At 74.4% G+C, this 55,522-nt stretch carries 57 protein-coding genes, 1 pseudogene and 1 riboswitch; of the genes and pseudogenes, 38 read left to right on the top strand and 20 right to left on the bottom strand.

Features of this window, described 5'->3' with window-relative positions; all coding sequences use genetic code 11:
- Window positions 1-131 precede the first annotated feature (131 nt).
- The gene (locus ACI78V_RS10555) at window positions 132-710 is read left to right on the top strand and encodes a YqgE/AlgH family protein (RefSeq protein ID WP_456850853.1); all 579 of its coding nucleotides are present in this window, start codon (window positions 132-134) and stop codon (window positions 708-710) included.
- A gap of 130 nt (window positions 711-840) precedes the next feature.
- Here ACI78V_RS10555 and ACI78V_RS10550 read toward each other — a convergent pair whose 3' ends face one another.
- The 3 genes from ACI78V_RS10550 to ACI78V_RS10540 all read right to left on the bottom strand — a co-directional run bounded on the left by ACI78V_RS10550 (window position 841) and on the right by ACI78V_RS10540 (window position 3,498).
- Complete coding sequence (locus ACI78V_RS10550) at window positions 841-1,602, bottom strand: hypothetical protein (RefSeq protein ID WP_456850852.1); 762 nt, start codon at window positions 1,600-1,602, stop codon at window positions 841-843.
- A gap of 110 nt (window positions 1,603-1,712) precedes the next feature.
- Window positions 1,713-2,792, bottom strand: coding sequence for an inositol-3-phosphate synthase (locus tag ACI78V_RS10545; protein ID WP_456850851.1), 1,080 nt, complete (start codon window positions 2,790-2,792; stop codon window positions 1,713-1,715).
- A gap of 94 nt (window positions 2,793-2,886) precedes the next feature.
- Complete coding sequence (locus ACI78V_RS10540) at window positions 2,887-3,498, bottom strand: PadR family transcriptional regulator (protein WP_456850850.1); 612 nt, start codon at window positions 3,496-3,498, stop codon at window positions 2,887-2,889.
- A gap of 188 nt (window positions 3,499-3,686) precedes the next feature.
- Between ACI78V_RS10540 and ACI78V_RS10535 the strand changes: the two genes are divergently transcribed.
- The 3 genes from ACI78V_RS10535 to ACI78V_RS10525 all read left to right on the top strand — a co-directional run bounded on the left by ACI78V_RS10535 (window position 3,687) and on the right by ACI78V_RS10525 (window position 8,350).
- Window positions 3,687-4,100, top strand: coding sequence for a DUF5318 family protein (locus ACI78V_RS10535; RefSeq protein ID WP_456850849.1), 414 nt, complete (start codon window positions 3,687-3,689; stop codon window positions 4,098-4,100).
- 163 nt (window positions 4,101-4,263) lie between these two features.
- On the top strand, window positions 4,264-6,711 hold the full coding sequence (locus ACI78V_RS10530) for a transglycosylase domain-containing protein (protein WP_456850848.1): 2,448 nt from the start codon (window positions 4,264-4,266) through the stop codon (window positions 6,709-6,711).
- A 157-nt stretch (window positions 6,712-6,868) separates the two neighbouring features.
- Window positions 6,869-8,350 carry a glycosyltransferase family 87 protein gene (locus tag ACI78V_RS10525; protein ID WP_456850847.1) on the top strand — a complete coding sequence of 494 codons (1,482 nt, stop codon included), beginning with the start codon at window positions 6,869-6,871 and terminating at the stop codon, window positions 8,348-8,350.
- Here the strand turns inward: ACI78V_RS10525 and ACI78V_RS10520 are convergent.
- Window positions 8,240-9,052, bottom strand: a complete 813-nt coding sequence (locus ACI78V_RS10520) for a deoxyribonuclease IV (RefSeq protein WP_456850846.1) — start codon at window positions 9,050-9,052, stop codon at window positions 8,240-8,242. The two genes, ACI78V_RS10525 and ACI78V_RS10520, sit on opposite strands and share 111 nt — an antisense overlap.
- A gap of 192 nt (window positions 9,053-9,244) precedes the next feature.
- On the opposite strand from ACI78V_RS10520, the gene rpsF reads away from it, so the two are divergent.
- From rpsF to rplI, 4 genes are all read left to right on the top strand, one after another.
- The gene (gene rpsF, locus ACI78V_RS10515) at window positions 9,245-9,532 is read left to right on the top strand and encodes a 30S ribosomal protein S6 (RefSeq protein ID WP_456850845.1); all 288 of its coding nucleotides are present in this window, start codon (window positions 9,245-9,247) and stop codon (window positions 9,530-9,532) included.
- A 2-nt stretch (window positions 9,533-9,534) separates the two neighbouring features.
- Window positions 9,535-10,017: a single-stranded DNA-binding protein gene (locus ACI78V_RS10510; protein WP_456850844.1), complete on the top strand. Its 483-nt coding sequence runs from the start codon at window positions 9,535-9,537 to the stop codon at window positions 10,015-10,017.
- Between the two features lie 96 nt (window positions 10,018-10,113).
- Complete coding sequence (gene rpsR / locus ACI78V_RS10505) at window positions 10,114-10,350, top strand: 30S ribosomal protein S18 (RefSeq protein WP_097207512.1); 237 nt, start codon at window positions 10,114-10,116, stop codon at window positions 10,348-10,350.
- Between the two features lie 2 nt (window positions 10,351-10,352).
- Window positions 10,353-10,808, top strand: a complete 456-nt coding sequence (gene rplI / locus ACI78V_RS10500) for a 50S ribosomal protein L9 (RefSeq protein ID WP_456850843.1) — start codon at window positions 10,353-10,355, stop codon at window positions 10,806-10,808.
- 135 nt (window positions 10,809-10,943) lie between these two features.
- On the opposite strand, the gene ACI78V_RS10495 is transcribed toward rplI, so the two are convergent.
- The gene (locus tag ACI78V_RS10495) at window positions 10,944-11,339 is read right to left on the bottom strand and encodes a RidA family protein (protein ID WP_456850842.1); all 396 of its coding nucleotides are present in this window, start codon (window positions 11,337-11,339) and stop codon (window positions 10,944-10,946) included.
- Between the two features lie 524 nt (window positions 11,340-11,863).
- Here ACI78V_RS10495 and dnaB point away from each other — a divergent pair.
- The gene (gene dnaB, locus ACI78V_RS10490; protein WP_456850841.1) at window positions 11,864-13,234 is read left to right on the top strand and encodes a replicative DNA helicase; all 1,371 of its coding nucleotides are present in this window, start codon (window positions 11,864-11,866) and stop codon (window positions 13,232-13,234) included.
- A 76-nt stretch (window positions 13,235-13,310) separates the two neighbouring features.
- On the top strand, window positions 13,311-14,198 hold the full coding sequence (locus ACI78V_RS10485) for a hypothetical protein (RefSeq protein ID WP_456850840.1): 888 nt from the start codon (window positions 13,311-13,313) through the stop codon (window positions 14,196-14,198).
- 78 nt (window positions 14,199-14,276) lie between these two features.
- Here ACI78V_RS10485 and ACI78V_RS10480 read toward each other — a convergent pair whose 3' ends face one another.
- Window positions 14,277-15,473 (bottom strand): fatty acid desaturase family protein, encoded by a 1,197-nt coding sequence (locus ACI78V_RS10480; protein ID WP_456850839.1) that lies wholly within the window; start codon window positions 15,471-15,473, stop codon window positions 14,277-14,279.
- Window positions 15,474-15,507: 34 nt separating this feature from the next.
- Entirely contained in the window at window positions 15,508-16,611 is a 1,104-nt protein-coding gene (locus ACI78V_RS10475; RefSeq protein WP_456850838.1) for a ferredoxin reductase, read from the bottom strand.
- A gap of 107 nt (window positions 16,612-16,718) precedes the next feature.
- Between ACI78V_RS10475 and ACI78V_RS10470 the strand changes: the two genes are divergently transcribed.
- Together ACI78V_RS10470 and ACI78V_RS10465 are read left to right on the top strand one after the other, a co-directional pair.
- Window positions 16,719-17,906 carry a PucR family transcriptional regulator gene (locus tag ACI78V_RS10470; protein ID WP_456850837.1) on the top strand — a complete coding sequence of 396 codons (1,188 nt, stop codon included), beginning with the start codon at window positions 16,719-16,721 and terminating at the stop codon, window positions 17,904-17,906.
- On the top strand, window positions 17,903-19,282 hold the full coding sequence (locus ACI78V_RS10465) for a CoA transferase (protein WP_456850836.1): 1,380 nt from the start codon (window positions 17,903-17,905) through the stop codon (window positions 19,280-19,282). Before ACI78V_RS10470 ends, ACI78V_RS10465 begins: the two co-directional genes overlap by 4 nt.
- 549 nt (window positions 19,283-19,831) lie before the next feature.
- On the opposite strand, the gene ACI78V_RS10460 is transcribed toward ACI78V_RS10465, so the two are convergent.
- Window positions 19,832-20,437, bottom strand: a complete 606-nt coding sequence (locus ACI78V_RS10460; RefSeq protein ID WP_456850835.1) for a class I SAM-dependent methyltransferase — start codon at window positions 20,435-20,437, stop codon at window positions 19,832-19,834.
- A 125-nt stretch (window positions 20,438-20,562) separates the two neighbouring features.
- On the opposite strand from ACI78V_RS10460, the gene ACI78V_RS10455 reads away from it, so the two are divergent.
- On the top strand, window positions 20,563-20,706 hold the full coding sequence (locus ACI78V_RS10455) for a hypothetical protein (RefSeq protein ID WP_456850834.1): 144 nt from the start codon (window positions 20,563-20,565) through the stop codon (window positions 20,704-20,706).
- Here ACI78V_RS10455 and ACI78V_RS10450 read toward each other — a convergent pair.
- The 6 genes from ACI78V_RS10450 to ACI78V_RS10425 form a co-directional block, all read right to left on the bottom strand.
- Window positions 20,672-22,042 (bottom strand): DNA polymerase IV, encoded by a 1,371-nt coding sequence (locus tag ACI78V_RS10450; protein ID WP_456850833.1) that lies wholly within the window; start codon window positions 22,040-22,042, stop codon window positions 20,672-20,674. The genes ACI78V_RS10455 and ACI78V_RS10450 overlap by 35 nt on opposite strands.
- 67 nt (window positions 22,043-22,109) lie before the next feature.
- Window positions 22,110-22,790, bottom strand: a complete 681-nt coding sequence (locus ACI78V_RS10445; protein WP_456850832.1) for a TenA family protein — start codon at window positions 22,788-22,790, stop codon at window positions 22,110-22,112.
- A complete protein-coding gene (thiD, locus tag ACI78V_RS10440) occupies window positions 22,787-23,608 on the bottom strand; it encodes a bifunctional hydroxymethylpyrimidine kinase/phosphomethylpyrimidine kinase (protein WP_456850831.1) in 822 nt (273 codons plus the stop codon). Before thiD ends, ACI78V_RS10445 begins: the two co-directional genes overlap by 4 nt.
- Window positions 23,605-24,276: a thiamine phosphate synthase gene (gene thiE, locus ACI78V_RS10435; protein ID WP_456850830.1), complete on the bottom strand. Its 672-nt coding sequence runs from the start codon at window positions 24,274-24,276 to the stop codon at window positions 23,605-23,607. Before thiE ends, thiD begins: the two co-directional genes overlap by 4 nt.
- Window positions 24,273-25,070, bottom strand: coding sequence for a hydroxyethylthiazole kinase (thiM, locus tag ACI78V_RS10430; protein ID WP_456850829.1), 798 nt, complete (start codon window positions 25,068-25,070; stop codon window positions 24,273-24,275). Before thiM ends, thiE begins: the two co-directional genes overlap by 4 nt.
- Window positions 25,063-25,159, bottom strand: a riboswitch (TPP riboswitch). (Overlaps the previous gene by 8 nt.)
- A gap of 24 nt (window positions 25,160-25,183) precedes the next feature.
- Window positions 25,184-25,909, bottom strand: a complete 726-nt coding sequence (locus tag ACI78V_RS10425) for a DUF4386 domain-containing protein (RefSeq protein ID WP_456850828.1) — start codon at window positions 25,907-25,909, stop codon at window positions 25,184-25,186.
- Between the two features lie 113 nt (window positions 25,910-26,022).
- Here ACI78V_RS10425 and ACI78V_RS10420 point away from each other — a divergent pair, with 113 nt between their 5' ends.
- Entirely contained in the window at window positions 26,023-26,748 is a 726-nt protein-coding gene (locus ACI78V_RS10420; RefSeq protein ID WP_456850827.1) for a TetR/AcrR family transcriptional regulator, read from the top strand.
- 15 nt (window positions 26,749-26,763) lie between these two features.
- Here ACI78V_RS10420 and ACI78V_RS10415 read toward each other — a convergent pair whose 3' ends face one another.
- Complete coding sequence (locus ACI78V_RS10415) at window positions 26,764-28,521, bottom strand: helicase (protein WP_456850826.1); 1,758 nt, start codon at window positions 28,519-28,521, stop codon at window positions 26,764-26,766.
- Between the two features lie 70 nt (window positions 28,522-28,591).
- On the opposite strand from ACI78V_RS10415, the gene ACI78V_RS10410 reads away from it, so the two are divergent.
- The 6 genes from ACI78V_RS10410 (at window position 28,592) to ACI78V_RS10385 (ending at window position 34,008) form a co-directional block, all read left to right on the top strand.
- On the top strand, window positions 28,592-29,452 hold the full coding sequence (locus tag ACI78V_RS10410; RefSeq protein WP_456850825.1) for an alpha/beta fold hydrolase: 861 nt from the start codon (window positions 28,592-28,594) through the stop codon (window positions 29,450-29,452).
- Entirely contained in the window at window positions 29,449-29,784 is a 336-nt protein-coding gene (locus ACI78V_RS10405; RefSeq protein WP_456850824.1) for a YnfA family protein, read from the top strand. Before ACI78V_RS10410 ends, ACI78V_RS10405 begins: the two co-directional genes overlap by 4 nt.
- Before the next feature lie 155 nt (window positions 29,785-29,939).
- Window positions 29,940-30,431 carry a DUF4190 domain-containing protein gene (locus tag ACI78V_RS10400; protein ID WP_456850823.1) on the top strand — a complete coding sequence of 164 codons (492 nt, stop codon included), beginning with the start codon at window positions 29,940-29,942 and terminating at the stop codon, window positions 30,429-30,431.
- Window positions 30,432-30,499: 68 nt separating this feature from the next.
- Window positions 30,500-32,134 carry a phosphoglucomutase (alpha-D-glucose-1,6-bisphosphate-dependent) gene (gene pgm / locus ACI78V_RS10395; RefSeq protein WP_456850822.1) on the top strand — a complete coding sequence of 545 codons (1,635 nt, stop codon included), beginning with the start codon at window positions 30,500-30,502 and terminating at the stop codon, window positions 32,132-32,134.
- A 1-nt stretch (window position 32,135) separates the two neighbouring features.
- Window positions 32,136-33,218 (top strand): M20 family metallopeptidase, encoded by a 1,083-nt coding sequence (locus ACI78V_RS10390; protein WP_456850821.1) that lies wholly within the window; start codon window positions 32,136-32,138, stop codon window positions 33,216-33,218.
- A 91-nt stretch (window positions 33,219-33,309) separates the two neighbouring features.
- Window positions 33,310-34,008: a hypothetical protein gene (locus tag ACI78V_RS10385; protein WP_456850820.1), complete on the top strand. Its 699-nt coding sequence runs from the start codon at window positions 33,310-33,312 to the stop codon at window positions 34,006-34,008.
- Between the two features lie 4 nt (window positions 34,009-34,012).
- On the opposite strand, the gene ACI78V_RS10380 is transcribed toward ACI78V_RS10385, so the two are convergent.
- Window positions 34,013-34,900, bottom strand: a complete 888-nt coding sequence (locus ACI78V_RS10380; RefSeq protein WP_456850819.1) for a diguanylate cyclase domain-containing protein — start codon at window positions 34,898-34,900, stop codon at window positions 34,013-34,015.
- 140 nt (window positions 34,901-35,040) lie between these two features.
- On the opposite strand from ACI78V_RS10380, the gene ACI78V_RS10375 reads away from it, so the two are divergent.
- The 3 genes from ACI78V_RS10375 (at window position 35,041) to ACI78V_RS10365 (ending at window position 37,324) form a co-directional block, all read left to right on the top strand.
- Window positions 35,041-35,976: a hydroxymethylglutaryl-CoA lyase gene (locus tag ACI78V_RS10375; protein WP_456850818.1), complete on the top strand. Its 936-nt coding sequence runs from the start codon at window positions 35,041-35,043 to the stop codon at window positions 35,974-35,976.
- Between the two features lie 26 nt (window positions 35,977-36,002).
- A complete protein-coding gene (locus tag ACI78V_RS10370; RefSeq protein WP_456850817.1) occupies window positions 36,003-36,524 on the top strand; it encodes a flavin reductase family protein in 522 nt (173 codons plus the stop codon).
- A gap of 77 nt (window positions 36,525-36,601) precedes the next feature.
- Complete coding sequence (locus tag ACI78V_RS10365; RefSeq protein ID WP_456850816.1) at window positions 36,602-37,324, top strand: hypothetical protein; 723 nt, start codon at window positions 36,602-36,604, stop codon at window positions 37,322-37,324.
- Between the two features lie 9 nt (window positions 37,325-37,333).
- Here the strand turns inward: ACI78V_RS10365 and ACI78V_RS10360 are convergent, their stop codons facing one another.
- Both ACI78V_RS10360 and ACI78V_RS10355 read right to left on the bottom strand, forming a co-directional pair.
- Complete coding sequence (locus ACI78V_RS10360) at window positions 37,334-37,750, bottom strand: hypothetical protein (RefSeq protein ID WP_456850815.1); 417 nt, start codon at window positions 37,748-37,750, stop codon at window positions 37,334-37,336.
- The gene (locus ACI78V_RS10355) at window positions 37,743-38,108 is read right to left on the bottom strand and encodes a hypothetical protein (protein WP_456850814.1); all 366 of its coding nucleotides are present in this window, start codon (window positions 38,106-38,108) and stop codon (window positions 37,743-37,745) included. Before ACI78V_RS10355 ends, ACI78V_RS10360 begins: the two co-directional genes overlap by 8 nt.
- 135 nt (window positions 38,109-38,243) lie before the next feature.
- On the opposite strand from ACI78V_RS10355, the gene ACI78V_RS10350 reads away from it, so the two are divergent.
- On the top strand, window positions 38,244-39,080 hold the full coding sequence (locus tag ACI78V_RS10350) for a PaaX family transcriptional regulator (protein ID WP_456850813.1): 837 nt from the start codon (window positions 38,244-38,246) through the stop codon (window positions 39,078-39,080).
- Here ACI78V_RS10350 and ACI78V_RS10345 read toward each other — a convergent pair.
- Window positions 39,050-40,042, bottom strand: coding sequence for an aldo/keto reductase (locus ACI78V_RS10345; protein ID WP_456850812.1), 993 nt, complete (start codon window positions 40,040-40,042; stop codon window positions 39,050-39,052). The two genes, ACI78V_RS10350 and ACI78V_RS10345, sit on opposite strands and share 31 nt — an antisense overlap.
- Window positions 40,043-40,179: 137 nt before the next feature.
- On the opposite strand from ACI78V_RS10345, the gene ACI78V_RS10340 reads away from it, so the two are divergent.
- The 6 genes from ACI78V_RS10340 (at window position 40,180) to ngg (ending at window position 47,631) form a co-directional block, all read left to right on the top strand.
- Entirely contained in the window at window positions 40,180-41,142 is a 963-nt protein-coding gene (locus ACI78V_RS10340) for a siderophore ABC transporter substrate-binding protein (RefSeq protein WP_456850811.1), read from the top strand.
- A gap of 10 nt (window positions 41,143-41,152) precedes the next feature.
- Window positions 41,153-42,190, top strand: coding sequence for an ABC transporter permease (locus tag ACI78V_RS10335; protein ID WP_456850810.1), 1,038 nt, complete (start codon window positions 41,153-41,155; stop codon window positions 42,188-42,190).
- Entirely contained in the window at window positions 42,187-43,173 is a 987-nt protein-coding gene (locus ACI78V_RS10330; protein ID WP_456850809.1) for an iron chelate uptake ABC transporter family permease subunit, read from the top strand. The genes ACI78V_RS10335 and ACI78V_RS10330 overlap by 4 nt, the downstream gene beginning before the upstream one ends.
- On the top strand, window positions 43,170-43,928 hold the full coding sequence (locus ACI78V_RS10325; protein WP_456850808.1) for an iron ABC transporter ATP-binding protein: 759 nt from the start codon (window positions 43,170-43,172) through the stop codon (window positions 43,926-43,928). Before ACI78V_RS10330 ends, ACI78V_RS10325 begins: the two co-directional genes overlap by 4 nt.
- Before the next feature lie 134 nt (window positions 43,929-44,062).
- Window positions 44,063-45,844, top strand: coding sequence for an N-acetylglutaminylglutamine amidotransferase (locus ACI78V_RS10320; RefSeq protein WP_456850807.1), 1,782 nt, complete (start codon window positions 44,063-44,065; stop codon window positions 45,842-45,844).
- Window positions 45,845-45,882: 38 nt separating this feature from the next.
- Window positions 45,883-47,631 (top strand): N-acetylglutaminylglutamine synthetase, encoded by a 1,749-nt coding sequence (gene ngg, locus ACI78V_RS10315; RefSeq protein WP_456850806.1) that lies wholly within the window; start codon window positions 45,883-45,885, stop codon window positions 47,629-47,631.
- A gap of 15 nt (window positions 47,632-47,646) precedes the next feature.
- On the opposite strand, the gene ACI78V_RS10310 is transcribed toward ngg, so the two are convergent.
- Window positions 47,647-47,886: a winged helix-turn-helix transcriptional regulator gene (locus ACI78V_RS10310; RefSeq protein ID WP_456850805.1), complete on the bottom strand. Its 240-nt coding sequence runs from the start codon at window positions 47,884-47,886 to the stop codon at window positions 47,647-47,649.
- Window positions 47,887-48,116: 230 nt separating this feature from the next.
- Between ACI78V_RS10310 and ACI78V_RS10305 the strand changes: the two genes are divergently transcribed.
- The 8 genes and pseudogenes from ACI78V_RS10305 to ACI78V_RS10270 all read left to right on the top strand — a co-directional run.
- A complete protein-coding gene (locus ACI78V_RS10305) occupies window positions 48,117-49,151 on the top strand; it encodes a TerC family protein (protein ID WP_456850804.1) in 1,035 nt (344 codons plus the stop codon).
- Window positions 49,152-49,213: 62 nt separating this feature from the next.
- Window positions 49,214-49,600, top strand: coding sequence for a fluoride efflux transporter CrcB (gene crcB / locus ACI78V_RS10300; protein WP_456850803.1), 387 nt, complete (start codon window positions 49,214-49,216; stop codon window positions 49,598-49,600).
- On the top strand, window positions 49,597-49,950 hold the full coding sequence (locus ACI78V_RS10295; RefSeq protein WP_456850802.1) for a fluoride efflux transporter FluC: 354 nt from the start codon (window positions 49,597-49,599) through the stop codon (window positions 49,948-49,950). The genes crcB and ACI78V_RS10295 overlap by 4 nt, the downstream gene beginning before the upstream one ends.
- 48 nt (window positions 49,951-49,998) lie before the next feature.
- Window positions 49,999-50,400 (top strand): annotated as a pseudogene (locus ACI78V_RS10290) (trehalose-6-phosphate synthase); the annotation flags it as partial.
- Between the two features lie 64 nt (window positions 50,401-50,464).
- On the top strand, window positions 50,465-51,415 hold the full coding sequence (locus ACI78V_RS10285; protein ID WP_456850801.1) for an alpha,alpha-trehalose-phosphate synthase (UDP-forming): 951 nt from the start codon (window positions 50,465-50,467) through the stop codon (window positions 51,413-51,415).
- Window positions 51,415-52,158 carry a trehalose-phosphatase gene (otsB, locus tag ACI78V_RS10280; RefSeq protein WP_456850800.1) on the top strand — a complete coding sequence of 248 codons (744 nt, stop codon included), beginning with the start codon at window positions 51,415-51,417 and terminating at the stop codon, window positions 52,156-52,158. Before ACI78V_RS10285 ends, otsB begins: the two co-directional genes overlap by 1 nt.
- Before the next feature lie 327 nt (window positions 52,159-52,485).
- The gene (locus ACI78V_RS10275; protein ID WP_456850799.1) at window positions 52,486-54,102 is read left to right on the top strand and encodes a methyl-accepting chemotaxis protein; all 1,617 of its coding nucleotides are present in this window, start codon (window positions 52,486-52,488) and stop codon (window positions 54,100-54,102) included.
- Between the two features lie 432 nt (window positions 54,103-54,534).
- On the top strand, window positions 54,535-55,522 hold a 988-nt coding region (locus ACI78V_RS10270; protein WP_456850798.1), incomplete at its 3' end, for a HAMP domain-containing protein.

Raw genomic sequence — 55,522 nt, 5'->3', positions numbered from 1 at the left:
GGCACGGCCACCGTGCCCCCTTCCGGTGGGGCACACTGGGTGTGATGACTCCCCCGCCCTCGTCCGAGCCCGAGCCCGGGCCGCCCGCGCGCCCGGCGACGGGCCGACGCCGTGCGGACGCGGTTCCGGCGTTGTCGATCGGCGATCTGGACGACGTCCGCCCGGGCTCCCTGCTCGTGGCGATGCCGACGCTGACCGACCCCACCTTCGCCGGCACGGTCGTCTTCGTGCTCGACCACAGCGACACCGGCACGCTGGGCGTCGTCCTGGGCCGGCCCAGCCAGGTGGAGATCCGCGACGTCCTGCCCGGGTGGTGCGACCTCGCCGTCGACCCGGGGGTGTTCCACGTCGGCGGCCCGTGCGAGACCGACACCGCGCTGTGCCTCGCCGTCTGCCCCGGGGTCACGCCGTCGCCCGACAGCGGCCTGCGCCAGGTCGCCGGCGACGTCCACCTCGTCGACCTCGACGCCGAGCCGGGGGACCTCGAGGGGCAGGTGCGGGGCCTGCGGGTGTTCGCCGGCTACGCGGGCTGGTCGCCGGGGCAGCTGGCGGGTGAGGTCGCCGAGGGCGCGTGGGCCTGCGTGCCCGGCACGCCGGACGACGTCCTCAGCGAGCTGGCCGGGCCGGAGCTGTGGCGCCGGGTGATGAGCCGGCAGACCGGCCGGCTGGCGGTGCTCTCCACGGCGCCGGCCGACCCGTCGGTCAACTGACGGTCACGATTTCGTCGTCGGGCTGCCCGGGGCGGGACCCGATCTGGTAGGAAAGACCTCGGAAGGGGGCGGTCTGGGGAAGAGGCCGCCCCCTTCCGCCTGTCCGGGGTCGAGTGACCCGTGAGCGGCCTCAGAGGCCGACGGTCCCCGTGATCTCCGGGTGCGCCGCCCCGTCGACGGTCACCTCGGCCACCGGCACCGTGATCTGCCGCGGGCCGTGGTCGGAGAGCGTCACCGTCACCTCGTGGTCCTGGCCGGGCAGCCGGGTGACGAACTGGGCCAGCAGGTCGCTGGAGCTGTCCACGGCCACCGACCAGCCCGACTCCGACGCGTAGACCGCCGTCAGGTCGCCGTCCACCGAGCGCTCCCCCTGCCAGGTGTAGCCCTCGCCCCGGAACGCCCCCGGGTCGTCGGCCTGCTCGGCGGAGAGGTTGAGCACCAGCCGCACCAGCACGTCGGTGAGCGGCGACTCCTCCCCCGTGGCCAGTGGCCGCCGCACGTACGAGGCCTCCGGGAGGCCCGCCGCGGCCAGGGCCGCACCCAGCCCGGGGACGTCGCCGAACCAGACCGCCTCCGGGGTGAAGAACAGCGTGCGCGTGTCGTCGGGCCGGCCGTCGCCGTAGGTGGTCACCGCCTGGGCGCGGCCCACCTGCCCGGCGAAGTCCACCTCGCCGGTGAGGGTCAGCACGGTGTCCTCGCCGTAGGGCGCGGTGACGACGACGTCCGCGCCCCCCTCCTCCTCGTTGCGCGCCAGCAGCTGCGCCAGGACGTCGGCCTCGCCCGCGGTCACGGGGTCGCCGGGCGCCCGCTCCTCGTCGCCGCCGGAGCACCCGGTGAGCAGCGCGAGCACCAGCCCCAGGGCCGGGAGCAGCGGACGGCGGCGCGGCGGCATGCGGCCCAGCGTAGGCAGCCGACCGGACCGGCACGGCGCTCCACGCGCAACGGGACAGGGCCCGTCCCCCCGGGCGCGGGGGACGGGCCCTGTCGACCGGTGCCGGCCGTTCAGCGCTCGATGTCGCCGCGGATGAAGGCCTCGACGGCGTCACGGGCCTCGCTGTCGTCGTACTGCACCGGCGGGCTCTTCATGAAGTAGGACGACGCCGACAGGATCGGGCCGCCGATGCCGCGGTCCTTGGCGATCTTCGCGGCGCGGACGGCGTCGATGATGATCCCGGCCGAGTTCGGGGAGTCCCAGACCTCGAGCTTGTACTCCAGGTTGAGCGGGACGTCGCCGAACGCGCGGCCCTCGAGGCGGACGTAGGCCCACTTGCGGTCGCTGAGCCACGGCACGTGGTCCGACGGGCCGATGTGGACGTTGCCCGCGCCCATGTCGCGGCCGACCTGGCTGGTCACCGACTGGGTCTTGGAGATCTTCTTGGACTCCAGGCGCTCGCGCTCGAGCATGTTCTTGAAGTCCATGTTCCCGCCGACGTTGAGCTGCATCGTGCGGTCCAGCTGGACGCCGCGGTCCTCGAAGAGCTTGGCCAGCACCCGGTGGGTGATGGTGGCGCCGACCTGGCTCTTGATGTCGTCACCGACGATCGGCACCCCGGCGGCGGTGAACCTGTCCGCCCACTCCTGGGTCCCGGCGATGAAGACCGGCAGCGCGTTGACGAACGCCACGCCGGCGTCGATCGCGCACTGGGCGTAGAACTCGGCGGCCTGCTGGGAACCGACCGGGAGGTAGCAGACGAGCACGTCGGCGCCCGACTCGCGCAGCGCCGCGACGACGTCCACCGGCTGCTCGTCGGACTCCTCGATCATCTCCCGGTAGTACCGGCCCAGGCCGTCGAGGGTGGTGCCGCGCTGCACGGAGACGCCCAGCGGCGGCACGTCGCAGATCTTGATGGTGTTGTTCTCGCTCGCGACGATGGCCTCGGAGAGGTCGCGGCCGACCTTCTTGGCGTCGACGTCGAACGCGGCGACGAACTGCACGTCGGAGACGTGGTACTCGCCGAAGCGCACGTGCATCAGCCCGGGCACCGACGAGGTCTCGTCGGCGTCGCGGTAGTAGTGCACGCCCTGGACGAGCGACGCGGCGCAGTTGCCGACGCCGACGATGGCGACCTTGACAGATCCCACAGGGGGTCTCCTTCTTTCCTAGGACCGCGAACGGTCGGTGAGCGGACCGGGGGCGGTCCTGCCGTGTACGGAGGCGGCGGCGCGGCCGCCGGGGTCATCCGGGAGCGGGCGTCGTGGCGGGGGGCGGTCCGGCGTCCCCGGGACCGGGGTCGTCGGTCTGCCGCCGCTCGCTGTCGATGAGCTCCGACAGCCAGCGGACCTCCCGGTCCACCGACTCCAGGCCGTGGCGCTGGAGCTCGAGGGTGTAGCGGTCGAGCCGCTGGCGGGTCCTCGCCAGCGAGGACCGCAGCCCCTCCCGCTGCTGCTCGACGGTGCGGCGGCGTCCCTCGAGGATCCGCATCCGCACGTCGGCGGCGGTGTGCCGGAAGAACGCCAGCCGGACGCCGAAGAGCCCGCCGTCGTCGTACGCCTCGGGGCCGGCCTGGCTGACCAGCTCGTGGAAGCGCTCCTTGCCCTCCGCGGTGATCGTGTAGACCACCTTCCCGCGCCGTCCGGTGAGCGCCGGTGCGTCGGCCGGCAGCGGTGCCCGCGGGTCGGGCTCGTCGGTGGTGACGTAGCCGGCCGCGTGCAGGCGCTTGAGCGCGGGGTACAGCGACCCGTAGGAGATGCTGCGCAGCCCGCCGAGCACCTGTGCGAGCTGTTTGCGCAGCTCGTAGCCGTGCATCGGCGACTGGTGCAGCAGACCCAGGATGGCGAACTCGAGCACGTCGCCCTCCTCCGCCCCACGGTCGATGTATCGGGACGATACATCGACAGGCGTGGCTGGCGACACCGGGAGGTGTCCCGCCGGTGGTCGGGTGGCGGCGCTCGGCAACCCGCCCGCCGACGGTCGGTGGACCGGCGGAGCCGCTCGGCGGTCCTGACGGCGTCGGCCCCGGTGCGTACATTGGCGAGGTGCCCGGACGTCGATCCGTCGTGGACTACTCGCTGCAGCGGCGATCCGTCCTCGCCGAGGTGTACGCCGGACGCACGGGGCTCTTCGAGGTCTGCGACGCCAGTCCCTACCTGTCCCGGGCGGCCAAGTACCACGGTGAGGCGACCGACGTCGTCTGCCCCGTGTGCCGCAAGGAGCGCCTGACCCTGGTCAGCTACGTCTACGGCGAGCACCTCGGGCCGACGGCCGGGCAGGCCAAGACCCAGACCGAGCTGGCCCGCATGGACGCCGCGCAGGAGGAGTTCTCCGTCTACGCCGTCGAGGTGTGCCGCGGCTGCGGCTGGAACCACCTGGCCTGCTCGTACGTCCTGGGGAACGAGCCGGAGCCGGGGCGTTCGCCCCGCCGCTCCCGCCGGCGCGCGGCGACGGAGTAGTCGCCGCGGGGAACAGATCGCCCCGCCGGACCCTTCCGTCACACGGGACCGCTGTGAGACGGCGCTGCCGCGGGTCCTCCCCCGCTCTCACAGCTGAAGACGACACCCTGAGCGCGGGACGCCTTCGTCCCGCCCACCGAACGAGTCAGAGAGGGGCCCCTTCGTGCCTCCCCACGACGAGACCTCCCCGGTCGGGCCGCAGGGCGGCCCGGACCGCCGGCCGGCCCCGGGTCGCACCGGCGGCGGGAACGGCGGCAACCGGCGGCCACCAGCCGGCCGTGGGGGCCGGACGACGGCGTCCCGGTCCGGTGCCCGCCCCGGTTCCGCCGTCGCGCGGTCCGGCCGGCCCGCGGGCCGGCCGTCGACCAAGGCGGCCCGCACCAGGAAGCAGAAGCGGCGCCGCCGGCTGAGGGCCGTCGGTGCGGCCCTCGCCGGGCTGCTCGTGCTGCTGGGCGTGTTCGTCGGCGTGGTCTACGCCACGACCGAGGTCCCCGACCCCGACTCGGTGCAGAACGCGCAGACGACGGTCGTGTACTACGCCGACGGCACCACCGAGATGGCCCGGCTCGGGGTGGACGGGGGCAACCGCACCAACGTCAGCCTGGACCAGGTCTCCGAGCCGGCGCAGGAGGCGATCCTGGCCGCCGAGAACCGCAGCTTCTACTCCGACCCCGGCATCTCCTTCACCGGGATCATCCGGGCCGCGTGGAACAACCTCACCGGCGGCTCGACGCAGGGCGGCTCGACGATCACCCAGCAGTACGTCAAGAACGCGTTCCTGACCCACGAGCAGACGTTCAGCCGCAAGTTCCAGGAGCTGTTCCTCGCCATCAAGCTGGACAACCAGTACGAGAAGGACGAGATCCTCGAGAACTACCTGAACACCATCTACTTCGGCCGCGGCGCCAACGGCATCGAGGCCGCGGCCAACACCTTCTTCGGGGTGTCGGCCGCCGAGCTGACCCCGCAGCAGGGCGCCGTCCTCGCCGTCCTCATCCGCAGCCCCAGCAACAACGACCCCGAGGTCGACCCGGAGGGCGCCCAGAGCCGCTGGGGCCTGGTGCTCGACGCGATGGTCGACGAGGGCTGGCTCACCCAGGCCGAGCGGGACGCCTCCGTCTACCCGCAGGTGCTGCCCAAGACCGGCTCGAACCTCGGGATCCCCAGCGGACCGGAGGGGCTGGTCGTGCAGCAGGCCATGGCCGAGCTCGAGGGCAAGGGCTACACCGAGCAGCAGATCCGGGCCGGTGGTCTGCGGATCACCACCACGGTGGACAAGCGGTCGCAGGACGCCGCGGCCGCCGCCGTCGCCGACGTGATGGAGGGCGAGCCCGAGGGCCTGCGGCAGGCGCTGGTGGCCGTCGACCCGCGCAACGGCGCGGTGCGTGCCTACTACGGCGGGGCCAACGGCACGGGCACCGACTACGCCCAGGCCCAGCGCCAGCCCGGCTCGTCGATGAAGCCCTACGCCCTGGCCGCCGCGCTGGAGGAGGGCATCAGCGTCAACTCCCGCCGTGACGGCAGCTCGCCGCAGAAGTTCCCCGACCGCGAGGCGCTCGTGCGCAACTCCGGGGGCGCCTCGTGCGGGGCGTGCACCCTGGTCGAGGCCATGACGCGGTCGCTGAACACCACGTTCTACGGGCTGGCGCACGAGGTGGGCCCGGAGAAGGTCCGGGAGACCGCCCTGGCCGCGACCGGGCTGCCCGAGACCTGGCAGGGCGGCACGCTCAAGGACAACACCACCCTGGCCAACGCCGACGGCTTCACCGGCTCCGCGATCGGCATCGGCGAGTACGAGATGCGCCCGATCGACCAGGCGCACGGTTTCGCCACCCTGGCCAACGGCGGCGTCGAGCACGAGCCGTTCTTCGTGTCCCGGGTGACCGACAGCCAGGGCGCGCTGCTGCTGGAGTACTCCGGTGACTCCGGCGACCAGGCCATCACCGCCGACGTCGCCAACGACGTCACGTTCGCGCTCAAGGGCGTGGCGTCCTACTCCAAGCGGGCGCTGGACGGCGGCCGCGAGGTCGCCAGCAAGACCGGTACCCAGGGCCAGGGCGAGGACAACTCCGACGCCTGGATGGTCGGCTACACGCCGTCGCTGTCGACGGCGGTCTGGATGGGCAACGACTCGCCCAGTGACCCGATCGTCAACGCCAACGGCGCGATCATCTACGGCTCGGGCCTGCCGGGTGCGATTTGGCAGGAGTTCATGAACAGCGTCCTGGACGGGACGCCGAAGGAGGACCTGCCCGACCGGGCGCTGATCCGCGGTGACACCGGCGTGGGCGTGCCCGAGCCGGCCCCGCAGACCACCCGGTCGCAGCCCTCCGCGCCGCCGGCTCCGCAGACCCAGCCCTCCGCCCCGCCGGTCGTCGACGACTCCACCGGGGACGACGGCACGGACGGGGGCAACACCGGCGGTCAGCCGAACACCGGCACCCCGGACGGCGCGACCGGCGGTCAGCCGAACACGGGCCAGCCCAACACCGGCCAGCCGAACACCGGCCAGCCGAACACGGGTCAGCCCAACACCAACCCGGGCATCCCTGCGCCGGCCCAGCCGGCGCAACCCGTGTCACCCGGCACCGAGGCTCAGCCGACCGGCTGACCTGCGCGGGCAGACTGTCCGCGTGCGCACTCCCCCGCAGGGCCCGTCCGATCCGGCTGACCAGCCGGCGGGCGGGCCCTCGGCGTCTCCGGCGAGCGCCGTCCGCCCACGGGACGCCGGCCGGCCCGACCGCGTCGTCCCCACCTGGACCGATCCGGTGGCGACCCAGGCCAGCGAGGCCGTGGGCGGCCCCTGGGGGCGGCACGCGGTGACCGGCCGGGCCCTGTTCTGGACGCCGCTGCGGGTCTGCCTGCTGTTCACCACGACCGTGCTGGCCCTCGCGTGGGTCAAGCAGGCGCCGTGCTCCGACGGCAACTGGGCGGGCTGGGTCCAGTACACGCACTTCTGCTACTCCGACACCGTCCCGCTGTACGGCCTGCACGGGCTGGACGGCGGGGCGGTCCCCTACCTGGACTCCGCCGTCGAGTACCCGGTCCTGACCGGCGCCCTCATGCTCGCCGCGGCCGGGCTGGGCCGGGTCTACGACGCGCTGGCGGCCGCGACCGGCGTGCTGCCCGCCGTCCCCGCGGTGCAGTCCTACTACGTCGCCACCTGCCTGCTGCTGACCCTGTGCGCCCTCCTGACGACCCGCGCGGTGCTCGGCGTCTCGGGGCGGCGACCCTGGGACGCGGCGATGGTCGGGCTCTCGCCCCTGCTGTTCGTGCACGCGTTCACCAACTGGGACCTGCTGGCCGTCGCCCTGGCCTCGCTCGGGCTGTGGGCCTGGGCCCGGCGCCGCCCGGTCCTCGCCGGGGCGCTGCTCGGCCTGGGCGTCGCCGCCAAGCTCTACCCGGTGCTCCTGCTGGGCGCGCTGTTCCTGCTGTGCCTGCGGTCCGGGCAACTGCGCACCTGGCTGCGGACGGCGGTCGCGGCGGCGCTGGCCTGGCTGGCGGTCAACGTGCCCGTCGCCGTCCTGGCGCCGGAGAACTGGTCGCGGTTCTTCCGGCTCAACAGCGAGCGGCCGGCCGACCCCGACACCCTGTGGAACATCGCGATCACCATCTCGGGCGGCCGGCTGTTCGACGGCCCGCTGGCCGACGGCGAGGCGCCGGTCGTGCTCAACGCGGTCGTGGCCGTGGCGGTGCTCGCGATGGTCGCGGCGGTGGCCTGGCTGACGCTGGCCGCCCCGGTGCGGCCCCGCGTGGCCCAGGTGGCGTTCCTGCTGGTCGCCGGGTTCCTGCTGCTGAACAAGGTGTGGAGCCCGCAGTTCTCGCTGTGGCTGCTCCCGCTGGCGGTGCTGGCCCGGCCGCGGTGGCGCGCGCTGCTGCTGTGGCAGGCGACCGAGGCGCTGCTCTGGGTGCCCCGGCTGCTCTGGTACCTCGGCACCGACAACCGCGGCGTCGAGGTGCAGTGGTTCTTCCTCGCCGTCACGGTCCGCGACATCGCCGTCGTCGTCCTCGTGGCGCTGGTCGTGCGGGACGTCTGGCGGCCGGACGGCGACGTCGTCCGGGCCAGCTGGCCCGGGGTCGACGACCCCGCGGGCGGCGTCCTCGACCACGCGGCGGACCGGTGGGTGCTGCGCCCCCGGTCAGCCCACCTGCGACCGCAGGAAGGCGACCTCCTCGGCGTGCGCGGGCGCGTCGCCGGGGGTCTCGAGGACGACGGGGCAGTCGGCCGCCCGGGCCACCTCGACCAGTAGCTCGGTCGGGATCTCGCCGTCGGTGAGCGGGGCGTGCCGGTCGCGACTGGAGCCGGCCGGGTCGCGGCTGTTGTTGAGGTGCACGAGGTCGACGCGCCCGGTGATCGCGCGGACGTCGTCCACCGCGGTCGAGAGGTCCCACCCGGCGGCCCAGGCGTGACAGGTGTCGAGGACGAAGCCCGCCCCGAACTCCCCCACCGCCTCCCACAGCCGGGCGATCGCGTCGAGGTCGCGGGCCATCGCGTTGCCGCCGCCGGCGGTGTTCTCGATGAGCAGGGGGACGGCGAAGCCGCCGCTCTCCGCCTGCCGCGCGAACGTCTTGCGCCAGTTGTCGACACCGGCGGCGGGGTCGTCCTTCGCCAGCACGTGGCCGCCGTGCACCACCATGCCGCGGGCACCGATCGCCGCCGCGGCCTGCGCGTGCTTGTCCAGCAGCTTGCGGCTCGGGATGCGGATGCGGTTGTTCGTCGTCGCGACGTTCAGCACGTAGGGCGCGTGCACGACGACCATCACGTCGCCGGCGAGCAGGTCGGCGGCGTCCGGGCGGGGCCGGGGCGCGGTCCAGCCCTGCGGGTCGGCGAGGAAGACCTGCACGCCGTCGGCGTCCATCTCCGCCGCGCGCGCCAGCGGGCCGCCGTCCGCCAGCTCGTTGTCCTCGGTCAGGCCGGGGCCGACGTGTACGCCGATCGGGTGAGCTGCCACGCGCCGACGATAGTGGCGCCCGCCGACGGTCCCGGGCCCGTGGCACCCGCGCCCGGCGACGTCGCCGGTTGACGTACCCTGGTGGGAGCGCGTTCCGGCGGTGGTCGTCACCGCGGGGGCGCGCGACGCGTGTACGACCCTCCTGCTGCAGACCTACTGCAGCCGTCCAGACCAGAGGAGGTGGGGTTCTCCGTGCGTCACTACGAACTGATGGTCATCCTCGACCCCGATCTCGAGGAGCGGACCATCGCGCCGTCCCTCGAGCGGTTCCTGTCCGTCGTCAGCAACGCCGGCGGCAGCTACAAGACCGAGATCTGGGGCCGTCGCCGCATGGCCTACGAGATCAAGAAGCAGGTCGAGGGCATCTACGCCGTCATCGACATCCAGGCCGAGCCCGCCGCGGTCGCCGAGCTCGACCGGCAGCTCAACCTGAACGAGTCGGTCCTGCGCACGAAGTTGATGCGGCCCGAGGCCCACTGACCATGGCCGGCGAGACCGTCATCACCGTCATCGGCAACCTGACGTCGGACCCGGAGCTGCGGTTCACGCCGTCCGGCGCCGCGGTCGCCAACTTCACCGTCGCCTCGACCCCGCGGACCTTCGACCGCCAGTCGCAGGAGTGGAAGGACGGCGAGGCGCTCTTCCTGCGCTGCAACGTGTGGCGGCAGGCGGCGGAGAACGTCGCCGAGTCGCTGACCCGCGGTTCGCGGGTGATCGTCTCCGGCCGGCTCAAGCAGCGGTCGTTCGAGACCAAGGAAGGCGAGAAGCGCACCGTCGTCGAGCTCGAGGTCGACGAGATCGGCCCCTCGCTCCGCTACGCCACCGCGAAGGTCACCAAGGCCTCCCGCGGTGAGGGTGGCGGCGGCTTCGGCGGCGGTGGCGGCGGCTTCGGCGGAGGCGGCGGCGGCGGGTCCAGCGACCCGTGGTCGACCCCGGCCCCGCCGTCGGACGAACCGCCCTTCTGACAGAGGACCCCGTCCTCCTCACCCCTCGCACGCTCCGGGTGAGCCCCTGGACGGGGCCGACAACCCCCTGAACCTCTTCGTAACTGGAGAACCCCGGTGGCCAAGCCCCCCATCCGCAAGCCGAAGAAGAAGGTCTGCCAGTTCTGCAAGGACAAGGCGACCTACATCGACTACAAGGACACGACCCTGCTGCGGAAGTTCATCTCCGACCGCGGCAAGATCCGTGCCCGCCGCGTCAGCGGCAACTGCAGCCAGCACCAGCGGGACGTCGCCGTGGCCGTGAAGAACAGCCGCGAGATGGCCCTGCTGCCCTACACCTCGACGGCGCGCTGACCATGAGCACCCAGAAGCTGATCCTGACGCAGGAGGTCACCGGTCTCGGGTCCTCCGGTGACACCGTGGAGGTCAAGGGCGGGTACGCCCGCAACTACCTCCTGCCCCGCGGCCTGGCGATCCTCGCCACCCGCGGTGCCGAGAAGCAGGTCGAGTCGCTGCGCCGGGCGCGTGCCGCCCGCGAGGTGCGGTCGCTCGAGGAGGCGCAGACCGTGGCCGGCAGCCTGTCCGGGCTGACCGTCCGCGTGCCGGCCCGCGCCGGTGAGGGTGGCCGTCTGTTCGGTCGCGTCACCACCGCCGACGTCGTCAACGCCGTCACCGCCGCCGGTGGGCCGGCGCTGGACCGGCGCCGCGTGGAGCTGCCCAGCAGCATCAAGACCACGGGCCAGCACACCGTCACCGTGCGGGTGCACCCCGAGGTGACCACCCAGCTGGCGATCGAGGTCGTCCCCGGCTGAGGGAGATCCCGTCCTCCCGTCCTCCCCGAGCTCCGGGTGGGACCGGGGACGGGGCCGCCCGTGAGGGGCGTCGGACTCCGGTCCGGCGCCCCTCACGGCGTTGTGGCCCCCGTGCAGGGGGCAGAGGGGCCTCCCTCAGTCGACCGCTGTCGCCTCGATCTCGACCATGAGCTCCGGGAAGGCCAGCCGCGTGACCCCGACGAGGGTGGAGGTGGGCCGGATGCCCGCTGCCGCGAACCGCTCGGCGAGGGCGGCCCAGGCGCCCATCATCCCGTCGACGTCGGTCGTGAAGACGTTCAACCGGACGACGTTGGCGAGCGTCATGCCGCCGTCCTTGAGCACCGCCTCGACGTTGTCGAGGGACAGGGCCACCTGGGCGGCGAGGTCCCCGGCGTGCTGCGGCACGCCGTCGGGGGACATGGCGGCCTGACCGGAGCACACCAGCACCCGGCCGGCGCCCTCGACGAGCTCGGCCTGGTTGAAGCCGAAGGCCACCGACCAGGGCCACGGGTTCACGGGGGTACGGGTCACGGGCACGGGTCCTCCCCTCATCGGCCGCCGTCACGGGGCCGCGACGGTCGGCGGACAGGGCCCCATGGTGGACCCCCGACGGCCGTGTGTGGAGTTGTGGACGTGTGACCCGTGGGACGGGTGGTCACCGGTCCGCGACACGCCGGGGCGACGACACCCGGATTTCTCCGTGATTTCTCCCGTCCACAACCGGTGGGTGGTCCCCTCGCAGGTCAGCGGCGGGATACGGGGACATGTCCCCGGCCGTCCCCCGCTGTCTCCACATGTCGACACGTCTGTGTCCACCGACTTGTCCACAAGTTGTGCAGAACGGGGTGCACAGCGGTGTTGGACTGCTCCGTCCCGGCTTCCTAACGTCCTCCCCGAGCCACCACCGGCACGTTCTGTCGGTGCCTGGCGGTAGCAACGAACCGAACAGACGTTCGAGTCTGGCGTACGACGTTTCTGGTGCTTCCCCCACCAGGCCCCGGCCCGCGGCCGGGGTCTGTTCGCGGGTGCGCCGGTGAGTGGATGGAGGACCCTCCGTGGCGGTGGCCGACGAGTTCAGCCGACCGATGCCGACGGCGCCGGCGTACGACCGGCAGCCGCCGCAGGACGTCGCGGCCGAGCAGTCGGTGCTCGGCGGCATGCTGCTGAGCAAGGACGCGATCGCCGACGTCGTCGAGGTGCTGGCGGGGCCGGACTTCTACCGGCCCGCGCACCAGGTGATCTTCGACTGCATCCTCGACCTGTACGGGCGCGGTGAGCCGGCCGACGCGATCACCGTCGCCGCCGAGCTCAACCGCACCGACCAGCTGTCGAAGATGGGTGGCGCGGTCTACCTGCACACGCTCATCCAGTCGACGCCCACGGCGGCCAACGCCGGCTACTACGCCGCGATCGTCGCCGAGCAGGCCGTGCTGCGCCGGCTGGTCGAGGCCGGCACCCGCGTCGTCCAGCTGGGGTACGGCGCCGCGGGCGGCAAGGGCGACGTCGACGACATCGTCGACCGGGCGCAGCAGGAGATCTACGACGTCACCGAGAAGCGCATGAGCGAGGACTACGCGCGCCTCGAGGACGTCCTGCAGCCGACGATGGACGAGCTGGACGCGATCGCCTCCCGCGGCGGCACCGCCCGTGGCGTGCCCACGGGCATCCGCGACCTCGACGAGCTCACCAACGGCCTGCAGGCCGGCCAGATGGTCGTCATCGCGGCACGTCCCGGTGTGGGCAAGTCGACGCTCGGACTCGACATCGCGCGGTCGGCGACGGTCAAGCACCACCTGCCGGCGGTCATCTTCTCGCTGGAGATGAGCAAGCACGAGATCACGATGCGTCTGCTGTCGGCCGAGGCGAAGGTGCCGCTGCACCACATGCGCGCCGGCACCCTGTCCGACGAGGACTGGTCGAAGCTGGCCCGCCGGATGGGCGAGATCGCCGACGCGCCGCTCTACATCGACGACTCCCCGAACATGACGATGATGGAGATCCGCGCCAAGGCGCGCCGGCTCAAGCAGCGCAACGACCTCAAGCTCGTCGTCATCGACTACCTGCAGCTGATGACGTCGGGCAAGCGGGTGGAGAGCCGCCAGCAGGAGGTCTCGGAGTTCTCCCGTGCGCTGAAGCTGCTGGCCAAGGAGCTCGAGGTCCCGGTGATCGCCATGAGTCAGCTGAACCGTGGGTCGGAGCAGCGTCAGGACAAGAAGCCGATGCTGTCGGACCTCCGCGAGTCCGGCTCGATCGAGCAGGACGCCGACATGGTCATGATGATCCACCGCGAGGACATGTACGAGAAGGAGAGCCCGCGGGCCGGCGAGGCCGACATCATGCTGGTCAAGCACCGCAACGGGCCCACCGCCAACGTCACCGTCGCCTTCCAGGGCCACTACAGCCGCTTCGTGGACATGGCGAACTGAGGGGACGCCTCACCTGCGGCGGGCCCGGAGCGGTCCCCGCTGCGGGCCTGTCGGCGGTCTGCGCCAGGCTGGCCCCATGAGCGTCGACCTCTCCGCCGCTGCCGGCTTCATGGCCACCTCCGCCCGGCTGCTGGACCGCCGGCGGTTCGAGCGGCTGTTCGGGAACGGGGACGGCGACGCCGTCCTGGCCGCGGTCGAGGCGTACCGCAACCCCGACGGCGGCTACGGCTGGGGCCTGGAGCCGGACCTGCGCTCGGGCACCAGCCAGCCGGGCGGGGCACTGCACGCCCTCGAGGCCTTCGCCGACGTCGTCCCGGAGACGACCGGGCGGGCGCGGGAGCTGTGCGACTGGCTGGAGGCGGTCACGCTGCCCGACGGCGGGCTGCCGTTCGCACTCGCGGTGCCCGACCCGGCCGGCTGCGCACCGTTCTGGGCCTCCGCCGACGCGACGTCCTCGTCGCTGCAGATCACCGCGGTCGTCGCCGCCATGGCGCACCGGGTCGCCGAGCACGACCCCGCCGTGGCGGCCCACCCGTGGCTGGCGCGGGCCACCCGCTTCTGTCTCGCGGCCGTCCGCGGGCTCGGCGCGGAGCCGCACGCGCTGGAGCTCGCCTTCGCGGTGCGGCTCCTCGACGCGGCGCACGCCACCCACCCCGAGGCCGGGGAGCTCCTCGACCGCCTCGGCCGGCACGTCCCTGCCGACGGTTTCGTGCACGTCGCCGGCGGCGCCGAGGAGGAGTTCATGCGCCCGTTGGACTTCGCGCCCCGGCCGGGCCGCCCCGCGCGTGCCCTGGTGACGCCGGAGGCCGTCCAGCGGGAGCTGGTGCGGCTCGCCGCCCACCAGCAGGACGACGGCGGCTGGCGGGTCGACTTCGACAGCTACTCACCCGCCGCGGCGCTGGAGTGGCGCGGCAACCGCACGATCGAGGCGCTCACCGTGCTCCGGGACAACGGCGCCCTCTGACCACGGCCGGCGACCCCGCGACGACGGCGTCCCCGGCGCCCGGGAGCGGGCACCGGGGACGCGGCGGTCGAGCAGGGGTCAGGCGGCGGCCTCGGCCATCAGCCGGCGGCGCACCCTCGGCGACCCGGTGGCCATCTTGTAGAGCTTGCCCAGCTGCGAGGGCAGGTTGCGCGCGGTGGTCTTCTCCAGCCAGCCGTTGGGCAGCGACAACCGGATGATCTTGTGCCAGGCCGACGCGACCTGCTTCGGCAGCGGCGCCGAGTGGTAGTTGAGCCCGTACCTGTCGAACAGGTCGCGGACCCTCGGCGCGATCTCGGCGTAGCGGTTGCTGGGCAGGTCGGGGAACAGGTGGTGCTCGATCTGGTGCGACAGGTTGCCGGTCATGATGTGCATGGCCGCGGAGCCGGAGATGTTCGCCGAGCCGAGCATCTGGCGCAGGTACCACTCGCCGCGGGTCTCACCGTCGATGGACTTCTTCTCGAAGGTCTCGACGCCCTCGGGGAAGTGCCCGCACAGGATCACCGAGTTCGACCACAGGTTGCGCACCACGTTGGCGACGAAGTTCGCGGTGAGCGTCGAGACGAAGTTCGGCCCCGACAGCAGCGGGTGGATGAGGTAGTCCTTGCGCACCTGGCGGCCGACCTTGCGCAGCACCGCCTTGGCGCGGGCCCGGAACTCCGGGTCCCCGGTCTGCTTCTTGGCGATGACCGCACCGAGCTCGAGGTCGTAGGCGGCGATGCCGTACTCGAAGAAGCAGGCGTTGATGAAGCTCCACAGCGGCTGACCGAGGTGGAAGGGCTGCCACTTCTGGTCCTCGTCGACGCGCATGATGCCGTAGCCGAGGTCGTTGTCCTTGCCGATCACGTTCGTGTACGTGTGGTGCAGCTCGTTGTGCGAGTGCTTCCACTGCTCGGCCGGGCTGGCCATGTCCCACTCCCACGTCGTGGAGTGGATCTTCGGGTCGCGCATCCAGTCCCACTGCCCGTGCAGGATGTTGTGCCCGATCTCCATGTTCTCGAGGATCTTGGCCACCGAGAGGCCGACGGTCCCCAGGATCCACGCCGGCGGGAAGCCCGAGGCCAGCAGCACCGCGCGGCTGCCCAGCTCGATCTTGCGGTGGACGTCGATGACCTTCCGGATGTAGGCCGCGTCGGCCTCACCGCGGGTGTCGATGACGCCCTGGCGGATGTCGTCGAGTTCCTTGCCTATGAGCTCGATGTCCTCGGCGGTGAGGTGGGCGATCGGGTTGACGGGCTTCTTCTGGATGACGGTCACGCGGCGGGGCTCCTCAGCGGGTCGCGGGGGTGGGTCAGTGGTCGATGTCGCAGGCGCCGGCGGCGGCGCTCACGCAGGTCTGGACGAGGACGCCGTCCCCGGGAGCGGCGGTGGTGACCTCGCCGTTGCGCAGGTCGCGGACCGCGCCCTCCCGCAGCGGCAGCACGCAGCCGAAGCAGATGCCCATCCGGCAGCCGCTGGGCATGAGGACGCCGGCCTCCTCGGCGGCGTCCAGGATCGGCGTCGCGCCGTCGGCCTCGACGGTCGTGCCCGACTTGGCGAAGGACACGGTGCCGCCCTCACCGGTGACGACGACCGTGGGCCGGAAGCGCTCGGTGGACAGCCGGTCCCCCAGCCCGGCCGCCGTCCAGTGCTCCTCGAGCGCCTCGAGCAGCCCGACCGGGCCGCAGGCCCAGGTGGCGCGCTCGGCGTGGTCGGGGACGAGTGCGGCGATGGCCGCGGGGTCCAGCAGGCCGGCGGTCTCGGTGTGCTGCTCCACCAGCCGGATCCGGCCCGCGGCCGCCATCCCGCGCAGCTCGGTGCCGAAGACGACGTCCTCGGCGGTGGGGGCGGAGTGCACCAGGACGACGTCGGTGAGCTCCGGGTGGTTGCGCAGGATGCCCATCACCGGGGTGATCCCGGAGCCGGCGGTCACGAACAGCGCCTTGGCGGGGGCGGGCGTCGGCAGCACGAACTCGCCCGCGGCCTGGTCCAGCTGCACGATCGTGCCCGGCTCGGTGCGGTGCACCAGGTGGTTGCTGACCTTCCCGCCGGGGATGGCCTTGACGGTGATGCTGATGCAGCCGTCGGCGCGGGTGAGGTCCGAGGTGAGGGAGTAGGCGCGCCACTGGCGGACGCCGTCGACGTCGACGCCGATGCGCACCCACTGGCCGGGCACGTGCGGGCGCCAGTCCGCGCCGGGACGGATGACGAGGGTCGCGGCATCGCGGGTCTCGGGGTGCACCGCCTCGATGCGCCCGCGCAGGGGGGCGCCGGAGCGCAGCGGGTTGACCAGGTCGAGGTAGTCGTCGGGCAGCAGCGGCGTCGTCACCAGCTCGGCGAGGCGCAGCGCCCGGTCGCGGAGGGCGGTCAGGGCCGACGGCCGGGCCGGGGAAGGGCGCGGGACGGTCGCGGTCATACATCTGATGATTCCCAGCTCAGGGCGCAGTTACCTGTGCTCTCGACGTGAACGTCGACGCGGATACTGTCCCCACCGAACAAAGCGCCGGTGACAGTGAGGTGAGCGTGACGCCGGAACAGAACCCCTTCACCCCTGCGGTGGCCGCGGCGATGCGTGCCGAGCTGCCCGCCGTCGCCGAGCGCACCGTGGCCGCCATCGTCGTCGAGGTGCCCAGCTACGCCGAGGCGTTCCAGGGCGACATGGGGCGGGCGATCGAGAACGCCGTCCAGCTCGCCCTCGGTGGGTTCCTCCAGCTGGCGACGACGACGGGTGGCGGCGACGCCAGCCGGCCCATCGATCCCGCGCTCGAGGGTGCCTACGCCCTGGGCCGCGGCGAGGCCAAGAACGGGCGGTCGATGGACGCCCTGCTCGGCGCCTACCGGGTCGGCGCCCGCGTGGCGTGGCGGCACATGAGCGAGACGGCGGTGGCCGCAGGGATGCCGGCGGGCTCGCTGGCCCGCTTCGCCGAGCTCGTGTTCGCCTACATCGACGCGCTCTCGGCCTCCAGCGTCGCCGGCCACGCCGACCACCTCGCGACCAGCGGCCGGGAGCGCCGCCGCCACCTGGAGCGGCTGGCCGAGCTGCTGCTGACCGGGAGCCCGGCCTACGACCTGGCGTCCGCGGCCGAGCGCGCCGACTGGACGCCGCCGCGGACGCTCACCGCGGTGCTCCTGCCCGAGGCGCGGGCCCGGGGCGCGGTCGCCCAGCTCGACGCCCGCACGCTGCAGGCGGGGGCGGACCTCCCCGGCGCCGAGCCGTCCACCGAGCGGGCGGTGCTGCTCGTGCCGGACGCCGAGGGGTTCGCGCGGGCGGCGCTGCTCAAGGCGCTGTCCGGCCGGGAGGCCGTCGTCGGACCGCCGCGGCCGTGGCAGGACGCCCGCTCGTCCTACTCCCGCGCCCTGCGCGCGCTGCAGCTGGGGCTGCGCCCGGAGGGCGAGGCGCCGGTGGACACCGAGCAGCGGCTGGCCGAGCTCGTCCTCCGGGCCGACGGCGAGGCCCTGGCCGATCTGCGCGCGCAGGTCCTCGCGCCGCTGGACGAGCTCGCACCCGGCCCGCGGGAGAAGCTGGTCGAGACGCTGCGCTCGTGGCTGCTGCACCACGGGCGGCGGGAGAGGATCGCCGCGGACCTGTTCGTCCACCCGCAGACGGTGCGCTACCGGATGGGCCAGCTGCGTGAGCTGTTCGGTGAGCGCCTCGACGAGGCGCGGACGGTGCTGGAGCTGACCATCGCGCTGGGTGCCCCGGAGCCGTGACCCCCGCTCCTGACGATCGCAACCGTGGCCGGCGTCCTCGCGGCCGTGCGGACGACCGGCACGTCGGCGGGTCGGGCGCCGGCCTGCTCGGCGAGGTCTGGCCGCTGCTGACCGGCGCCGGGGCGCCGCCGGTGCGGGTCTCGGGACGCACCGGGTTGGCGGGGCCGCTGCCGGTCCCCGACCTGGCCGTGGGCGCCGTCGCCGCGCAGCTGCTGGCCGCCCGGCTGCTCCGGGGCGGGTCTCAGCCGGTCGCGGTGGACGCCGCCCACGTGGGTCTGGCGTTCCGCAGCGAGCGGTACGCGGCCGTCGGCGGGCGGCCGGTCGCGCCCGGGTTCGCGCCGCTGTCGCGGTTCTGGCGGACCGCCGACGGCTGGCTGCGGCTGCACGGCAACTACCCGCACCACCGGGACGCCACGCTGCGGGTGCTGGGAGCGGAGGGCGGTGCCGCGGCAGAGCGCTGGCCGGGCGAGGAGCTGGAGTCCGCCGTGGTCGCGGCGGGGGGTGCGGCGGCCGCCGTCCGTCCGTGGTCCCTGTGGGCGGGGACGCCGCAGGGTGCGGCGGTGGCCGAGGCCCCGCTGGTGGGCCTGCGGCGGGTGGTGGACGGGCCCGCGCGTCCGGCGTCCCCCGAGGGCCTCCGGGTGCTGGACCTGACGCGGGTGATCGCCGGTCCGGTCGCCACCCGGACGCTGGCGTCGCACGGTGCCGACGTCCTCCGGGTCGACAGCCCGCGCCTGCCCGAGGACCCCGGCCAGCTGATCGACACGGGGCCGGGGAAGAGGCACGTGCTGCTGGACCTGGCCGCTGCCGGTGACCGCCGGACGGTCGAGGAGTTGCTGGCCGAGGCGGACGTCGTCGTCCAGGGGTACCGGCCCGGGGCGCTGGCCCGGTTCGGGCTGGACCCGGAGTCGTTGGCCTCCCGGTGTCCGCACCTGGTCGTGGTGGGCCTGTCGGCGTGGGGGACGACGGGTCCCTGGGGCGGGCGGCGCGGCTTCGACTCGCTGGTGCAGGCGGCGACCGGGATCGCGGTGGAGTGCGGATCGCCCGACGCGCCCGGCGTCCTGCCGGCGCAGGCCCTGGACCACGCGACGGGCCACCTGGCCGCCGCGACGGTGCTGGGCGCGCTGGCCCGACGCCGGGAGGAGGGCGGCGGCTGGCACGGGGAGCTGTCCCTGGCCCGGACGGCGCACTGGCTGCTGGGCGCGCCGCGGCCCCCGGTCCAGGATGCCGGTGAGCCGGTGGACCCCGCGCCGTACCTGCTGTCGCTGCCGTCGGTCGACGGGCCGGTCACGGTGGTCGCGCCGCCGGGGTCGCCGCCGTGGCGGGCCGCGGCGGCGGGGCCGTCCGGTCAACGCCCCGTCTGGCTGTCGCGGCCGTAGTCGGGCGTGGACGCGTCCGGCCGCGGGGTGCGGCGGGGTTGCGTCACGGGGTATTGGTGGCGGACGTACAGCTGTCGTCCAGGTTCTGCGCTGACGATGGGCGCAGCCGGGGTCGGCGGGTTCCCCGTCCGGTTCCCCACCCCCGGCACTGCGGGCCGTTCCGAGGGGGCGGTCTGCTCGGGTGGCGCGAGGCCCGGCTCCCTGGACGGCTGGGCCTCGCGTCACCCCCGTCGCAGGTCGCCGCGACCGGCCGCGACCACCAGCGGTCGCCCCGGCGCAGGTCACGGCTCACAAGGGCGGGAGGTCGTCGTCGGGGTCGGCCGGCTGGTGGGGTCGCGAACCGCCCACCCATCGACACGACCCCGACCCGGGGGTACGACGGTCCCCGGCCGCTGACCAGCACGGACACCGATGGGGACCGGCGCGGGAAGTGGACGCATGAGGAGGTGCGGTCACGGCGGACCCGCCGTCGGAACGCGCCGCCACGCACACCACCGTCGGCGGAGCGCCCACCGGCGCCGGCGACTCAGTCGGGCGGAGATGCCGAGGTCAGGCGGGGCGGAGGACGGCGACCAGGAAGTCCGACGAGGGGGTGAACGGCCGCAGGTCCCAGGTCGCCAGCAGGAGGTCCGGCGCCCACCCACCGGTCCGGGCGTCGTCGAGGAAGTCGTCGAACGCGTAGCCCCGGCCCGCGCCGAAGCCGATCGCGGCACGGCCGTCGGTGGCGACGTGTGCCCGCAGCCGCTCCAGCACCGTCACCCGGGTCGACGGTGCCAGGAACGTCATGACGTTGCCGGCGCAGACGATCGCGTCGAAGGGCGCCGTGACGCCCACCGCCGCCAGGTCCAGCTCGGCGAGGTCGCCGACCAGCCACCGTGGACCGGGGTGGTCCTCCTCGGCGGCGGCGATCAGCACCGGGTCGACGTCCACGCCGACGACGTCGTGCCCCGCCTCGGCCAGCCGGCCACCCACCCGGCCGGGCCCGCAGCCCGCGTCGAGCACCCGGGAACGGCGCGGCAGGAGCGCGTCCACGAGCCGCGCCTCACCCCCCAGGTCGGCGCCCTGCTCGGCCATGGTGCGGAACCGCTGGACGTAGGCCGCCGAGTGCCCCGGGTCCTCTCGCGTCATCCGCACCCATGCGCTCTGGTCGACCATGCGCCCATGATCGCCCCCGGCCCCGACGGGACTGCCACCCGGCTCCCAGGCCCCGTCCAGGCTGCCGTCGCACGCTCGCAGGCGCAGGCGGTCCACCGGGGCCCGCCGGACGACGGGAGGCGGACGTGACCACGACCAGCACCGAGCGCAGGATCCGGCGGCGCATGCGCACCCGCACCCTCACGCCCCCGACCGACGGCGTCCTCCCGGCCGACCGCGCCGTCGGCCAGGACCTCACGGTGCCGGGCGGGCCGGTGCCCCCGCGGTGACCCGCCAGTCCGGCGGCTCGGCGACGTGCAGCGCCGGGTCGTCGGCGGCGAGGGTGCGCACCGGCCCGGGCGGCGTGCCGGGGCCCTCGAAGCGCACCGTGACCCGCCCCAGGCCCCGCCCCCACACCCAGCCGGGGCCGAGTTGGTCGTGCCGGACGTCCTGGCCCGGCCACCAGCGCTGCTCCGCGGGCAGCGGGTCGGCCGGGTCCTCGACCGGGTCGTCGGCCGACAGCGGCTCCTCGTCGGCCGGGGGGGCGTCGTCGGCCGCGAACAGGTCCCCCTGCGCGTAGGGCGACAGCCCCGAGACGCCGACGCCGAGCAGCCGCAGCCCGCCGGCGGTGCCGGCCTCGGTGAGCAGCCGGCGCGCGATCGTGGCGATCGCCCGCGGGTCGTCGGTCGGCTGGGGCAGCGTCTGCGAGCGGGTGAGCGTGGTGAAGTCGTAGCGGCGCAGCTTGAGCGTCACCGTCCGCCCCGACAGGGCGGCGTCGCGCAGCCGCGTGGCCACCCGCCCGGCCATCGTGTCGATCTCCCGCGTGAGGACGGCGACGTCGGTGAGGTCGCGCTCGAACGTCGACTCCTGCGACACCGACTTCGCGCCCCGCTCGGCGACCACCGGCCGGTCGTCCTCGGCGCGGGCCAGCGCGTACAGGCCCGCGCCGTGCGCCCGCCCGACCAGCGCCACCAGGTCCGGCAGCGACCGGGCGGCGAGGTCGGCCACGGTCTTGACGCCGACCTGGTGCAGCCGCTCGGCGGTGGCGGGGCCGACCCCGCCCAGCCGGGTCACCGGCAGCGGGTGCAGGACCTCCAGCTCCCGGCCCGGGCGGACGACGACCAGCCCGTCGGGCTTGTCGAGGTCGGAGGCGATCTTGGCCATGAGCTTCGACGACCCGATGCCGACCGACCCGGTGACCCCGCCGGTCGCCGCCGCGATCGCCTCCTTCAACCGGCGCCCGAGCGCGGTCACGCCGTCCACCGAGAGGTCGTGCGGCCCGCCGGCGGCGAGGTCCACGTAGGCCTCGTCCAGCGAGGCGGGCTCGACCAGCGGGGAGAGCTCGCGCAGCAGCTCCATGACGACGTCGGAGGTGCGCCGGTAGGCCGAGAACCGGCCGCCGAGGAAGGCCGTCCCCGCCGGGCAGCGCCGCCGCGCCTCCGCCGTGGACATCGCCGAGCGCGCCCCGTAGGCCCGCGCCTCGTAGGACGCCGTCGCCACCACCCCGCGGCCCCCGACCCCGCCGACCACCACCGGGCGCCCGCGCAGCGACGGCTTGTCGCGCTGCTCGACCGCGGCGAAGAAGGCGTCGAGGTCCAGGTGGAGGATGCTCGCCTCCCGCCGCACGCCCCACCTCCTCGCTGTCGCCGGCCACCCCCATGGTCGCCCGTCGTCCGACCGGGTGACGCGGGGGTCAGCCGAGCGCGTCGGGCCAGGTCTCCCGCTGGTGCGCCGAGCGCCAGAACTCCAGCTCGTACCGGGTGGCGACGGTGAACGCGCGCCGCATCGCCGGCTCCGCGTCGGGGGACGCCTCGGCCGCCGCGTCGGCGAGCGCGCGCGCCCGGCGGGCGGACTGCTGGAACTCCGCGGAGTCGTACACGGCGACCCAGCGCAGGAACGGGTGCCCGGGGACGAGCCCGGCGGTCCGCGCCAGGCGTGCGCCGACGTCGGCGTACACCCAGTAGCAGGGCAGGACGGCCGCGGCGCCCACGGCGTACGGGGCCGTGGCCGCGGTGGCCACCAGGTAGGAGACGTAGGCCAGGCAGGTGGGCGAGTGCACCGGCCCGCCGGCCGTGCGGTCGGCCGCGGGGAGCCCGGCGGACAACAGGTCGGCCTGCACCTGCCGCTCCACCGTCGCGGTGGCGGCCGCGGACGTCGTCCAGAAGGACGCGGCGGCGGAGTCCGGAGCGCGGGCCCCCAGCAGCGCCAGCGCCCGCGCGTAGTCGGCGAGGTACAGGCCGTCCTGCTCCAGGTAGTGCCGGAACGCGGCCGGGGCGAGGGTGCCCGCCCCCAGCTCGGCCAGGAACGGCAGGCCGTCGATGGCCGCTCGCAGCCCGGCGGTGCCCGCCCAGGCGCGCTCGCTGAACGAGCTCACGACGGCCAGATGCCGGCGAAGTGGTGCACCGGACCCGCCCCCGAGCCGATGCCGAGCCCGACCCCGCCGGCCAGTGCCGCCTGCAGGTAGTCCCGCGCCCGCTCCACCAGCGGCGGCCAGTCGCCGGCACCGTGGCGGGCGGCCAGCGCGGCCAGCGCCGAGGACAGCGTGCAGCCGGTGCCGTGGGTGGCCGTGGTCGCCACCCGGGGCCGCCGGGTGCGGACGGCGCCGTCGGCGGTGACCAGGACGTCGACGCTCTCCTCGCCGCCCAGGTGGCCGCCCTTGAGCAGCACCGCCCGCGGCCCCAGCGCCAGCAGCGCCTCGCCCTGCGTGACCAGCCCGTCGACGTCGGCGGCGGGCGCGGTGTCCAGCAGCGCCGCCGCCTCGGGCACGTTGGGGGTGACCAGGTCGGCCAGCGGCAGGAGCGTGGTGCGCACGGCGTCCACCGCGGGCTCGTCGATGAGCCGGTGCCCGCTGGTCGACACCATCACCGGGTCGCACACCACCGGGCCCGTGGGGCGGGCGGCCAGGACGCCGGCCACCGCGGCCACCACCTCCGCCGTCCCGAGCATGCCGAGCTTCGTGGCGTGCACCGGGACGTCGTCGAGCAGCGTGTGCAGCTGCTGGGCGACGAACTCCGCCGGCACCGGGTGCACGCCGGTCACCCCGCGGGTGTTCTGCGCGGTGAGCGCGGTCAGCACCGCCGTCCCGTAGGCGCCGAGGGCGCTGAAGGTCTTGAGGTCGGCCTGGATGCCGGCCCCGCCGCTGGGGTCGCTGCCGGCGACGGTCAGCGCGACGGGCACGGTCGGCGTGGTCACCGGTGTGCCCCCACGGCCCGGCCGGCCGCGATCTGCGCGCGCAGGGCACGGGCCGCCGCCTCGGGGTCGGCCGCCGCGCAGATCGCCGACACCACGCAGATGCCGTCCACCCCGGTGCGGGCGACGGCGGCCGCCCGGCCGGTGTCGATGCCGCCGATCGCCACCGCGGCCAGGCCGCCGGTGCGCGCCGCCGCGGCCAGCGCCGCGGTGCCCTCGAGGCCCAGCCCCGGCGCGGCGTCCGGCTTGGTCGGGGTGGGCCAGACCGGGCTGAGCCCGACGACGTCGACGGTGCCGGCCGGCAGGGCCAGCGCCGCGTCGAGCTCGGCGGCCGAGGAGACGCTCACCCCGACCAGCCGGCCCGGGCCGAGCAGCGCGCGGGTCTCCGTCGGTGGCAGGTCGTCCTGGCCGACGTGCACGCCGTCGGCGCCTGCGACCAGGGCGACGTCCACCGCGTCGTTGACCACCACGGGGACGTCGGGCCGGTCGGCCAGCGCCGCCTGCACCGCCCGGGTGAGCGCCAGCAGCTCCCGGCGGGCGGCGGTCTTGTCCCGCACCTGGACGGCGGTGACGCCGCCGGCCACCGCGGCGCGGACGACGTCGGCGACCGGCCGCGGGGAGCACAGCGCGGAGTCGGTGACCAGGTAGAGGGTGGGGTCGAACCGGGTCACCGGTGGTCCCGGAGGTCGGCCCGGGCCAGGGAGTCGCCGTCGAGGGTGTCGAGCGCGTCGAGCCAGGCCGGGGCGAAGGTGCCCGGGCCGTCGGCGACGTCGGCGGCGACCTCGGCGGCCAGCGCGACGTGGGCGTGCGCGGCCACTGTCCCGGTGATCGCGTCGCCGGTCGCGGCGACGTAGGCGGCCACCAGCGCGCCCAGGGCACACCCGGCGCCGGTGGTGCGGGTGAGCAGCACCGAGCCGCCGCCCACGCGGACCGTGCGCCGTCCGTCGGTGACCAGGTCGACCTCGCCGCTGACGGCCACCACCCCGCCGGTCCGGCGGGCCAGCTCGGCTGCCGCCGGGGCTGCGGCGTCGGCGCCGGCGGTGCTGTCGACCCCCCGGCCGCCGCCGCCCGCGCCCGCCAGTGCCATCACCTCCGAGGCGTTGCCGCGGACCACCGTGGGCCGCGCCTCGACCAGCTCGGCGGCGAGGCCGGTGCGGAAGGCCAGCGCGCCCACGGCGACCGGGTCGAGCACCCAGGGCGTCCCTGCCGCACCCGCCGACCGGGCCGCCAGGCGCATCGCCTCGGCGGTGCGGGCGTTGACCGTGCCCACGTTGACCAGCACGGCCGAGGCGACGGCGGCGAAGTCGGCGGCCTCCTCGGGGGCGTCGACCATCGCCGGTGCCGCGCCCGCGGCCAGCAGGGCGTTGGCGGTGAAGGCCTGCACGACCGTGTTGGTCAGGCAGTGCACCAGGGGGGTGGTGGCGCGCAGGGCCGCCCGGGCCGCGCGCAGGTCGTCGGCATCCATGCCGTGACATCCCTTCGCCAGTACGAACTGGAGCAGGTTCGACGGGTGTGCTCTCAGTCCCCTGCCGGGGGACACCCCGTGTCACTTCGCCGCCGAACCTAACAGCCGGACGGTCAGGCGGCGGCGGTCACCGCGGGCCGCGCGACCGGAGCGGCCGGTCCGCCGGCGAGCACGGGAGACGGCCGGAAGCCCCGGGCGATCAGGAAGACGGCGAGGCTCATCTCCCAGGCGGCGACGGGGAGGGCGGCGGCCATGCCCCACACGGAGACCTGCTCGTAGAGGCCGAACAGGACCGCGGTCGACGACGCGAACACCAGCGGGCCACCGACCAGGCCGAGGACGGCGATCCAGCGTGGCACGAGCCGGGACCGGTACACGAGAGACGCCAGCAGCAGGCTGTTGACGCCGATGACGAGCCCGGGGCCGAGCAGGAAGGTCCAGTCGTGGACGGCGACGAGCGCCTCGGCGACCGCCACGAGGGCCCGGTCGTCCGCGCCTCCGGTGGACGCCTCGCGGAGGGTCACCACCGCGAGGACGGCCACGATGCCGACGGTGATCAGCGCCGCCTCCAGCAGGCGCCCGCAGACGTAGCCGAGTGCGACGCCCTCGTCCTGTCCCCGCACCACCGGGTAGAGCGCGACCGCGGTGCCGATGCAGGAGGCGGCGAGGACGACCTCGAGGAAACCGCCCCACAGCACGCGCGTGTCGGCTCCCGCCCCGAGGACGTACCCGGGGTCCCCCAGCACCGGCTGGTAGAGCGCCAGCGCGATGACCGCGGTGACGGCCGCGACGACGAAGAACACCCCCGCGACGACGGCGGACCCCCTGTGCGAGCTCATGGCCTTTCCTCCATTCTTCCGGTGTACGGCGTACACCCGTGGTCCGGACGTTAGGTGTACGCCGTACACCTGTCAAGGTCCTAGGCTCGGGCGTCGCGACGGGAGGTGGTCGGATGGCCCAGCGGGAGGGCGTGCGCCGGGCGCCGCTCAGCAGGGAGCGCGTGCTGGGGGCGGCGGTGGCACTGGCCGACGACGCGGGCATCGCCGCGGTGAGCATGCGGCGGCTGGCCCAGGAGCTCGGCGTGGTGCCGATGGCGCTGTACAAGCACGTCGCGAACAAGGACGAGCTGCTCGACGGCATGGTCGACGTCGTCATCGGCGAGGTGGAGCCGGTGGACCCGGCGTCGGGGTGGAGGGACGCCGTCCGCCGGCGCGTGCTCTCGGCGCGGGCGGCGGTGCTGCGCCACCCGTGGGCGCGGCAGGCGATCGAGTCCCGCACCCGCCGGACCGCTGCGGTCCTCGGGTACATGGACTCCGTCGCCGGCCTGTTCCTGGCCGGGGGCTTCTCCGCCGACCTGACCCACCACGTGATGCACACGCTGGGCAACCGCATCTGGGGGTTCAGCCCGGAGCTGTTCGACGAGCCGCCGGGCGCCGACGCACCGGCGCCGACCCGTGCGGAGCAGGAGGCCGTGGCGGCGGAGTTCGCGCAGCGCTACCCGCACATCCTCGAGATCGCCACGGTCGCGACCCGGGGCGACCTGTCCGGTCCCGGCTCGGGCTGCGACGAGCAGTTCGAGTTCGAGTTCGCCCTCGACCTGCTCCTCGACGGGTTCGACCGCCTCCGGCAGCACGGCTGGAGCTCTGCCCGGGCGCGCTCGACCGTCGGGCCCGGGTGAGGCGCCCGGGCCGGCTCAGGCGTCGGTGAGGGCGGTCGCCGGCAGCCAGTCGGCGTCCAGCAGCTCGGCGATCTCCTGCAGGGACGACGTGTCCGCGCCGGCCGTCGAGCCGCTGACCGCCAGCCGCTCCACCATCACGCGGGCCACCTGCTCCTCCACGGTGTCCTCGGCGAAGGCCACCCGCCACGGTGAGACCTGCCCGTCGCGGTGGGTGCGGCCGGTGACCTGCCGCGCCTGGATGCCGGAGAACCGCGGCTGGTGGAACAGCCCGACCCGCGGGGTCGTGGAGGCGGTCGTCCCGTCGGGCAGGAGCTCGCCGGCGTGCAGGCTGATGGAGGCGGTGACGGTGAGGACGCAGACCGGGGCCGCCCCGGTCTGGAAGCGCAGCCGCTCGGCCTCGACGTCGAACCGGTCGCGGCCGTAGACCGCGGCGACCGGCACCCCGCTGTCCAGCAGCGCCTCGCGGATCGGGTCGGCCGCCGTCTCGACGAACTCCACCGAGACCGCGACCTGCCGCTCCGCCTCCACCTGCGCCTTGACCCAGTCCACGGTCGCCTGGGCCCGGATCAGCCCGGCCTTCTGCCGGAACCGCAGCAGCGCCGCGCGGCCCCGGGCGCTCTGGCGGGCGCGCCGGGCCAACCGCATCTCGGCTCGGAACTCCTGCCACTCGGAGTCGTAGGCGGCCCGCTCGGCCGGCGTCAGGGCGACCGGCGTCCCGGTGACCGACACCGGTCCCCACGGCGCCGGCCGGTGCAGCGTGGCCGGCGGGGTCCCGTCGGCCAGCCAGCCCTGGAGCCGGGCGAGGTCGGCGCGGCGCTCGTCGGCGTCCTCGGTCCAGGCCCAGCCGTAGCGACCCCGTTCCACGTGGAACCCGTGCTCGGCCAGCCGGCCGGGCAGGTCGGCCCAGGCCCGCAACGGCTCCCCGTGCCGCCGGGCGAACTCCGGGGCCAGGTAGGGCAGCTCGAGCGGTGTGTGCGCCGGCGTGGCGGTGGCCGCGATGACGAACGGCGCGTTCTGGACCCGGCCGGCGCCGGAGACGGCCTTCCAGTGCTTCCACCGCTGCGTCGTCGTGTGCCGCACCATGTGCGCCTCGTCGGCGATGACGACGTCGAAGCGCAGCCCCGTCCTCTGCAGCCCCGCGATCTTGGCCAGCCGGTCCCAGGTGGTGACGCACCAGCGCAGGCCGCCGTCGCCGAACCCGGCGATCGAGCGGGTCCAGTGCGGGATGGTGATCGCGGCGGGACGGTCGGCGACCACGAGGACGGTGCGCCCGCCGCGCTGCGCGGCGACCTCCCGGGCGGCCAGGACGGCGGTGCCGGTCTTGCCCACGCCGGGGTCGTCGCCGAGGAGGAAGACCCGGTGTCCGGCCCTCGCCGAGGCCGCGATCGCCGCCGCTCCGGTCACCTGCTCGTCGCGGGGCCGCAGCGGGTGGCCGGCCGGGACCGGGCGCGGCGCGGCGTTGAGCTCGTCCTCCAGGAAGCGCTCGAAGGTGTACGGCGCCGGGTCGTGGGGCGCCAGCTCCGGCGGCAGCTCGCGGCCGACCCAGACGTGCGCCTGCAGGTCCGGACGCCACTGCGCCCCCGGGGCCGGCGCCCGGAACGGGACGGCGAGCACCCACACCCGCTCCCCCGGCCCGGCGACCGGCCGCTGCGGGGCGGGCTCGGCGGCCCGACGGGGAGCCGGTCGCCGGCGGGCGGTGGTGCTCGTCCGCGTCGTGCTGCTGCGCGTGGTGCTGGTGGACCGGGTCGTCGTCCGGCGGCGCCGTCCGGGCATGGGTGTGCTCCCCCTTCGTCGGCCGTCGACGGTAGGTCGGTCGGACGACGGGATCTGGTGGAATCGCCGGGTGACGACGAACTCCGACGAGCGGCTGCACGCCCGGACGCTCGGGGACGCGGGCCCACGCGTGGTGTTCGTGCACGGACTGTTCGGCCAAGGGAAGAACTGGACGACGATCGCCAGGGGGCTGTCCGGGGACCACCGGGTCACCCTGCTCGACCTGCCCAACCACGGGCACTCGCCCTGGACCGACCGGGTCGACTACGTGGACATGACCGAGTTGGTCGCCGCGGAGCTGGCCTCGTTCGGGGAGCCGGTGACCCTCGTGGGGCACTCGATGGGCGGCAAGGTGTCGATGCAGCTCGCCCTGCGCCACCCGGAGCTGCTGCGCGCCCTCGTCGTCGTCGACATCGCACCCACGGAGTACCCCGTGTCCGGCGGCCGCACCGACGACGAGGACGAGGAGGCCTCCCCGTTCGGTGCCTACATCGCCGCGATGCGGGAACTGGACCTCGGCGCGCTGACCAGCCGGGAGGACGCCGACGCCGCGCTGCGGTCGGCCGTCCCGAGCCGGATGGTGCGCTCCTTCCTCCTGCAGAGCCTGGTCCGCGAGGGGTTGGGCGAGGGCGGCGGCTGGCGGTGGCGGCTGAACCTGGAGCTCCTCGAGCGCGACCTGGGGGAGCTGCGCGGCTTCCCCGAGCCGCCGCCCGGCGCCCGCTACGAGGGGCCGGTGCTGTGGATCGCCGGAGCGAACTCCCACTACGTGCTGCCCCAGGACCGTGAGCGCATGGACGACCTGTTCCCGAGCACCCGTCTCGTGCGGATCAAGAACGCCGGCCACTGGGTGCACTCGGAGCAGCCGGAGGTCTTCCTGGAGACGGTCAGGCGCTTCCTGGCCGCGGTCGAGCAGCGGGACGGCGCGGCGTGACCGTCACGCGGTCGGTGCTGCTGTTCGGCCTGGCCGCGCTGGCCGAGATCGGCGGGGCCTGGCTGGTGTGGCAGGGCGTGCGGGAGTCGCGCGGGTGGCTGTGGATCGGTGCCGGCGTGGTCGCCCTCGGCCTGTACGGGTTCGTCGCGACGCTGCAGCCGGACGCGCAGTTCGGGCGCATCCTCGCCGCGTACGGCGGGGTGTTCATCGCCGGGTCGCTGGTCTGGGGCATGGTGGCCGACGGCTTCCGCCCGGACCGGTACGACGTCATCGGCGCCCTGATCTGCCTGGTCGGTGTCGCCGTGATCATGTACGCCCCGCGCGCCGGCTGAGCCCGCCCGCCCGGCCACCGCCCCTCACCCGACAGGGGTGTCGGAGCTGCGTCCCGGGGCGGGCGACTCGTACGGTTCCGCCGGCACCCGTGGTCAGGCGGGTGGGACCGTCGACACGCTCCGGTGCCGGCGCCGGGACGACGGGGGACGAGCAGATGGCACACCACGACCGCTGGCAGGAGCCCGGTCCCGAGCACGGCGACCGCGGGTGGGAGCCGGCCGGCGGTGGCCAGGCCCCGGGGTCGTACGGCGCCCATCCGTCGGGGCCCACGCCGCAGGGCGGGCCCCACGCGGGTCACCCCTGGGAGCCCGCCCCGCAGGCGGCCCCGTACGGTCCGCCGCCCTTCCCGCCGCCGGGGGGCGTCCCGGCCGCCTACGGCCAGCCCTACGGGCCGCCGTACGCGTACCCGTACGCGCCGCCCCAGCGCACCAACGGCCTCGCGATCGCCTCGATGGTCCTGGGCATCCTCTGGCTGTACTGGATCGGCAGCGTCCTCGCGCTGGTCTTCGGCTACGTCGCGAAGAGCCAGATCCGCGAGCGGAGGGAGGGCGGTGCCGGCATGGCGACCGCCGGCATCGTGCTCGGCTGGGTGGGCATCGGCATCCTCGGGCTGGCCTTCGTCGCGGGCATCGCCTCCTCCGTCTGAGGCCCCGACTCGCCGGACCGGGTGCAGCCGGCTCGCGGCGCGCGGACAGCACGGCCAAGATCAGCGGCATGACCGACCCGCGTGCCGGACAGCCGGCAGCCCCCAGCGACCTGGTCGACGTCGCCTCGCTGGTCACCGCCTACTACACGCTGGAGCCCGACCCGTCGGACCCGGCGCAGCAGGTGGCGTTCGGCACCAGCGGCCACCGCGGGTCGGCGTTCGACGCTGCGTTCAACGAGGCGCACATCGTCGCGACCACCCAGGCCATCTGCGAGTACCGGGCGGCGCAGGGCTACGACGGACCGCTGTTCGTCGGCCGCGACACCCATGCGCTGTCCGAGCCGGCCTGGGCCAGCGCGCTCGAGGTGCTCGTCGCCAACGACGTCCCCGTGCTGGTCGACGCCGCGGACCGGTACACCCCCACCCCGGCGGTGAGCCACGCGATCCTGCGGGCCAACCGGGGGAAGAGCAGCGGCCTGGCCGACGGCATCGTCGTCACCCCGTCGCACAACCCGCCCCGCGACGGCGGCTTCAAGTACAACCCGCCGTCCGGCGGCCCGGCCGACACCGACGCGACGAAGACCATCGCCGACCGCGCGAACGACCTCCTGCGCGCCGGCCTGGCGGGCGTGAAGCGGATCCCCTTCTCGCGGGCGCGCGCCGCGGCACGGGCCCACGACTTCCTCGGCGACTACGTCGACGACCTGCCGAGCGTGCTGGACCTGGACGCCGTCCGGGAGGCGGGTGTGCGGATCGGCGCCGACCCCCTCGGCGGCGCCAGCGTCGACTACTGGGCCGCCATCGCCGAACGGCACCGCCTCGACCTGACCGTGGTCAACCCGCTGGTCGACCCCACCTGGCGGTTCATGACGCTGGACTGGGACGGCAAGATCCGCATGGACTGCTCGTCGCCGAGTGCCATGGCCTCGCTCATCGGCAAGCGTGCCGACTACGCGATCGCCACGGGCAACGACGCCGACGCCGACCGGCACGGCATCGTCACCCCCCATGGCGGGCTGATGAACCCCAACCACTACCTCGCCGTCGCGATCGAGTACCTCTACACCCACCGCGACGGCTGGTCCCCGCGCACCGCCGTCGGCAAGACCCTGGTGTCGTCGTCGCTCATCGACCGCGTCGCCGCCGGGCTCGGCCGCCACCTGGTGGAGGTGCCGGTGGGCTTCAAGTGGTTCGTGCCCGGGCTGCTCGACGGCTCGGTCGGCTTCGGCGGCGAGGAGTCCGCGGGCGCCTCGTTCCTGCGCCGCGACGGCGGCGTCTGGACGACGGACAAGGACGGCATCCTGCTCGCGCTGCTGGCCAGCGAGATCCAGGCGGTGACCGGCCGCTCGCCGTCCCAGCTGCACGCGGAGCTGACCGCCCGGTACGGGGAGTCGGCGTACGCGCGGGTCGACGCCCCGGCCACCCGCGAGCAGAAGGCGAAGCTCGGCAGGCTGTCCCCGGAGGACGTGACGGCGACCGAGCTGGCCGGCGAGCCGATCACCGCGAAGCTCACCCGGGCGCCGGGCAACGACGCCTCGATCGGCGGGCTCAAGGTCACCACCCGGAACGCCTGGTTCGCCGCCCGTCCCTCCGGCACCGAGGACGTCTACAAGGTCTACGCCGAGTCCTTCCAGGGCCCCGACCACCTGGCGCGGGTGCAGCAGGAGGCCCGCGCCGTCGTCACCGCCGCCCTCGGTGGCTGACGTGGCCCCGCTCGACCTGACGGCGCTGGTGCGGGAGCTGGTGGGCCGGACGACGGTGTCCGGCGACGCCGCCGCCCAGCGCGACACCCTCGGCGCGCTCACCGAGGTGCTGCGCGAGCGGGCGCCGCACCTGGAGGTCACCGAGGGCCGCGACCCCGACCACCCCTGGACCCTGCTGCGCACCCCCACCGACCCGGCCCGCCGGCAGCTGCTGCTGGCCTGCCACGTCGACACCGTGCCGGTGCCCGACCCGGCCGCGTGGTCCCGTGACCCGTTCGGCGCCGAGCTGGACGGCGGCCGGGTGTGGGGCCGCGGCGGCAGCGACATGAAGGCCGGGGTGGTCGCCGCGGCCGCCGCGCTCGCCGCCGCCGACCCGCAGACGCCGGTCGCGCTGCTGCTCACCAGCGACGAGGAGATCGGCTCGAAGGGCGCGGCCGCCGCGGCCGCAGCGGTCGCCGACCAGTCGGTGGGGGCGGTGGTCGTGCCGGAGGCGACCGGCAACCAGGTCGTCCTCGGCCACAAGGGCGCGCTGTGGCTGGCCGTCCGCACCGCCGGGCGGGCGGCGCACGGCAGCACCCCGGAGCGCGGGCACAACGCCGTCCTGGACCTGGTCGCCGTGCTCGCGCGGGCGGGGGACGCGCTGCCGTTCCGCACCGACCCGTTCCTCGGCACCGAGACCTGGAACCCCGGCGTCGTCGCCGGCGGGACCGTGCCCAACGTCGTCCCCGACCGCGCCGAGGTGGTCGTCGACATGCGCACCGTCGCCGACGGGGACGAGCTGCTCGCCTGGTGGCGGGGCCAGCCGGAGGTCGCCGACGTCGACGTGCGGGTCGACCTGCCGCCGGTCGGCACCCCGGCCGACGACCCGTGGGTCGCCTCGCTGCCGGCGGCGGTGCTGCCCTCCCCGGCCACCTACTTCACCGACGCCTCCGTGCTGGGACAGGTGGTCGGCGGGGCGCCGATCGTCGTCTGGGGCCCCGGCACCCCCGCGGTCATGCACGCCGTCGACGAGTACGTGGAGCTGGCCGAGCTGGAGCAGGCCGCCGCCGCGTTCACCGACGTCGTCACCCGCTGGCGCGGCTGAGGCTCCCGTCTGCGGTGCGGCGGCGCGGCTCCCGCCCCGGACCCACCGCGCCTGCACGGCGGGAGCCGCGGCCGGCGGCACACTGAGCGGCATGCACGGGGACGCACAGCCGCAGGAGTGGGACGCCGTCCCGCCGGGACAGCAGACACCCCTGGCGGGCTACGGCCCGCCGCCCGGGTACGCGCCCCCGCCCGGGTACGCGCCCGTGCCGGGGTACGCGGCGCCGGCGTACGGACCGCCGCCCGGGTACGCGCCCCCGTCCGGGTACGCGGCGCCGGCGTACGGACCGCCGCCCGGGTACGCACCGCCCCCGGCGGGCCACGGCTGGGGCTGGCCGCCGGTACCGGCTGCCTGGCCGGACGGCCCCGGGCGGCCCGGCGTCGCGACCGCGGCCATCGTGCTCGGCTTCGTCACCGGCGGGCTCACCGCCCTGGTCTCGCTCGGGTTCCTCGTGGCCGTCGCCGGCGGTGAGGACGACGCCGCGACGGTGCTCCTGCTGCTCGGCCTGCCCTGCGCGGCCGGGCTCCTCGCGGGCGCGGCCCAGCTGCTGCGCCGCCGTCCGCCGACCCTGCTGTTCGGCTCGGCACTGGCCGCGGTCGGGGTCCTGCTGCTGGCCCTGCTCGTCGGGTCCGCGACGCTCGGGGACGGCGACCGGGCCGGGCTGACGGTGTTCCTGCTCCTCGCCGCCCCGCTGCCGGTGCTGACCGCGGTCTACGCCCGGCTCGGCCGGGTGACCGGCTGGGCGACCGCCGGCGGGCACCCCGTCGGAGGCCGGCCCACCGGACCGTGAGCGTTCAGCGCCGGCGCGCGGTCTTGTCGGCGTACATGGCGTCGTCGGCCTCACGGATGAGCAGCTCGTAGGCCAGCTCCGGATCGGTGCCGCCGGCGACCGTTCCGATCCCGATGCTCATGCCCAGCGGCACGGTCACCCCGTCGATCGACAGCGGCTCGGTCAGGGTGCTCCGCAGCCGGTCGGCCAGCGCCTCGGCGTCGGCCCGCTCGCTGTTCTCGCAGACGATGCTGAACTCGTCGCCGCCCACCCGTGCGGCCGTGTCGCTGGAGCGCAGCACCGAGGTCAGCCGTTCGGCGAAGCCGACGAGCACCGCGTCGCCGACCGGGTGGCCGTACTGGTCGTTGATCTCCTTGAACCCGTCGAGGTCGATGCCCAGCACGCAGGTCGGGGTGCGCTCCCGGTGGCCGCGCTCCAGGGCGTGCCGCAGCCGGTCACCGAACAGGATGCGGTTGGGCAACCCGGTCAGCGGGTCGTGCATCGACCGGTGCACGAGCGCGGCCTCCAGGGCCTTGCGCTCGGTGATGTCCTCCACGATCACCACCAGGTGCGGCGGGTCACCATCCGGCGTCCCGTCGACCCACGACGAGGTCAGCTGCACGGGCACCGCGGTGCCGTCGGCCCGCACGAGCCGGGTCTCGTGCCGCATCGTCCGGTGTCGGGTGAGCAGCTCGGCGTAGGCCTCCTGCGCGGCGGTGACCTCCTCGGGGTGCACCAGACCGAGGACCGAACGGCCGTAGAGGTCCTCGCCCGTGCGGCCCAGCATGGTGGTGAAGGCGGGGTTGGCGTCGACCAGGAGGCCGGCGGGGGTGGCGAGCACGATCCCCATGGGCGCGTTGGCGAACGCACTCCCGCGGTCCGCGGGGGGCAACGTGCCCACCGTCTTGGTCACATCCCACCTCCGTGCCGGACATCCTGCACGTACACCGGCCTGTTGCTGCAGGTTCTCGACGCGGGGGTGTGCCCACGGGCGTTCCACGTGGAACCTCGGGACGGTGCAGGATGGGGGGCCGGGCGTGTGAGGGGGTTGCCGTGAACGAGTTCGACCTGGTGCTGCCGGCCGCTGTGGACATCCGGGAGGTCGGCATGCGCGACGGCCTCCAGCTCGAGGCGCCGGTGCCCCTCGAGGCCAAGCTGGAGATGCTGGAGGCCCTGGTGGCGACCGGCGTCCGCCGGATCGAGGCGACGTCCTTCGTCTCGCCGCGGGCGGTCCCCGCGCTGGCCGACGCCGACCGGGTGGCCGCGGAGCTGTCCCGGTGGGGGAACGTGCACTGGTCTGCCCTGGTGGCCAACCCCCGGGGCGCCACCCGCGCGGTGGACGCCGGTGTGGCCGACCTGGAGTACGTCGTCTCCGCCTCCGACGGGCACAGCCGGGCCAACGCCGGGCGCTCCACCGCCGAGGCCGTCGGTGCGGTCGGCGAGATCGCCGGCCTGGCCCACGGCGCCGGCGGCTCGCTGGAGGTCGTCATCGCCACCGCGTGGGACTGCCCCTTCGACGGCCGCACGCCCATCCCCCGGACCGTCGACGTCGCCCGGGCCGCGGTCACCGCGGGCGCCGACGCGCTGTGCCTCGGCGACACCATCGGGACGACCACCCCGCTGCGCGTGGTCCAGCTGCTCGACGCCGTCCGCCGGGCCTGCCCGGGGGTGCCGGTCGGTGTGCACTTCCACGACACCCGCGGCACCGGGCAGGCCAACGCGCTGGCCGCCGTCCAGGCCGGGGTGACCCAGCTGGACTCGTCGGTCGGCGGCCTCGGCGGCTGCCCGTTCGCCCCGGGCGCCAGTGGCAACATCGCCACCGAGGAACTGGTCTACATGCTCGAGGAGTCCGGCGTGCGCACCGGCCTGGACCTCGACGCCGTCCTCGCCGCGGCCCGGGTCACCGAGCAGGCCGTCGGCCACGAGCTGCCCAGTTCGCTGTACCGGGCCGGCGGCCGGTCGGTGCCCCGTCCGGCACCCGTCGGCTGAGCCCGGCGCGTGGTTGGCTGGAGGCCATGAGCGAGCCGGGGTCCCCGCTGGACGGCGTCGTCGAGGTCGTCGACCCGACCCTCATGCGCGAGGTGCTGGGGCACTTCGCCTCCGGGGTCACCGTGGTCACCGCGCTCGACGACGAGGAGCCGATCGGTTTCACCTGCCAGTCGTTCAGCTCGCTGTCGCTGGACCCGCCGCTGGTCGTCTTCGCCCCGGCGCGGACGTCGCGCACCTGGCCGCGGCTGCGCGAGCTCGGCCGCTTCTGCGTCAACGTCCTGGCGGAGGACCAGGGCGGGCTGTCGGCGGCGTTCGCCCGCTCCGGCAGTGACAAGTTCGCCGGCGTCCACTGGCGGCCCAGCCGGCTCGGCCAGCCCGTGCTCGACGACGTCGTCGCCTGGATCGACTGCGAGCTGTGGGCCGAGTACGACGGCGGTGACCACACCCTCGTCGCGGCCCGCGTGCTCGACCTCGGTGCCGACGCACGGCGACGTCCCCTGCTGTTCCACCGCGGCGCCTACGGCCTGCTCGAGGGCCCGCGCGGCTGACCCGTCGCCGCGGGCAGGTGTGGGGACGACGCGGGCGGGCACCCACGTCCTGCACCGTCCGAGAGGAGACGACCGCCATGGGACTGCTCGACCGGCTCTTCGGCCGCCGCCGGCGGGACGACGAGGGCTACGCGCAGGGCTACTCGCGCGGCTACGACGGCTACGACTCGACCCCGCCGCCCCCGACCGGGCGCTCGGAGGACGAGAGGGCGATCGAGCGCTACCGCTACCTGCTGCGGACCGCCCCACCGGACCAGATCGAGGAGGCCCACGCGGAGGCGTTCGCCAAGCTCACCCCGGAGCAGCGCCGGCAGGTGCTCGACCAGCTCGCGGCCGCCGGTGAGCAGGCGCGCGGCGACGACCCGCGCAGCCTGGCCAGGGCCGCCACGCGGGCCGAGGTGCGCCGTCCGGGCACGCTGGAGCGGGCCTTCGGGGGCCACGGCGGCCCCGGCTACGGCGGTCCGGGCTACGGCGGTCCGGGCTACGGCGGTCCGGGCTACGGCGGTCCGGGCTACGGCGGCGGGTACGGCCCGAGCTTCGGCAGCATGATGGGCGCCAGCCTCCTGGGCACCGTGGGCGGCCTGGTGGTCGGGACGGCGGTCGCCGACGCGCTGTTCGACACCGGTCTCGGGGACGGAGGCCTGTTCGGCGGCGGCGACGAGGAGACCTACGCCGCGGGCTACGCCGACGGCGGGGACCACGGCGGCGACCCGGGGGGCGACTTCGCCGGCGGCGCCGACGCCGGCGGGTGGGACGGCGGCGGCGACTTCGGGGGCGGGGACTTCGGCGGCGAGTTCTGAGCCGCCGCCCTACCGCGGGAGGACGCGGGCAGGGGCGCCACGGCGCAGCCACAGCAGGCCGAGGACCGGCAGCACCAGCGGGATGAACAGGTAGCCGCGCCCGTAGGCCGACCACACCGTCTCGTCGGGGAAGGCCGCCGGGTCCAGCACCGACAGCGTGCCCACCACCAGCACGCCGGCCAGCTCCACCGAGCAGGCCACGAGGGCGGTGCGCCGACCGCCCCGGGCGAAGGCGACCGTGGCCACCACGTAGACGACCGCGGCCAGCGCCGACAGCAGGTAGGCGACCGGTGCCTCGTGGAACCGGGTGGCCAGCTGGACGGCGGCCCGGGCGCCCGCGGCCAGGGCGAACACCCCGTAGACGGCCACGAGCACCCGCCCCGGCCCACCCGCGGTCGCGTCGTCGGTCCGTCCCGGTTCAGCCACCGGTCGCCTCCCACAGTTGCACCAGCCGCCAGATCATGACCGCCACCGCGCCCGCCGCGACGGCCAGCACCGTGCCCGCCCAGCGCGTCGGCTCCGAGCGGGCCCACAGCCCGCCGGCGACCGGCAGCAGCACGACGCCGCCCAGGTAACCGAGGAACGTGGGCGTGTCCGCCGGGTGCTGCCCCCGCACCAGCAGGACGACGGCGACCACCGTCTGCACCAGCAGCAGCGCCTCCAGCAGCGCCGTCCCCCACAGGTGCAGCAGGCCGATCCGCCGCCGCGCCACGGTCGAGACCACGCCGGCCAGGGCCACCGCGGCGGCGACCACCGTCACCGCCACCACGAGCGCCGGGATCACCGGGGGGACCTCGCGGGGACGGCGCTGAGCACGGATGTCATCCTCCCGCGTGGGGGAGACGACCCGGGTACCGCCCTGCCCCGGGTCGCAGACCGCGCGGGCGCGCTCAGCGGGGGGTGCGCCGGGAGGATCGTCATGACCGTCCGCGACCTGGTGGTCGACCTCTTCTCCGAGCACGTCGACGCCGTCACCGACGAGCCGGTCCGGCTCCGGTCCCTGGTGACGCTGCTCGACCACTTCGACGTCGCGGAGCCGACGTCGCGCATGACGACGGCCGCGCTGCGCCGCTCCGGCTGGCTGGCTGCCTCCCGGCGCGGCCGGGAGACGCTGTACAGCCCCACCCAGGTCCTGCGCGACGCCGTCCGGACGCGGTGGCGCCGGCTGGACGAGCGGCTCGCGCCCTGGGACGGCCGCTGGCGCATGGTGATCTACACCGTGCCCGAGACCGACCGGTCGGCCCGGGAACGGGTGCGCCGCACCCTCACCCGGCACGGGTTCGGCCCGCTCGCCCCGGCGACCTGGCTCTCACCGCACCGGGTGGCCCTCGACGACGTCCGCAAGGAGCTGGCCGGGGAGCCGATCAGCCGGCTGGACCTGCTCACCGCCCAGGTCACCGGGGAGGCCGGCGGCTCCGACACCGACCTGGCCGCCCGCTGCTGGGACCTGCAGGCGGTCGCGGCGGCCTACCGCCAGGAGACCGCCCGCCTGCGCGCCGTGCTGGCCGCGCCCGTCCCCGACGGCCCCCAGGCGCTGGTCACCCACCTCCGGGCGCTGGCCGCGGTCCGACGTGCCTGCGCCGGCGACCCGATGCTGCCCGACGCCCTGCGGCCTCCGGGGTGGCCCGGCGCGGAGCTCCGGCGGACCTGGGAGGAGCTGTGCGCCCGGCTGCACGGCCCGGCGCGCGCGCACGTCGCCGCCGTCCTCGACCGGCCGCGCTCGGCTCAGCGGTGCACGGTCGACATGTCCGGGTAGCGGTCCCCCGCGGCGGCGCCGGCGGGAGCGGCCTCGTCGAGCCGGCGCAGGTCGTCGTCGGTCAGCCGGACGTCGGCGGCCGCGGCGTTCTCCTCGAGGTAGCGCACCCGCTTGGTCCCGGGGATCGGCACGATCACCGGCCGGCCGTCGCGGTCGCTCCGGGCCATCACCCAGGCCAGCGCGAGCTGGCCGGCAGTGACGCCCTTCTCGTCGGCGATGCCGCGCACCCGGTCGACCAGCTCCAGGTTCCGTGCCAGAACCTCGGCCTGGAACCGCGGGTTGCGCCGGCGGAAGTCGTCGGGCGCGAGGTCGTCGAGGCTGCGGATCTGCCCCGACAGGAAGCCGCGGCCCAGCGGCGAGTACGCCACGAAGCCGATCCCGAGCTCGGCGCAGGTGGCCAGCACGCCGTCGTCCTCGGGGTCGCGGGTCCACAGTGAGTACTCCGTCTGCACCGCGGTCACCGGTTGCACCGCGTGCGCCCGGCGGATGGTCTCCGGCGCGGCCTCGGAGATGCCGACGTGCCGGACCTTGCCCGCGTCGACCAGTTCCCGCAGTGCGCCCCAGGTGTCCTCGACCGGCACGGTGGTGTCCACCCGGTGCTGGTAGTAGAGGTCGATGACGTCGACGCCCAGCCGCTGCAGCGAGGCGTCGCACGCCCGCCGGACGTAGTCGGGCCGGCCGTTGATGCCGCGGAAGGACCCGTCCTCGCCACGCTCGTTGCCGAACTTGGTGGCCAGGACGACCTCGTCGCGGCGCCCGGCGATCGCACGGCCGACCAGCCGCTCGTTGGTGAACGGCCCGTACATGTCCGCGGTGTCCAGGAAGGTGACGCCCAGGTCCAGCGCCCGGGCGATCGTCCGCTCCGCCTCCACCTGGTCGCCGGTTCCGTAGAACTCGCTCATCCCCATGCAGCCGAGCCCCTGGGCCGAGACGGGGAGCCCGCCGAGTGTGCGCATCTCCATGGCCCCTCCCCTGCCCGGTGACCCGGCGGGCCAACCGGCGCACGGGGACCCGGTTGACAGGCGGTGCGGGTGGTGTGACAGGTTAGGTCAGCCTCACTTAGCCAAGCCTCACCTCATGCTGGTCCGACAGGAGCACGATGCGCACGACTGCCCGGCCGCTGGCCGCCCTCTCCCTGACCGCGGCCGCCGCCCTCGCCCTCAGTGCCTGCGGCGGGGGAGGCACCGACGCCCAGGCGGCGTCCGGGTCCACCGACTCCACCCCCACCGAGGTCACGGTCACCCACGCCCAGGGCGAGACCACCGTGCCGGTCGACCCGGAGACGGTCGTGGTCTTCGACGTCGGCGTCATCTCCACCCTCGACAGCCTGGACGTCGAGATCGCCGGTGTGCCCGACGCGGTCTTCCCCGAGTCGCTGTCCCGGTACGGCGGGGACGAGTACGCCAAGGTCGGCTCCCTGTTCGAGCCCGACTACGAGGCGGTCAACGCCCTCGAGCCCGACCTGATCGTCGTGGCCGGGCGCTCCGCCGCGGTCTACCCCGAACTGGCCGAGATCGCGCCGACGATCGACCTGACCGTCGACAACTCCGACTTCCTGACCTCCTTCGAGGAGCGCGTGACGACCCTCGCCGAGGTCTTCGGGGAGGAGGACGCCGTCGCGCAGCGGCTGGAGGCCCTCGAGGCTCGTGTCGCCGAGGTCTCCGAGACCGCCCAGGGTGCCGGCGAGGCGCTGTTGGTGATGACCAACGCCGGCGAGCTCAGCGCCTACGGGCCCGACACCCGCTTCGGTCTGGTCTTCAACGAGCTCGGCCTCACCCCGGCCGACGACGACCTGACCGCCGCCGACCACGGCGACGCCATCTCCTTCGAGTACCTCGCCGAGACCGACCCGGACATCCTGCTGGTCCTCGACCGGGACGCCGCGATCGGCGAGAGCGGCACCACCGCGCAACAGGTGCTCGACAACGAGCTCGTCCACGGCACGACGGCCTGGACCGACGACGACGTGCACTACCTCGACTCGAGCGTCTGGTACATCGCCCCGAACGGTCTGCCGTCGGTCGAGCAGATGGTCGAGGAGATCGCCGCGGCGGTCGAGTGACCCGCCCGGCATGACCTCGCCCACACCCGGCACCACCGGCGACGCCGCACCCGCAGACCAGCGGGTGCGGCGTCGCCGCGGTGTCCAGCGCCGGCACGTGGCGGTGGGCCTCGTCGCCCTCGTCCTCGGCGCCGGCGCCTCGCTGTTCATCGGCGTCAGCGACCTGACGCCGCTGGACCTCCTGGACCCCGACGACCACGAGGCGCTGGTCCTGTGGACCAGCCGGGTGCCGCGGCTGGCCGCGATCCTGCTGGCCGGCTCGGCGATGGCCGTCGCCGGGCTGGTGATGATGCACCTCACCCGCAACCGCTTCGTCTCCCCGCACACCGCCGGCACGACGGAGTGGGCCGGCCTCGGCCTCGTGGTCGCCACGCTGCTGTTCGGCAGTACCTCGGTCTCCGGGAAGATGGCCATCGCGATCGTCTTCGCGGTGGTCGGGACCTTCCTCTTCCTGTACCTGCTCCAGCGGATCGTGTTCTCCGACATGATCGTCGTCCCGCTGGTCGGGATCATGCTCGGCGGCGTGGTGAGCGCGGCCACCACGTTCCTGGCCTACCGCTTCGACCTCCTGCAGAGCCTCGACGCCTGGACCAACGGCGACTTCTCCGGCGTGCTGTCCGGGCGCTACGAGCTGCTCTACCTCGTGCTGGGCGCGACGGTGGTGGCCTACCTCTACGCCGACCGGTTCTCCATCGCCGGCATGGGCGAGACCTTCGCGATCAACCTCGGCATCGCCTACACCCGGGTGGTCACGGTTGGGCTCGTCCTCGTGTCGGTGGTCACCGCCATCGTGGTGGTCACCGTCGGCTCCATCCCGTTCCTGGGCCTGGTCGTGCCCAACCTGGTCACGCTGGCGATGGGCGACAACCTGCGCCGGGTGCTGCCGGTGACCGCGCTCGCGGGCGCGGCGTTCGTCCTCGTCTGCGACGTGGTGGGGCGGACGATCCGCCACCCCTACGAGATCCCGGTGGGCACCGTGGGTGGCGTCGTCGGCGGGGTGCTGTTCATCGGCCTGCTGCTGCGGGCCCGGACGAGGGGCGTGGCGTGAGCACGCTCGTCACGACGACGCCGCGGCGGGCCGTCCGCCGTCCCGGCCGCACCCTCGCCGTCCTCGGCGTACTGACGGTGGTGGTCGTCGTCGCCTTCCTCACCGTCGACGTCACCGGCTCCTGGGACTACGCGCTGGCGCAGCGCGGCCGCCGGCTGGCCGCCATGGTCGTGGTCGCCGTCGCCGTGGCGGTCTCGACGGTGCTGTTCCAGACCGTCACCAACAACCGCATCCTGACGCCGAGCATCATGGGCTTCGACGCCCTGTTCGTGCTGATCCAGACCGTCGGCGTCTTCCTCCTCGGCGCCTCGACCGTCACCGCCACCGACCCCCGGCTGCGGTTCGCCCTCGAGGTCGTGGCGCTGGTGCTGTTCGGCGCCGGGCTCTACCGCCTGCTGTTCAGCCGCACCGAGCGCGACCTGTACGTGCTGGTCCTGGTCGGCATCGTGCTCGGCACGTCGTTCACCAGCCTCACCCTGCTGGTCTCCCGGCTGATCGACCCGAACGAGTTCCTCACCCTGCAGGACATGCTCTTCGCGTCGTTCACCACGGTCGACCGGCAGCTGCTCGCACTCTCCGCCGTCCTCGTCGCCCTGGTGACGGTCGCCGTGTGGCGGTTGCTCCCCCGGCTGGACGTCGTCGCGCTGGGCCGGGACACCGCGATCGGACTCGGCGTGGAGCACCGGCAGGTGGTCAACCGGGCCCTGCTGGCCGTCGCCGTGCTGGTGGCGGTCGCGACCGCGCTGGTCGGCCCGATCACCTTCCTCGGCCTGCTCGTGGCCAACCTGGCCCGCCAGCTGCTCGCGACCTTCCGGCACGCGTGGGTGCTGCCCGGCGCGACGCTGCTGGGCGTGCTCGCCCTGGTCGGGGGCCAGCTGGTGCTCGAGCGGGTGTTCGGCCTGACCACCACCCTGTCGGTGGTCATCAACTTCGTGGGCGGGATCGTCTTCATCGCCCTGCTGATCAGGGAGTCCCGGCTGTGATCGAGATCGAGTCCGTCTGCAAGTCCTACGGCGCGGCCCGGGTCGTGGACGACGTCTCACTGACGATCCCGTCCGGCGGCATCACCTCGCTGATCGGCGCCAACGGGGCCGGCAAGTCCACGCTGCTGTCGATCGTCGCCCGGCTGCTGCCGGCCGACTCCGGCCGGGTCGTCGTCGACGGCATGGACGTGGCGACGACGCCGTCGGCGGTGCTCGCCCGCCGCCTGGCCGTGCTCCGCCAGGAGAACGCGATGTCGGTACGGCTCACCGTCCGCGAGCTCGTCGCCTTCGGCCGGTTCCCGCACTCCGGCGGCCGGCTCACCGCGGAGGACCGCAGGCACGTCGACGAGGCCATCGGGTACTTCGAGCTCGGGGCCCTGGCCGACCGGCACCTCGACCAGCTCTCCGGCGGCCAGCGGCAGCGCGCCTACGTGGCCATGGTGATGTGCCAGGGGACCGACTACGTGCTGCTCGACGAGCCGCTGAACAACCTGGACATGCGGCATGCCGTGCAGATGATGCGGATGCTGCGCCGGCTCGCCGACGAGCTCGGCCGCACCGTCGTCCTCGTCGTCCACGACGTGAACGTCGCCTCCTGCTACTCCGACCGGATCGTCGCCATGCGCGACGGGCACCTGATCGCACACGGCCCGACCGACGAGCTGATGACGCCGGAGCTGCTGCGCAAGGTGTTCGACGTCGACGTGGAGGTGCACGAGCTGGACGGCCGGCGGATCGGCGTCCCCTGGGGCTGACGTCGGGCCCGCGCGGCGGCGGAGTCGGCCGCCGCCGTCCCTCCGTTCCACGTGGAACGCGCACCGCGTTGCGTGCGTGTGACGTTCTCGCGGCCGCCTGGCGGGTCCCTGGAGAGGGGGGTTGGATCACTTCCATGTGCGGCCTCTGCGGCGAGATCAGGTTCGACGGCACCCTGGCCGACACCACCGCCGTGGCGCGGATGGTGGAGTCGCTGGTCCCCCGCGGCCCGGACGGTCAGGGGACGTGGAGCAACGGGCGGGTGGCCTTCGGGCACCGGCGGCTGTCGGTGATCGACCTGTCCACCTGCGGTTCCCAGCCGATGATCGACAACGACCTCGGGCTGACCGCCGTCTTCAACGGCTGCATCTACGACTACCAGGAGCTGCGGGCCGAGCTCGAGGGCCACGGCTACCGCTTCTTCTCGCACAGCGACACCGAGGTGATCCTCAAGGGCTACCACCACTGGGGTACCGACGTCGTCTCGCACCTGCACGGCATGTTCGCCTTCGTCATCCACGAGCGCGACACCGGCCGGATCGTCATGGCCCGCGACCGGCTCGGCATCAAGCCGCTCTACCTGGCCGAGACGCCGGGCCGGCTGCGGTTCGCCTCGACCCTCCCGGCGCTGCTGAGGGCGGGGGACGTCGACACCTCGATCGACCCGGTCGCGCTGCACCACTACCTCACCTGGCACGCCGTCGTCCCGGCGCCGCGGACCATCCTCAACGGCGTCCGGAAGCTGCCGCCGGCCACCCTGCGGGTCATCGAGGCCGACGGCACCTCCCGCGAGGAGCGGTACTGGAACGCCACCTACGAGCGGCGCCCCGAGCACGCCTCCTGGTCCGCCCGCGACTGGGAGGACGCGATCGAGGAGGCGTTGCGGGTCGCCGTCCGCCGGCGGCTGGTCGCCGACATCCCGGTGGGCGTGCTGCTGTCCGGTGGCCTGGACTCCAGCCTCATCGTCGGCCTGCTGGCCCAGGAGGGGCAGACCGGCCTGGCCACCTACTCGATCGGCTTCGAGGCCGTCGGGGGGCGCGAGGGCGACGAGTTCCAGTACTCCGACGTCATCGCCGAGCGGTTCGCGACCGACCACCACCGCATCCGGGTCGCCTCCGACGAGCTCGCGGCGGCGCTGGGGCACGCCATCGGCGCGATGGCCGAGCCCATGGTCAGCCACGACGTCGTCGCCTTCGACCTGCTCTCGGAGCGGGTGAGCCAGAGCATCCGGGTGGTGCAGTCCGGCCAGGGCGCCGACGAGGTCTTCGCCGGCTACCACTGGTACCCGCCGCTGGCCGGCGTCGGCCGGGACGAGGCCGTGGAGCGCTACGCCGCGGCGTTCTTCGACCGCGACCACGCGCAGATGCGGTCGGTCGTCTCCGACCGGTACGCCCTGACCGAGGACCCGAGCCTGGCGTTCGTCCGCCGGCACATGTCCATGGCCGGCGCCGAGACGGCGGTGGACGCCGCGCTGCGCCTGGACAGCGAGGTCATGCTCGTCGACGACCCGGTCAAGCGCGTGGACAACATGTCCATGGCGTGGGGCCTGGAGGCCCGGGTGCCCTTCCTCGACCACGACCTGGTCGAGCTGGCCGCGATGTGCCCGCCGGAGCTCAAGCTGGCCGACGGCGGCAAGGGGGTGCTCAAGGCGATCGGCCGGCGGATCATCCCGCCGGAGGTCATCGACCGGCCCAAGGGCTACTTCCCGGTGCCGGCGATCACCCACCTCGAGGGCAAGGTGCTCGGCCTGGTGCGCGACGCGCTCTCCGGCGAGGCCGCCCGTGACCGCGGGCTGTTCCGCCCCGAGTACGTGCGCGAGCTGCTCGCCGACCCCAACGGTGAGCTGACGCCGCTGCGCGGCAACAAGCTCTGGCAGCTCGGCCTCCTCGAGCTGTGGCTGCAGACGCACGGGGTGTGACGGTGCCCCGACTCGCCGGGCACCGTCGCCGTACACCGGTGACGGAGACCCCGTCGTTCACCAACCGCTCGTGGGAACTGCCCTCGGAGCACCAGCGCCAGGGCATGGCGACCGACGTCGTGCTCGACCTCGGCTGGGGACGGCTGGTCTTCGGCCAGACCTTCGACGACCTGAGCGGGATCGTGGACGCGCTGCGCCACGAGGGCAGCGGCCGCCGCGACATCTGCATCTACCCGCGCGACCCGCACGTGCTCGTCGGCATGGCCCCCGACGAGCTGTTCATCGACCCGAGCTACACCTACCGGCTCGACCTGCACCGCTACCGGCCGCGGCACGAGCTCATCCGCGGCGTCTTCGTGCGCACGGTGACCTCGCTGGCCGACATGGAGCAGATCAACGACATCTATGCCCGCAACGGCATGGTCACCGGCGACGCCGGGACGATGTGGGCCAACCACCGCACCCGCACGTTCACCTACCTGGTCGCCGAGGACCGGCGGACCGGCCGCATCGTCGGCACGGTGACCGGCGTCGACCACGTCCTGGCCTTCGGCGACCCGGAGGGCGGCGCCAGCCTGTGGTGCCTGGCGGTGCACGCCCAGGACGCGCCGCCCGGGACCGGCGAGGCGCTGGTCCGGGTGCTCGCCGAGCGCTACGTCGGCCGCGGGCGGGCCTATCTGGACCTGTCGGTGCTGTACGACAACAGCGGCGCGATCGCGCTGTACCGCAAGCTCGGGTTCCAGCGGACGCCGGCGGTGTGCGTCAAGCGCAAGAACCCGATCAACACGCCGCTGTTCGCCTCCCGCCCGCCGGGCCTGGAGGACCTCAACCCCTACGCCCGGATCATCGCCGACGAGGCGCTCGAGCGGGGCATCCGCGTGGAGGTCACCGACGCCGAGTGGGGTGAGATCCGGCTGTCCCTCGGCGGCCGCAGCGTGCTGACCCGCGAGTCGCTGTCGGAGTTCACCAGCGCGGTGGCGATGAGCCGCTGCGACGACAAGCGGGTCACCCGCCGGATCATGGAGCGCGCCGGCGTGCGCGTGCCGAAGGGCGCGCTGGTGACCGAGGGCCGGCTCGACGACGGGCTGGCGCTGCTCGCCGAGTGTGGCGAGGTCGTGGTCAAGCCGGCCCGCGGCGAGCAGGGCCGCGGGATCACCGTGGGTGTGACGTCCGCGGAGGCGCTCGGGAAGGCGGTCGACGCGGCCCTGCACTTCTGCCCCGACGTGCTGGTCGAGGAACTCGTGGCCGGCGACGACCTCCGGGTGGTGGTCATCGACCACGAGGTGGTGGCCGCCGCGGTGCGCCGTCCGGCCGAGGTGGTCGGTGACGGCCGCAACGCGGTGACCGAGCTGGTGCGGGCCACCAGTCGCCGCCGGGAGCGCGCCACCGGCGGGGAGTCGAGGATCCCGCTGGACGACACCACCGCCGAGGTGGTGGCCGAGGCCGGCTACGGCATGGCGGACGTGCCGCCGTCCGGGGAGCGCATCCGGGTCCGGCGGACGGCGAACCTGCACACCGGCGGCACCATCGAGGACGTCACCGACCGGCTGCACCCGGAGATCGCGGCGGCGGCGGTGCGGGCCAGCCGGGCGATCGGCATCCCGGTCACCGGGCTGGACTTCCTGGTGCCCGACCTCGACGGCCCCGAGCACGTGTTCATCGAGGCCAACGAGCGGCCCGGGCTGGCCAACCACGAGCCGCAGCCCACCGCGGCGCGCTTCGTGGACCTGCTGTTCCCCGAGACCCGCCGGCGCCGAGGGACCGGTGGAGCCGACCCCGGGGCGTGACGCCCGGGTGAGGGGTCAGCGGGGAGCGAAGACCGCGAGCAGCTCGTCGACCTCGCGGTGCGCCGTGCTCGGGTGCCGGAAGGGCCGGTGCGGCTGCACCTCGTAGTGGGTGCGCCGGCCACGGCGGGTGCGGACCAGGTACCCCTCCCCCTCCAGGTCGCGCAGGATCGACAGTGCCGAACGCGTGCTGATGCCCACGCGGGCGGCGATGTCCGCCACGCGGAGGTCGGGGTCGGCGGCGACGGCGAGCAGCACGTGGCCGTGGCTGGTCAGGAACGTCCAGGCCGGACGGCGGTCCTCGGGCAGGAGTCCCTCCCTCTCCGCGGTGCAACGACAGGTGAAGTGTGCTTCACTGGTTCGCGGGAGGGGAGTACCCCCACGAGCGCTCCCGTCGTCAGTACGGCCCCCGCGGGAGGGGGTTCGGCGGAGCGGACCCCCCGGGGTCGGGAGAGACCTCCGGTCGGAACCGACCGGAAGGTGTCCGCGTGGACGTCTCGGTGTCCCTGTGGCTGGCCGTGCTCGGCCTCATCGTCGGCATGCTCGCCGTCGACCTCTTCGCCCATCGTCGCGCGCACGTCATCGGGGTGCGGGAGGCCGCCCTGTGGTCGGCGGTCTGGGTGCTCATCGGTGTGGGGTTCGGCGTCTGGGTGTGGTGGGCGCACGGCGCCGACCTGGGCCAGCAGTACTTCGCCGGCTACCTCATCGAGAAGTCCCTCGCCGTGGACAACGTGTTCGTCTGGGCGGTCGTCTTCACGTTCTTCGGGGTCCCCCGCGAGTTCCAGCACCGGGTGCTGTTCCTGGGCGTGCTGGGCGCCCTGGTCCTGCGCGGGCTGTTCATCGCCGGCGGCGCGCTGCTCATCGGCAGCTTCAGCTGGGTGCTCTACCTCTTCGCGGCCTTCCTGCTGTGGACCGGCTACCGGATGCTGCGGCAGCGGGACGAGCACATCGACCCCGGGCGGTCCCGGACCCTGCGGCTGTTCCGCAGGTACGTGCCGATGACCGACGCCTACCACGGCCAGCGGTTCCTCGTCCGGAGGGACGGCGTCCTGCTGGCCACTCCCCTGCTGGCGGTGCTGGCCCTCGTGGAGGTGACCGATGTCGTCTTCGCCGTCGACTCGATCCCGGCGATCTTCGCGGTCACCGACGAGCCGTTCCTGGTCTTCACCGCCAACGCCTTCGCGTTGCTCGGCCTGCGTGCGATGTACTTCCTGCTCGCCGACCTGGTCCACCGCTTCGTGTACCTCAAGGCCGGGCTGGCCCTGGTGCTCATGTGGGTGGGCGTGAAGATGCTGCTCAAGGTCGACGTCCTCTACGTGCCGACCGTCGTCAGCCTCGTCGTCATCACCACGATCATCGGCGTCTCCGTCGCCGCCAGCCTCCGGGCGACGCGGGGCGGGAGCCGGCAGGCGGCGGAGGCCCCGGCCACTCCCCCGTTCCGGGTCGCCACCGCGGAGGAGACGGCGGCGCTGGAGCCGGCGTGGCGGCAGCGGCGCCGGAACGGGGTGCGCTCCTCGGGTTGACCGGCCCGGGGCCCGCCGTGCGTGCCGCCCGGCGGGCCCCGGCAGGCTGGGAGGATGCGCGGGTGGCGTACGTGCTGGCAGCGGTGGGCGGTGTGCTGGGTGCCCTGGCCCGCTGGGGGGTGGGGACGACGCTGCCGCACTCCCCCGCCGGGTGGCCGTGGGCGACGCTGCTGGTGAACCTGAGCGGCTGTCTGCTGATGGGCGTCCTGCTGACCGTCCTCGCGGCCCGCTCCCCCGAGCCGGCATGGGTCCGGCCGTTCCTGGCCGTCGGCGTGCTGGGTGGTCACACCACGTACTCCGCCTTCGCGGTCGAGGTCGTCGGGCTCGCGGACGCCGCGGCGCTGGCCGGGGCCGCCGGGTACGTCGTCGCCTCGGTCGTCGGCGGTGTGCTGGCGGTGGCGGCCGGGACGTGGGGGGCGCGGGCGGTCGTGGCCCGCCCCGTGCCGTGACCCCGCTGCTCGTGGCCGCCGGAGCGCTGGTGGGGGCGCCCCTGCGGCTGCTGGTCACGCGCCTGGCCGTCCGCGCCGGGCAGGACCCCGCCGTCGGCACCCTGGCGGTCAACGTCGCCGGCAGCGCCGTCCTGGGGGTGCTGCTCGGCCTGGGCGGCGTCTCCCCCGCGGTGCTGGCGCTGGTCGGCACGGGGTTCTGCGGGACCCTCACGACCTTCTCGACGTTCGGGGCCGACGTCGTCCGGCTGGTGGAGGAGCGTGCGCTCGGGCGTGCGCTCGGCTACCTGGTGGCGACGCTGGTGCTGGGCCTCGGGGTGGCCGCCGCCGGGTACCTCTCGGCCCGCGGATGAGGGTTCACGGTGCCCTCGGCGGGCGGCATCAGTAGGGTCGGACACGGCATGGGTGGAACATCAGGAGGAGACACGCGGGCGGACAGCCCGGTCGTCGTGGTGGCCAACCGGCTGCCCGTCGACCAGGTGACCGACCCGGACGGCACGACACGCTGGCAACGCAGCCCCGGCGGCCTGGTGACGGCCCTGGAGCCGTTCGTGGCCGGCCGCGGCGGCGCCTGGGTCGGCTGGTCCGGCTCGGCCGGGGACGCGCCGGAGCCGTTCGAGTCCGGCGGCATGCAGCTGATCCCGGTGCCGCTCTCCGAGGAGGAGGTGGACCGCTACTACGAGGGCATGTCCAACGCCTCGCTGTGGCCGCTCTACCACGACGTCGTCGAGAAGCCCGAGTACCACCGGACGTGGTGGGACACCTACGTCCAGGTCAACAAGCGCTTCGCCGAGCGTGCCGCCGAGGTGGCCGCCGAGGGCGCGATCGTCTGGGTGCACGACTACCAGCTGCAGCTGGTAGCCGGCGATGCTCCGGCAGCATCGGCCCGACCTGACCATCGGGTTCTTCCTGCACATCCCCTTCCCGCCCTACGAGCTGTTCACCCAGCTGCCCTGGCGCTCGGCGATCGTGGAGGGTCTGCTCGGCGCCGACCTCGTCGGCTTCCAGCGGCCCAGCGCGGCGTCGAACTTCGTCCAGCTGGCCCGCCGGCTGCACGAGCTGCCGGCCCGCGGCACGACCATCGAGTACGACGGCCGGACGGTCACCGCCCGGGCCTTCCCCATCTCCATCGACGTCGCCGCGTTCGACGAGCTGGCCAGCTCCCCTGACGTGGTCAAGCGGGCGGCGGAGATCCGCGCCGAGCTCGGCAACCCCGAGCGGATCATCCTCGGCGTCGACCGGCTGGACTACACCAAGGGCATCGCCGTCCGGCTCAACGCCTTCCAGGAGCTGCTGGAGGACGGCGTCCTCGAGACCCCGCAGACCGTGATGGTGCAGGTGGCCACGCCCAGCCGGGAGCGGGTCGAGCACTACGTGCACATGCGGGAGACGATCGAGCAGCAGGTCGGGCACATCAACGGCGTCTTCGGCACCCTCGGCGGCCCGGCCGTGCACTACATCAACCAGTCGGTGCCCCGCGAGGAGCTGGCCGCCCTCTACCGGGCCGCCGACGTCATGCTCGTGACGCCGTACCGCGACGGGATGAACCTGGTCGCCAAGGAGTACGTCGCGGCGCGCAGCGACCTCGGCGGCGCCCTGGTGCTGTCGGAGTTCGCCGGTGCCGCCGCCGAGCTGAAGCAGGCCTTCCTCGTCAACCCGCACGACATCGCCGGCGTCAAGAACCAGCTGGTGCGGGCGCTGCGTGCCGAGCCGGCAGAGCTGGCCAGGCGGATGCGGGCGATGCGCCGGCACCTGGCGAAGAACGACCTCGAGCACTGGGCGACGTCCTTCTTCGACGCGCTGCGCGCGCAGCAGTGATGGCCGGGCCGCCCGCCGAGCTGACCTCCGCTCTCCGGGATCTCGCCGGACGGCGGCCGCTGCTGGTGGCCAGCGACTACGACGGCGTCCTCGCGCCCCTGGTGGGGGACCCGTCGGCGGCGGTCCCCTCCCCCGGTGTCGCCGGGGCGCTGGCCCGGCTCGCCGAGCGCCCCCGCGTCGTGGTCGCGCTCGTCAGCGGCCGTGGTGTGGCCGACCTGCGGACCGTCAGCGGGCTGTCGGGGCCCTACCGGTGGGTGGGCAGCCACGGCGCGGAGTTCGACGGCCCGCTCACCGGCGAGCTCGCCGCCCGGCGGGACGCGCTCGCCGCGCGGCTGGCCCCCCTGGTGGCCGCGGTGCCGGGCGCGCTGTTGGAGGTCAAGCCGGCCAGCGTCGCGGTGCACGTACGGCAGGTGACCGACCGGATCGCGGCCACCGAGCTGCTCGCGGCCGCGGATCGGGCGGCCGATCCGTCACTGACGAAGAAGCCCGGCAAGGAGGTGCTCGAGCTCGCCGTCACCGATGCCGACAAGGGGCGCGCGCTGCTCCGGCTGCGGGACGAGCTCGGGGCCGCGGCGGCGGTCTACCTCGGGGACGACCTCACCGACGAGGACGCCTTCCGGGCCCTTCCCGCGGACGACGTCACCGTGAAGGTCGGCGAGGGCGAGACCGCCGCCCGCTTCCGCATCCCGGACACCGCCGCCGTCGTCCCCCTGCTCGAGGACCTCGCCGCCCTGCTCGCCTGACGCCGGTGGCGCGGGTGACACCCGTGGCGCGGGTGACGCCTGTGGCGCGGGCCGGCTCCGGGTCACCGGCGCGGCCGGTGTCGCTCACCGGCCCGGCACTGTCGACAATCACGCCGTCGGCCCAGGACGGGCCCACCGCGCATTCCGGGAAATGGTTCCCCGCCGTTTCCGCTCCTGTCGACACGACGCCGGGGATGCAACGGTGACCGCACCCGCGGGAACGATTCTGCAACCACTGCGGAATGGGCGCGGACAGCCTCCGGAATGGCTCCACACTATGGCGGATCGCACGTCCGACCGAGTCGCCGTCCCTGGAGGGGCTCCCCCGTGTACTCCGCCACCACCCCTGCTCCCCCTGGCCGCGCCCCCGGGTGGTTCGCCGACCGCCCCCTGGGTGTGCGCATCGGCGCCGTCGTCGCGCTGCTGGCCGTCGTCGTCCTGGCCACCAACCTCCTGGCGGTCCTGCGCATCTCCGAGATGCGCACGCACCAGGAGACGATCTACACCGAGAACCTCGAGCCGCTGAACGCGCTCTCGGCCGTGCAGCGCGCCACCGCCGCACACCGCGCCCGCGTGCTCGAGTACGCCGTCTCCGACCCCGCCCGCCGGCAGGAGCTGCTGGGCGAGATGGACGAGAAGCAGGCCGACGTCGACGCGGCGCTCGCCGCGTACGAGCCGTACGTGATCGACCAGGCCGCGATGGAGGCCTACCTCGAGGGCCGGGAGCAGTTCCTCACCACCAACGCCACCCAGCTCTTCCCCGCCGCCGACCGCGGCGACCTCGCCACGTACGCGCAGCTGTACCGCGACGTCTCCAGCCCGCTGCTCACCCAGATCGCCGACGGGCTCGAGGAGGAGGGCGTGGCCCAGTCGGAGCAGGCGGCCGCCCGCAACGCCTCAGCCGCCGAGGAGGCGGACTCCTCCGTCACCATGCTGCTCCTCGCGGCCTCGACCGCCGTCGTCGTGGCGTCCGTGCTGACCGTCGTCGTCGTCCGCCGCATCACCCGCACCGTGCGCGCGGTGCAGGAGGTGGCCGAGGCGATGGCCGACGGCGACCTGCGCCGCAGCACCGACGTCCACTCCCGCGACGAGCTCGGCCGGATGGCCGCCGCCCTGGACGCCGCGCAGGCCAACCTGCGCGAGGTGATGACGTCCGTGGCGTCCTCGGCCGACGCGGTGGCGGCCTCGTCGGAGGAGCTGTCGGCGTCGTCGGCGCAGATCGCGGCGTCGGCGGAGGAGACCAGTGCGCAGTCCGGTGTCGTGGCCGGCGCGGCCGAGGAGGTCACGCGCAGCGTGCAGACCGTCGCGGCGGGTGCCGAGCAGATGGGCGCCTCGATCCGGGAGATCGCCACCAACGCGGCGGAGGCGAGCCAGGTCGCCTCCCGGGCGGTGAGTGCCGCGGCGTCGACGACGGCGACGGTGGCGAAGCTGGGGGAGTCCTCGGCCGAGATCGGCAACGTGGTGAAGGTGATCACCAGCATCGCCGAGCAGACCAACCTGCTGGCGCTCAACGCCACCATCGAGGCCGCGCGGGCCGGAGAGGCCGGCAAGGGCTTCGCGGTGGTCGCGAACGAGGTCAAGGAGCTGGCGCAGGAGACGGCCAAGGCGACCGAGGACATCGCCCGCCGGGTGCAGGCCATCCAGCACGACACGACCGCGGCGGTGACCGCGATCGAGGAGATCAGCACGATCGTGGCGCAGATCTCCGACCGGCAGACCACCATCGCCTCGGCGGTGGAGGAGCAGACCGCGACCACCAGCGAGATGTCGCGCTCGGTGACCGAGGCCGCCGGTGGGTCCGGGCAGATCGCGGAGAACATCGTCAGCGTCTCGACCGCCGCGGAGTCGACGACCCAGGCGCTGACCCAGACCCGCAGCGCCGTCGAGGAGCTCTCCCGCATGGCCGCGGACCTGCGCGCCTCGGTGAGCCGCTTCACGTACTGAGCACGCACCTCAGGCCGTCCCGCGGGGCGGTGGCCGGACGTCCCGGTCACCGCCCCGTCGTCGTTCCCGGGGACGCCGGGACGTCGACGACCCGTTCCTCCGGATCGTCGGGTCGACGCCACCAGGAATGGTCAGCGACCATTCCTGGTCACTGCGGGCACACACCAGGGGTGCTGCTCGCGGCGTCCCCTGCCTCGAGTCGTCGACCGCGACGCCGGTGACCCCCGGAACGGGGACCCGGACGGTCCGGGGGTCACCGTCCTGCACTCCCGAATCGTCGAGTCGACACCGGGAGAACGGTCGACGAGCGATTTTCCTGCACCGCGCGACACGCGCCGAAATGGTGGTGGAGGGCCCGTCCGGCCGCCCTACCTTTCTCCGCGGAATGGCGGTCGCGTCCCGTCCGGGACAGAGGAGTGAGGAAGTCCAGACATGACCCACGAGGTTGGCGGCGGTCGCGTGCGACGCATCGGCGTCCGCGGCTCGATCCTGGCGGTGGGAGCCGCCGGCATGACGGCGGCCGCCGCGGTGGGCGGCTTCGCCCTGTCCGGCCTGGGGGGCGCGGGGGAGGCCCTGGACGACGTCACCCGGCTCCAGGGCGCGCTCACCAGCGTGCAGGAGATCCAGACCTCGAACGCCGACGTCACCGGGTGGCAGACCGCCTACGCCTGGGACGCGCGCCGTGTCGGTGGTCCCGCCGCCGTCCTCGACGGCAACGCCAACCGCGCCGGCTACCTCGACAGCGCCGACCGGCTGCGGGCCCAGCTGGAGGCCGTGCCGACCGACGTCCTCTCCGCGTCAGAGCGCGAGACGTTCCAGCAGATCGAGCAGAACTGGGAGGCGTTCTTCGCCGTCGACGACCAGGTCGTCACCCGGTACGCGCAGGGCACCGCGGCCGGTGTCGAGGCGGGGGACGCCCTGGTGGTGGGTGACGGGTACGCCGTCTACTTCGAGGTCCTCCAGCTGACCGCGGACCTGCGCGAGTCCCTCCAGAGCCGGGTCGAGGAGGCGGTCGTGTCCGCCGACGAGGAGCAGACGCAGGCGCAGTGGACCATGCTCGCCGTCATCGTGCTGGGGGCGCTGCTGGCGCTGGGCCTGGCGCTGGCCGTGGCGCGGCGGATCGTGCGTCCGCTGGAGGCGGTGGCGTCGGTCGCCGCAGCGCTCTCGGACGGCGACCTGACCCGGTCCACCGGCGTCGTCCGGGACGACGAGGTCGGCCGGACGGCGGCGGCGATCGACAGCGCACTGGGCGATCTGCGGCGGGTCATGGCCGCGGTGGCGGCCTCGGCCGATGCGGTGGCGGCCTCGTCGGAGGAGCTGTCGGCGTCCTCGGCGCAGATCGCGGCGTCGGCGGAGGAGACCAGTGCGCAGTCCGGTGTCGTGGCCGGGGCCGCCGAGGAGGTCAGCCGGAACGTGCAGA

It is taken from the genome of Geodermatophilus sp. SYSU D00742, from assembly GCF_054049935.1.
This window is presented reverse-complemented; position numbering and strand designations above follow the sequence as displayed.

What these genes read in the sequence shown, in the direction of transcription:
- ACI78V_RS10345 (WP_456850812.1), bottom strand. Translation starts at nt 40,042, where the DNA reads ATGGAGATGCGCACACTCGGCGGGCTCCCCGTCTCGGCCCAGGGGCTC.
- ACI78V_RS10460 (WP_456850835.1), bottom strand. Translation starts at nt 20,437, where the DNA reads ATGGTCGACCAGAGCGCATGGGTGCGGATGACGCGAGAGGACCCGGGG.
- ACI78V_RS10285 (WP_456850801.1), top strand. Translation starts at nt 50,465, where the DNA reads ATGCTCCGGCAGCATCGGCCCGACCTGACCATCGGGTTCTTCCTGCAC.
- ACI78V_RS10385 (WP_456850820.1), top strand. Translation starts at nt 33,310, where the DNA reads ATGCACGGGGACGCACAGCCGCAGGAGTGGGACGCCGTCCCGCCGGGA.
- ACI78V_RS10420 (WP_456850827.1), top strand. Translation starts at nt 26,023, where the DNA reads ATGGCCCAGCGGGAGGGCGTGCGCCGGGCGCCGCTCAGCAGGGAGCGC.
- ACI78V_RS10550 (WP_456850852.1), bottom strand. Translation starts at nt 1,602, where the DNA reads ATGCCGCCGCGCCGCCGTCCGCTGCTCCCGGCCCTGGGGCTGGTGCTC.
- ACI78V_RS10350 (WP_456850813.1), top strand. Translation starts at nt 38,244, where the DNA reads ATGACCGTCCGCGACCTGGTGGTCGACCTCTTCTCCGAGCACGTCGAC.
- ACI78V_RS10365 (WP_456850816.1), top strand. Translation starts at nt 36,602, where the DNA reads ATGGGACTGCTCGACCGGCTCTTCGGCCGCCGCCGGCGGGACGACGAG.
- ACI78V_RS10370 (WP_456850817.1), top strand. Translation starts at nt 36,003, where the DNA reads ATGAGCGAGCCGGGGTCCCCGCTGGACGGCGTCGTCGAGGTCGTCGAC.
- pgm (WP_456850822.1), top strand. Translation starts at nt 30,500, where the DNA reads ATGACCGACCCGCGTGCCGGACAGCCGGCAGCCCCCAGCGACCTGGTC.
- otsB (WP_456850800.1), top strand. Translation starts at nt 51,415, where the DNA reads ATGGCCGGGCCGCCCGCCGAGCTGACCTCCGCTCTCCGGGATCTCGCC.
- ACI78V_RS10415 (WP_456850826.1), bottom strand. Translation starts at nt 28,521, where the DNA reads ATGCCCGGACGGCGCCGCCGGACGACGACCCGGTCCACCAGCACCACG.
- ACI78V_RS10340 (WP_456850811.1), top strand. Translation starts at nt 40,180, where the DNA reads ATGCGCACGACTGCCCGGCCGCTGGCCGCCCTCTCCCTGACCGCGGCC.
- ACI78V_RS10425 (WP_456850828.1), bottom strand. Translation starts at nt 25,909, where the DNA reads ATGAGCTCGCACAGGGGGTCCGCCGTCGTCGCGGGGGTGTTCTTCGTC.
- ACI78V_RS10485 (WP_456850840.1), top strand. Translation starts at nt 13,311, where the DNA reads ATGAGCGTCGACCTCTCCGCCGCTGCCGGCTTCATGGCCACCTCCGCC.
- ACI78V_RS10320 (WP_456850807.1), top strand. Translation starts at nt 44,063, where the DNA reads ATGTGCGGCCTCTGCGGCGAGATCAGGTTCGACGGCACCCTGGCCGAC.
- ACI78V_RS10475 (WP_456850838.1), bottom strand. Translation starts at nt 16,611, where the DNA reads ATGACCGCGACCGTCCCGCGCCCTTCCCCGGCCCGGCCGTCGGCCCTG.
- ACI78V_RS10335 (WP_456850810.1), top strand. Translation starts at nt 41,153, where the DNA reads ATGACCTCGCCCACACCCGGCACCACCGGCGACGCCGCACCCGCAGAC.
- thiM (WP_456850829.1), bottom strand. Translation starts at nt 25,070, where the DNA reads ATGGATGCCGACGACCTGCGCGCGGCCCGGGCGGCCCTGCGCGCCACC.
- ACI78V_RS10400 (WP_456850823.1), top strand. Translation starts at nt 29,940, where the DNA reads ATGGCACACCACGACCGCTGGCAGGAGCCCGGTCCCGAGCACGGCGAC.
- ACI78V_RS10510 (WP_456850844.1), top strand. Translation starts at nt 9,535, where the DNA reads ATGGCCGGCGAGACCGTCATCACCGTCATCGGCAACCTGACGTCGGAC.
- rplI (WP_456850843.1), top strand. Translation starts at nt 10,353, where the DNA reads ATGAGCACCCAGAAGCTGATCCTGACGCAGGAGGTCACCGGTCTCGGG.